Genomic DNA, 56830 nt, shown 5'->3' with positions numbered 1-56830 from the left:
GTGGCAGGCTGTCACCCGTGAGGCTTCGAGAGTTCTGGCTGCTGGTGGACGAGGTCCTCGGCAGCGCGCACGGCCGCGAGCTGACGCGTGAGCTCGTGCTCCGCGGGCTCGACCAACGCACCGCGATGCAGGCGCTCGACGACAACGTCGAGCCGCGCACCGTCTGGCACGCGCTCTGCGACGAGCTCGAGATCTCGGAGAACGACCGCTGGGGAGCGGACGCCCGCCGCCCGGCACCCCCACGCGCCTAGGAGACCGCCTCATGACGTCCCGAACCGGCACGCCCACCAGCTGGGCGCCGAGCGTGCGCGACGTCGGCGAGGCGGTGCTGACCCTCGTCGCCACCGGCATCGGCCTGGCGGTCGCCGTCGCGCTCAGCCGCGGTGTCCGCGCCGACGACGTCGCGGCCATCGCCCTCGCAGCACTCATCGTGGCGGTCGGCGACCTCCTGCTCCGGGCCCCGCTGCGGTTCCTCGCCCGCCGGGGCAGTGCCGTGCTCGCACTCGGCCTCGGGCTGCTCGCGCAGGTCGCCGTGCTGTGGTTGGCGCTCACCGTGGTGCCGGGCTTCACGGTCGACAACGTCTGGTCCGTGCTCGTGGTCCTGGTGCTCACCGCGATCGTCATGGCGGTCGGGCGGTGGCTGATCGGCGCGAGCAACAGCGACTACGTCGTCTCCGACCTCGTGCGCCGCGCGCGCCGGCAGGCCCGGCGCGAGGGGATCCGCCCGCGGGTGGCCGGCGAGGCGCGCGAGGCCGGGCTGCTCGTGGTGCAGCTGGACGGTGTCGCGGCCCCCGTGCTGCGCGAGGCCATCGAGGCGGGGCTGGCGCCGACCGTGCAGCGGTGGATGACCACGGGGAGCCACAGCCTCGAGTCCTGGTGGGCCCGGATCCCGTCGACGACGCCGGCGAGCCAGGCGGGCCTGCTGCACGGCGACTCCTCCCAGATCCCCGCGTTCCGCTGGTGGGACCGGGACCTCGGTCGGCTGGTCGTCACCAACCACCCGGAGGACGCCGCCCTCGTCGAGCAGCGGCTCACGACGGGCAAGGGGCTGCTCGCGGGCGGGGGTACGGCGATCTCGACGATGTTCTCCGGCGACGCCGCGACCAGCTTCGTGGTGATGAGCAAGTCCCGCACCAAGGGCCCGGACGGCGGGCTCGGGCCGGGTCCCGCGTACGTGCGCTTCTTCGCCAGCCCGTTCGTGCTCGCCCGCGCCGTGAGCGTGTCGGCGGGCGAGATGATCAAGGAGCTCTACCAGGCGCACCGCCAGCGGGTGCGCGACGTGGAGCCGCGGATCTCGCGCGGCGGCTGGTACGTCGTCCTGCGCGGGATCACCAACGTGCTCCTGCGCGACCTGAACACGTCGCTGGTCGCCGAGGCCCTGCTCCGCGGCGACCCCTCGATCTACGTCGACCTCGTGGACTACGACGAGATCGCGCACCACGCCGGGCCCACCCGTCCTGAGTCCCTGCGCTCGCTGGAGGGGCTCGACCGCGTGCTCGGCACCCTCGAGCGCGTGGCGGCCGTCGCGCCGCGCGACTACGAGATCGTCGTGCTCTCCGACCACGGGCAGGCGCTCGGCGCCACCTACGAGCAGCTCGGCGGCGAGACCCTGCTGGACTCCGTGCGGGCGCACATGGCGGAGCCGGCCGCCGACGGGGTGGAGAGCAGCACGGGGGAGGAGTGGGGCCAGCTGAACGCCCTGGTCAACAGCGCGCTGAACCTGTCGCGGGGCTCGACCGTCCTGGGTCCCGACCAGGGGCGTCCCAAGCACCCGGCGACCGGAGCCGACGTCCCCGACGTGGTCACCGTGGGATCGGGGAACCTCGGGCTCGTCTGGTTCCCGCAGGTGCCGCACCGGCTCTCGCTCGAGGATCTGCAGCAGCGCTGGCCGGGCATGGTGACCGGGCTGGCCGCCCGGCCCGGCGTCGGCGTCGTCGTCGTCGACACGCAGGCGCGCGGCCTCGTCGCGATCGGCCCGCGCGGCCTCGTCCTGCTGGAGCAGCCTGACGCGGAGCCGGAGGGGGAGGACCCGCTCGTCCCGTACGGACCGCGCGGGCGCGCCGACCTGCTGCGCGCGGCCCGGCTCCCGCACACCGGCGACCTGCTGCTGGTCTCCACGGTCACGGACCGCGGGCACATCCACGCCTTCGAGGGTCAGGTGGGCTCGCACGGCGGCATCGGGGGTGCCCAGAACCACGCCTTCCTGCTGCACCCGACGCGCTGGCCGGTCGCCGACGAGCTGCGGGAGAGCGTCGGGGACGACGAGATCCTGGTGGGCGCCGAGGCGGTGCACGAGCAGCTGGTCCGCTGGGCCGACGCCGCCGGGCTGCGGCCATGACCGTGCGGGTCCGCTGGTTGGGTCACGCGAGCGCCGTGCTCGACGTCGACGGCGTCCGGCTGCTCACCGACCCGCTGCTGCAGAGGCACGCCGGCCTGCTGCGTCGCCGGGGTGCCGCGCCGCGGGCCGAGGACTGGCAGGGCGCCGACGTGGTCCTGCTCTCGCACCTGCACCACGACCACGCCGAGCTGGGCTCGCTGCGCCTGGTGGGCGACGTGCCGGTGGTCAGCGCACCGGCCAACGCCCGCTGGCTGCGCGGCCACGGCGTGCCGGGCGGGCACGGTCTCACCGACCTCGAGTGGTGGACGGTGCCGGGCTCGGACGTCCGGCTGCGGCTCGTCCCGGCGGTGCACGAGCACCGGCAGATGCCGCACCGCCCGAACTCGACGCACGGCTTCGTGGTGGCCACGGACGACGTCCGGATCTGGTTCGCGGGGGACACCGCGCCGTACGCGAGCATGTCGATCCTGCCCGTGCTCGCGGGCGGCCCCGTCGACCTGGCGCTCGTCCCGGTGGGCGGGTGGGGGCCACGACTGTCGGGTGGGCACATGGACCCGGCACAGGCCGCGCGGGCGTGCCGCAGCGTGGGTGCACGCTCGGCCGTGCCGATCCACTGGGGCACGTTGCACGCGCCCGTCTCACGACGCCTGCCGCCGGGCTGGATGGACCGCGCCGGGCCGGCCTTCGCGCGCGCGGCCGCACGCCTCGCCCCGGACGTGCGCGTGCACGTGCTGGCGCCGGGGGAGCAGCTCACGGTGACCCCGACACGCTGACGGCGTGTCGCATACATCGAACACCTGTTCGGCTAGGGTGGTTTCTGCGAGCGGACGACCGAACCTCCCACAGCCCCCTCCGGCAGACGCCGGATCCCGGGGACGAGGGTGGCGCGGCCGGTATGTCGGTGGTCGGACATAGCGTCGCTCGCAACAAGACCAGCCCCCGTACCGCAGCAGCAGCTGCTCGAGACAGACGAGGTCGACATGCCCGCACCGAAGGATCGCGAGAAGGCCCTCGAAGCCGCACTCAGCCAGATCGACCGCCAGTTCGGCAAGGGGTCGATCATGCGGCTCGGCGACGACGGCCGCGCCCCGGTCGAGGTCATCCCCACCGGCTCCATCGCCCTGGACGTCGCGCTCGGCATCGGCGGCCTGCCGCGCGGCCGCGTCGTGGAGATCTACGGCCCGGAGTCCTCGGGCAAGACCACCCTCGCTCTGCACGCGGTCGCCAACGCGCAGAAGGCTGGCGGCATCGCCGCCTTCATCGACGCGGAGCACGCGCTGGACCCCGAGTACGCCAAGAAGCTCGGTGTCGACACCGACGCGCTCCTGGTCTCCCAGCCGGACACCGGTGAGCAGGCGCTGGAGATCATGGACATGCTGATCCGCTCCGGCGCCATCGACGTCGTCGTCGTCGACTCGGTCGCCGCGCTCGTGCCCAAGGCCGAGATCGAGGGCGAGATGGGTGACAGCCACGTCGGCCTGCAGGCGCGGCTCATGTCCCAGGCGCTGCGCAAGATCACCGGTGCGCTCAACTCGTCCGGCACCACGGCCATCTTCATCAACCAGCTGCGCGAGAAGATCGGTGTGATGTTCGGGTCCCCCGAGACGACCACGGGTGGCAAGGCGCTGAAGTTCTACGCGTCGGTGCGCCTGGACATCCGCCGCATCGAGACCCTCAAGGAGGGCACGGAGGCGGTCGGCAACCGGACCCGCGTGAAGGTCGTCAAGAACAAGATGGCGCCGCCCTTCAAGCAGGCGGAGTTCGACATCCTCTACGGGGTCGGCATCTCCCGCGAGGGCAGCCTGATCGACATGGGCGTGGAGCACGGCTTCGTGCGCAAGTCCGGCGCCTGGTACACGTACGAGGGCGACCAGCTGGGTCAGGGCAAGGAGAACGCCCGCGCGTTCCTCCGGGACAACCCGGACCTGGCCGTCGAGCTGGACAAGAAGATCAAGGAGAAGCTCGGCATCGGTGCACGGGTCGACGCACCTGCCGACGCCGTCCCGGTCGTCGACTTCTGAGCAGTCGCATGACCAGCAGCAACGGACGTCGGGGGCGGTTCGGCACCGAGCCGCCCCCGACGGGCTCGGCCGCGCAGGACGCCGAGCCAGACCAGGAGTCCGTGGCGCGGGCGATCGCGCTGCGGCTCCTCACCGCCTCGGCCCGGAGCCGGGCGCAGCTGGCCGAGGCCATGGCACGCAAGGACGTGCCGGACGAGGTCGCGGAGCGGGTGCTCGACCGGTTCACCGAGGTCGGGCTGATCGACGACACCGAGTACGCGCGCATGCTCGTCCGCACGCGTCACGCGGAGCGTGGGCTCTCCCGCCGAGCGATCGGGGTGGAGCTGCGCCGTCGGGGCATCGACGACGAGACGGCCCGCGACGCGCTCGAGCAGGTCGACGCGGACGACGAGGACGCGGCCGCGCGGCGGCTCGTACGGCGCAAGCTGGCCTCGACGTCCGGCCTGGACGCACAGACTCGGTCGCGGCGCACGCTCGCAGCACTGGGACGCAAGGGGTACCCGCCCGGGCTGGTGGCCCGGCTCCTGCGTGAGGAGCTCGCTCTCCAGGACCTCGACGGAGAGCTGGACGGGTTCGACCCGGGTCCGTGACGTTCGGCACAGCCGCGCACACTCCTGCGCACGTCGGGGTGGCGAACGGCCCGGACGCGGCCGGGTGTGCGCGACAATGACACCCACCCGCGCACCGGCACCGTTGCGCGTCGAGCGCTGCCGGACCAGGAGGATGACGTGGACTCAGGCGCCATCGCCACGATCGTGGGGTTGCTCGGCGCGTGTCTGGTCGCCCTCGTGCTCGTCCTCGTCGCCCGTCGGGAGGCCGGCGTCCAGCGCGCACGGGCTGCGGAGGACGTCGCCTCGATCAAGGCCGATGCACGCGCGATGCTCTCGGACGTCGAGCGTCGCGAGCGACGGCTGACCGAGCGGGAGCAGAGCCTCGCGGCCGACCGCACCGAGGTCGACGAGCTCGAGCGACGCGCCCGCGCGGACGCCGAGTCCGCGGCGGAGGCCAAACGGGCCGGGGCGCGCACGCTCGAGGACGCCGAGCGGGCGGCCGCCCAGCGTGCGGCCGACGCCGAGCGCGCCGCGCTGGTCGCGCTGGAGTCCGCGACGGGCCTGACTGCCGAGGACGCCCGTGCCGAGCTGACCCGCAGGATCGTCGATCAGGCGCAGAACGACGCCGCGGCGCAGGTCCGCCGCGCGGAGGCGCAGGCCCGCAGGACCGCGGAGGCACGCGCGCGGCGCATCGTCACGACCGCCGTCCAGCGGCTCGCCGTCCCGACCAGCACGCAGTCGCCGCTCACGGTCCTGCCGCTCCCGTCGGACGAGATGAAGGGCCGGATCATCGGCAAGGAGGGCCGCAACATCCGGTCCTTCGAGGCGCTGACGGGCGTGAACGTTCTGGTCGACGACCAGCCCGACGCCGTGGTGCTCTCGTGCTTCGACACCGAGCGCCGAGAGGTGGCCCAGGTGGCGCTGGAAGCCCTCATGGCGGACGGCCGCATCCACCCGCAGCGCATCGAGCAGGCCTACGCCGAGGCGCTCGCCGGTGCGGACGAGCGGACCGACGCCGCCGGGCACGACGCCGCCGAGCGCGCCGGGGTGGGCGCACTGCACCCGGCCCTGGTCCGGACGCTGGGCCGGCTGCGCCTGCGCACGTCCTACGGACAGAACGTGCTCGAGCACCTGGTCGAGTCCGCCCAGCTCGCAGCCGCCCTCGCGGCCGAGATCGGCGCCGACGTCGACGTGACCCGCCGCGGTGCGTTCCTGCACGACCTGGGCAAGGCGCTCACCGCCGAGGTGCCCGGCACGCACGCCGCGGTCGGGGCCGACCTGGCGCGCCGCCACGGCGAGTCGGCCGTCGTGGTCAACGCGATCGCCGCGCACCACGACGAGGTGCCGGCCGAGACGGTCGAGGCCGTGCTCGTGCAGGTCGCAGACTCCATCTCCGCCGCGCGCCCCGGTGCCCGCCGCGAGGAGCTGGACCAGTACGTCGAGCGCATCGACAAGCTGGAGCAGCTGGTGGCAGCGCACGCCGGTGTGCGCCGCGCGCTGGCCATGTCGGCCGGTCGCGAGGTGCGGGTGGTCGTCGAGCCGTCCGAGGTCGACGACTACGCGCTGCCGCAGCTGGCCGTCGCCATCGCTCGCCACATCGAGGCCGACCTGGCGTACCCCGGCGAGATCACCGTGACCGTGGTCCGCGAGATCCGGGCGAGCGCGACAGCGGGTTAGTCCTTCCCGATCGCGGTCACCAGGGTCGGCGCCTCAGCCCGCGCCTCTCCGGCGGTGCGGCGGCCGACCCGGCCGGCGAGCGCCTCCGCCAGCCGCGTGAGCCCGTAGTTGATGACGATGAAGATCAGCGCCGCCACGACGAGCGACTGGAGGATGTTGCCGTTGCCTGCGCCGTACCGACGGGCGGCGTCGAGCAGCTCCGGGTACGTGATGATCACGCCGAGGGCGGTGTCCTTGAGGATGACCACGAGCTGGCTGGCGATCGCCGGCAGCATCGCGATGACGGCCTGGGGCACCTCGATGAGCCGGAGCGACTGGACGTCGCGCAGGCCGACGGCGAGCGCGGCCTCCCGCTGGCCCTTCGGCAGGCCGTGCACGCCGGACCGGATGAGCTCGGCGAAGACGGAGCCGTTGTAGAACGTGAGGCCCAGCACGACGGCGACCAGGGGGACGTCGGAGGGCTCGATGAGCCGCATCTGCCCGAGGCCGAGGTAGAAGAAGATCATCATGAGCAGCACGGGGACGGCGCGGAAGAACTCGACGACGCCACCGCTCACGGTGCGCACGATCTTCGACGACGACAACCGCCCGAGGCCGAACACGAACCCGTAGACCGCGCTGGTCACGATCGAGATGCCGGCGGCCTTCAGGGTCTCGACGAGGCCGGGCAGCAGGTAGTTGACCCACGGGTTGGCGGTCAGGAACGGCTTCCAGAGGGCGGCGTCGAGCTGCCCCTTCGCGCCCAGGCGGGTGAGCACCCAGACGCCGATGCCGGCCACGGCGACGGTCGCGGCGATGTTCACCCAGACCATGCGCCGCCGGGCGACGGGACCTGGGACGTCGAACAGGGTGCTCATCGGGACACCGCCAGTCGTCGGGAGAGCGAGGTCGTGGCCAGGCCGATCGGCACGACGATGAGCACGAAGCCGAGCGCGAAGGTCAGGAAGATCGCGAGGATCACGTCGGGGCGGAACTCGATCATGGTCTTCATCAGGCCGGATGCCTCCGCCACGGACGCGGCGGCCGCGACGGTGGAGTTCTTGGTCAGGGCGATGAGCACGTTGCCCAGGGGAGCGACCGACCCCCGGAACGCCTGCGGGAGGATGATCAGCCGCGCGGCGGGCCAGAACGAGAGCCCGATCGCGCGGGCCGCCTCGGCCTGGCCGACGGGCACGGTGTTCACACCGGAGCGCAGCGCCTCGCACACGAAGGCGGCGTGGTAGATGCTCAGGCCGAGCACGGCGAGGCGGAAGAAGTTCGTCTGGAAGTCGGGCGAGAGCGTCAGACCCAGCTGCCCCCAGAGCCCGAGCACGCAGAAGACCATGATGATCGTCAGGGGCGTGTTGCGCAGCAGCGTCACGTACGTCGCGCCGGCCCAGCGCAGGCTCGGCACCGGCGAGATCCGCATGACCGCGAGCACCGTGCCGAGGACCAGCGCGATGATCGCGGCGTAGAAGGTCAGCTGGATATTGACCCAGAACGCCGCGAGCACGTCGAACTCGTCGAACAGCGACAGGAACTGCTGGAGAAAGCCGTCGTCCACCGACACTCCTCGTTCTCGGAGGGACCGGGGGCCCGCGCGGTCGCCGCGCGAGCCCCCGGAACGTCAGCGGATCAGGCGCAGGCGGCGGGCGTCGGAGGGTTGAGCTCCTCGTTGGCCTGGTAGCCGGAGGCGCCGACGTTCTTGTCCAGCAGCTCCTGCCACGTGCCGTCGTCGATCATCTTGGTGATGGCCTCGTTGATGGCCTCGCACTTGTCGGACTCCTTGGGGATGCCGACGCCGTAGTTCTCCTCGGAGAACGGGTTGCCGACGACCTTGACCTTGCCCTCGTTCGCGGGCACCGCCGCGAGGCCGGCCAGGATGATGTCGTCCGTCGTGACCGCGTCCACGGTCCCCGCGGTCAGGGCGGTCACGCACTCGGCGTACCCCGGCTGCTCGAGCAGGTTGGTCCCGGTCGCGTACTCGTCCTTGATGCGCTGCGCGGACGTGGAACCGGTGACCGAGCAGAGGTTCTTGCCCTCGAGGTCCTCCGGGCCGGTGATGGTGTCGTCGTCGGCGGCGACCAGCAGGTCCTGGCCGGCGACGAAGTACGGACCGGCGAAGGAGACGACCTCCTTGCGCTTGTCGGTGATCGAGTAGGTGGCGAAGATCATGTCCACCTGGCCGTTCTGGAGCAGCGTCTCGCGCTGGGCCGAGGGGGACTGGACCCACTCGATCTGGTCCTCGCCGTATCCGAGCTCCCCGGCGACGAACTTCGCCACGTCGACGTCGAAGCCCGTGTACTCGCTGCCCTCCTGGAAGCCCAGACCGGGCTGGTCGAACTTGATGCCGATCTTGATGGTGCCCTCGGCGCCGCCGGAGGCCTCGGTCTCCTCGCTCGTCGCGCCCGCGTCCGCGTCGTCGTCGCCGCCGCTCGAACAGCCGGCGAGCGTGAGCGTGGCCGCCGCGGCGAGAGCCAGAACCAGTCGTCCTCTACGCATGGTGTGTCCCCTTCGTGTGGTGTGCAGTGTCGGTTCGGTCGGTGGGGGTGTGGGTCAGTGGGTGAGGATCTTCGAGAGGAAGTCGCGGGCCCGGTCGCTCTTCGGAGCGGTGAAGAACGTCTCCGGGTCCGCCTCCTCGACGATCTGGCCGCCGTCCATGAACACCACGCGGTTGGCGGCCTTGCGGGCGAACCCCATCTCGTGGGTGACGACGATCATGGTCATCCCGTCGCGGGCGAGGCCGACCATGACGTCGAGGACCTCGTTGATCATCTCGGGGTCGAGCGCGGAGGTCGGCTCGTCGAAGAGCATCACCTTGGGCTGCATGGCGAGCGCCCGGGCGATCGCCACGCGCTGCTGCTGGCCGCCCGAGAGCTGCGCGGGGAGCTTGTCGGCCTGGTTGCGCACCCCCACGCGATCGAGGAGGTCGAGCGCGATCTCGCGGGCCTTGGCGGGCTTGACGCCCTTGGCCTTGATCTGGCCGAGCGTGACGTTCTCGAGGACCGTCTTGTGGGCGAACAGGTTGAACGACTGGAACACCATGCCGACGTCGGCCCGCAGCCGGGCCAGGGCGCGTCCCTCGGCGGGCAGCGGCTGGCCGTCGAGCGCGATGGTGCCGGAGTCGATGGTCTCCAGCCGGTTGATGGTCCGGCAGAGCGTCGACTTCCCGCTGCCGGACGGACCGATGATCACCACGACCTCGCCGCGGCGCACGGTGAGGTCGATGTGCTGGAGCACGTGCAGGGGGCCGAAGTGCTTGTCGACGCCCCGGAGCTCCACGAGGGCGTCGGACGTCTGGTCGGTCGGGGCGGGCGGTGCGGCTGAGGTGTCCACCATTGGATGAACCTACGGGGGGTTTACCCGATCTGGCGACCCACGACGGTCACGGTTCGGCAACGCACCCGTCAAGCAAGACCCCAGATGAGGGGCGCGTGAGGGGCTCAGGGCGAGCGGCCGTACCCTTGTCGGTGATGTCCACGACCCTGCCCGCCGTCCTGCCGGATCTGCCGACGGCGACCCCGGCGGCACCCCCGCGCACCTACCTCGTCAAGACCCTCGGCTGCCAGATGAACGTGCACGACTCCGAGCACATGGCGGGCATGCTGGAGCAGGCCGGCTACGTCGCTGCCGACCCGGCGCAGGCCGCCGCGGAGGACGCCGACGTCATCGTCATCAACACGTGCGCGGTCCGCGAGAACGCCGCGGACAAGCTGTACGGGAACCTGGGCCGGCTCGCGAGCACCAAGCGCGCGCGTCCCGGGATGCAGATCGCGGTCGGCGGCTGCCTCGCGCAGAAGGACCGCGCGGGGATCGTCGAGCGGGCGCCGTGGGTCGACGTGGTGTTCGGCACGCACAACCTCGACGTCCTGCCCGTCCTGCTCGAGCGCGCCCGCCACAACGCCGAGGCGCAGGTCGAGATCGAGGAGTCGCTCCAGGTCTTCCCGAGCACCCTGCCGACGCGCCGCGAGTCGGTGTTCGCCGGCTGGGTGTCCATCAGCGTCGGCTGCAACAACACGTGCACGTTCTGCATCGTCCCGCACCTGCGCGGCAAGGAGCGCGACCGCCGGCCGGGGGAGATCCTGGCGGAGGTCGCGGCCCTGGTGTCCCAGGGCGCCATCGAGGTGACCCTGCTCGGGCAGAACGTGAACTCCTACGGCGTCGAGTTCGGTGACCGCGGCGCGTTCGCCTCGCTGCTGCGCGCGGCCGGCGCGATCGAGGGCCTGGAGCGACTGCGGTTCACGTCGCCGCACCCGGCGGCGTTCACGGACGACGTCATCGCCGCGATGGCCGAGACGCCGACCGTGATGCCCCAGCTGCACATGCCGCTCCAGTCCGGCTCCGACCGCATCCTGCGCGCCATGCGCCGCTCGTACCGGTCGGACAAGTTCCTCGGCATCCTCGACCGCGTCCGGGCCGCGATGCCCGACGCGGCGATCACCACCGACATCATCGTCGGGTTCCCGGGGGAGACCGAGGCGGACTTCGCGGAGACGCTCCGGGTGGTCGAGGCGTCGCGGTTCGCGTCGGCGTTCACGTTCCAGTACTCGCCGCGACCCGGCACGGCCGCGTTCGACCTGCCCGACCAGCTGCCCAAGGCGGTCGTGCAGGAGCGCTACCTGCGGCTCACGGCCCTCCAGGACCGGATCTCCCAGGAGGAGAACCAGACGCAGGTGGGCCGCACCGTGCAGGTGCTCGTCGCCGAGGCCGAGGGCCGCAAGGACGGGGCGACCCACCGGGTCACCGGCCGGGCCGCGGACAACCGTCTCGTGCACCTCGCCCTGCCGCCCGAGACTGCCGACGCACCCCGGCCCGGGGACCTGGTCACCGTCACCGTGACGCACGCCGCGCCGTACCACCTGGTCGCGGACTCCGCGGTGGCCGGCGGGACGTTCGAGGTCCGTCGGACGGCCGCCGGGGACGCGTGGCAGCGTCGCAAGGACGGTGCCGACGAGCACAGCCACGGCGCGTCCGGCGACGCGTGCGGCACGGGTGGGCCGGCCGGACCGGTCGCGCTGGGCCTGCCGACGCTGGTCCGGCGCTGAACCCGATCCGGCGCTGAACCCTAGTTGTCGGGTACGTCCGGCGGCGGAGCGTCGTCGCGCGGCAGCACGGCCTCCATGGCCGAGAACATCTGCACCCCGGTGCCCAGCCCGCACGCCAGCAGCTGGGCCAGCTGCGGGTCGGTGACACCGGGCTCGAAGTCCGCGGACACCTCGCTGTAGAGGGCGAGCACGCCCTCCTCCTCGCGCAGGTACGCCTTGGGCCAGATCCGCTCGCGGTTCCAGTCGTTGATGGCCAGGGCCGCGGCCTCGCGCTGGTCCAGCTGGAGGCTGCGGTGCCACCGCCCGCGCACCTGGAGGATCTCCTGCTGCTCACCGAGCAGGAGGAACCAGAACCGGCTGCCGTCCCACGTGCCCGTCAGGTCGCCGTCGTCGTCGACCACGAACCGGTAGCCGCGCCCGACGAGGTAGTCCGCGATCCGCTCCCGGGTGAGCGGGACCGGCAGCTCGTCGTCGGGCGTCGGACGCTTGGTCGGCTTGGGCAGCCCACCGAGCACCCGCAGCAGCCACCCGGGCCCGCTCACGGCGCGACTCCCGCCGGGTCGGGGTACCGCTCGTCCAGGGCGTCGAAGAACATGCTCCCGGTCGACAGGCCGCAGAACAGCATCTGGCTCAGCTGGGAGTCGGTGGCGCCGTGCTCCAGGTCGGTGGCCACCTCGGACACCACGTGCACGCGGCCGTTGTCCCGGACGCGGACGTACGCCTTGGGCCAGATGCGGTCGGCGTTCCACTCGTTGCAGACGTCGAGCACCTCCTCGAGTCGCTCGATCGCGACCTCCCGGTGCCACTGGCCGCGCACCTGGAGGATCTCCGACTTCTCCCCGAACAGGAAGAAGTAGAAGAGTCGTCCGCGCCACAGGCCCCCGAGGTCACCGTCGTTGTCCACGAAGTAGCTGAACTGGTTGTTGGTCATCCAGGCGGCGATCCGGGCGGGGGTCACGTCGGTCGGCAGGTCCGCCGCCGGCTCCGCGACACCGAGCTCGCGCGCCAGCAGCTGGGCGACCCGGTCGTGCAGCTCGTCGTCGTCGGGCTCGTTGACAGGCACGGCGTTCGAGGCAGCCGTGGGCAGCGAGCGCCCCCGCCACCAGCGCCGTGCACGATCCCCGAGCGACCCCATACGCAGGACAGTACCGGCGGTCGCCCACACCGGGGTGCCGTCGTTCGGGTCTGATCTGCCTCCCGTAAGTTCGGGGGATGCTCGTCGTCGCCGCGCTCGTCCCCGACTCCGCGCTTCTCGTCCCGGGGGCCGGCGGCTCGGCGGATCCCGTCGCGGGGCTGCGCGAGGCGGCGCTGCGCGCGGTGGGCGAGGTCGTCGCCTCGGGGGTCCGCTCGGTCGTCGTCGTGGCGCCCGGCGTGGTCGACAGGGTGGTCGCGGGCATCGTGCGGACCACGCTCGGCGCCGCGGGGATCCCGGACGCGCTGCTGGGCTGGCCGGTCGTCGAGGTCCAGGTCGACGGTGTCGGCTCCGACGGGCCGAGCGTCCCCGGCGTCGTCGCGCTCCACCTCCTCGTCCGGGCGGGGTGGACGGGCGCCGTGCGGATGGTCGAGGTGACGCCTGAGCGCGGCGCCCGCGATCTCGCGGCGCTCGGGAGCGCGCTCGTCGAGCCCGAGCCGACCGGCCTGGTGGTCGTCGGCTCCGGGAGCGGCCGCCACGGCCCGGATGCCCCGCTGGCGGACGACCCCCGCGCGCCCGACCACGACGCGCGGGTGCTGGCCGACCTCGCGGACGCCGGCCCCGCTGCACGAGCACGGCTCGCCGACGACGACCCCGCGCTGGCCGACGCCCTGGCCGTCCGGGGCTGGGCGCCGTGGCAGGTCCTGGTGGGTGCCGCAGGTGACGTGCCCGTCCGCGCGCGCACCCTCGCGACCTCGGCGGACCTCGGGGCGCAGCACGCGGTCCTGCTCTGGGACGCCCGGTAGGGTCTCGCTGTCCGTCCCCCACACGCCGAGGTTCCGATGTCATCCGCGCCCGAGCACGAGCCCACCCTCCCGCCGCTGACGACCGAGCGGGTCGCGCAGCGGCTCGACGCGCGGGGCTCGGTCTACGGCCGGGACACGGACGGCGACCTGGTGGGCCGCTGGGACACGCACCCGTTCTGGTTCATCACCATGGGCCGAACGAAGGAGTACCTCCAGGTCCGTGGTCGCTGGGCGCGGCAGGTGCCGGGTACGGAGTTCGGCAACATCCTGCTGGGCGCCAACACGTGGTCCGAGACGATGGTCTGGCCCAAGGTCTACGTGCGGATCGAGGACCAGCAGGTGGCCGTGTACACGGAGCACACCGTCGACTACCAGGACGGCGTCACCGACGAGCAGCTGGACCTGCACCTGACCGGCGGCATCGCCAGTGCCCTGCGCTTCTTCGCGATGCTGGACGAGCGCTACCCCGACGCGGCGCCGACGCAGCCCGTGGCGCGTCAGCCGGAGCCCCCGGTCGCCTACCACGACCCTGCGCGCCCCACCGTGGAGTGAGGGCATGACCCTCGTGGTCGCGCTCGTCGGCCCGACCGCGACGGGCAAGTCCGACCTCGGCCTCGCGCTGGCCCACGCCCTGGGCGGGGAGATCGTCAACGCCGACGCGATGCAGCTGTACCGCGGGATGGACATCGGCACGGCCAAGCTCACCGTCGACGAGCGTCAGGGCGTGCCCCACCACCTCCTCGACGTGCTCGACGTGCGCGAGGACGCGTCGGTGGCCGACTACCAGGCGCGCGCCCGGTCCGCGCTCGACGCGATCGCCGCCCGCGGCAACCGGGCGATCGCCGTGGGAGGCTCCGGCCTCTACGTGCGAGCCCTGCTCGACCACATGGAGTTCCCCGGCACGGACGAGGACCTCCGGGCCCGGCTCGAGGCCCGCGTGGAGGCCGAGGGCGCCCGCGCCTTGCACGCCGAGCTCGCCGCCGCCGACCCGGTCGCGGCCGACGGCATCGGCCCGCGGAACGCGCGCCGGATCGTGCGCGCCCTGGAGGTCATCGAGCTCACCGGCCGGCCGTACTCCGCGAGCCTCCCGCAGCACGTCTACGAGGTGCCGGCCGTGCAGCTCGGGCTGGACTGCGACCGCGCGGTCCTCGACGAGCGGATCACCGCACGCGTCGAGCGCATGTGGTCGCGCGGCCTGGTGGCCGAGGTCGAGCACCTGCGCGAGCACGGGCTGGGCCGCACGGCGTCACGGGCCGTCGGGTACGCCGAGGTGCTAACTATGCTGCGCGGCGAGCTCACCGCGGACGAGACCAGGGCCGCGATCGCGGCCGGGACGCGCCGGCTCGCCCGCAAGCAGATGGGCTGGTTCGGCCGCGACCCGCGGGTGCACTGGCTGGACGCGCGGGACCCGGACCTCGTCGCGAAGGCGGAGTCGCTCGTCGCGGCGGCCGACGCCGGCGAGCTGGGCCTCGCCACGGACGACCCGGCCCCACGACGTAGCCTGGGCTCATGACCGTGGTGGCCGCCCCGACCCTGCACGTGACCAAGGGTCACGGCACGCAGAACGACTTCGTGCTGCTCGACGACCGGGACGCCCGGGTGGAGCTCTCCGCCGCGCTGGTGCGCGGGCTCGCGGACCGGCGTGCGGGCGTGGGCGGCGACGGGGTCATCCGGGTGGTGGCCAGCGAGCACCTGCCCGAGGGCGTGGCGGCGCTGGCGGAGGAGCCGGCGGCCCACTGGTTCATGGACTACCGCAACGGCGACGGGTCGGTCGCCGAGATGTGCGGCAACGGGGTCCGCGTGTTCGCCGCCTACCTCGAACGGCTCGGGCTCTGGGACGCGGCCGACGGCGAGCTGGCCCTCGGCACCCGGGCCGGCGTGCGGCGCGTGCGGCGCGTCGAGGTCCCTGCGGGGATCGGCGACGACGTCTGGTACGCGGTGGACATGGGTCGATGGCACCTGCCGGGCGGTGCCGACGCGGTGCGCGCCGGCGCCGACGCGGAGGTCGACGTCGCCGGGCTGGAGGTCGCGCGCGCGGGGCTGAGCGTCGACGTCGGCAACCCGCACGTCGTCCTGGCGCTCGGTGACGAGGACGAGCTGGCGGCCGCCGACCTCTCGCGGGCGCCGCAGGTCACGCCGGTGCCGCCGAACGGGACCAACGTCGAGCTCGTCGTGCCGCTCGGCGAGCACGAGGCCCCCGACGGCTCGCTCGTCGGCCGGCTCCGCATGCGCGTGCACGAGCGCGGGGTCGGGGAGACCCGGTCCTGCGGCACCGGGGCGTGCGCCGCCGCGCTGGCCGTCCGCACCTGGGCCGGCGTCGGCGCACCCGACGTCTGGCTGGTCGACGTCCCGGGCGGCACCGTCCGGGTGAGCGTCCTGCCGGACGGGCACGTCGAGCTCGCGGGACCGGCGGTGCTCGTCGCCGCGGCCGACGTGGACCTCACCGCGCTGACCGCCGGGCGCTGACGACCGTGCACCTGACCTCCGCAGACCTGCGCGCGCCGTTGGGCGAGCGCGCCACGGTGGTGCAGTTCTCGAGCACGTTCTGCGCACCGTGCCGCTCCACCCGGTACGTCGCCGAGCGCGCCGTCGCCACGACGGACGGGGTCGCGTACGTCGACCTCGACGTGGCCGACCACCTGGAGCTGGGGGAGCGCCTCGGCATCGACGTGACGCCGACGATCCTCGTGCTCGACGCCAGCGGCGGGGTGGTCCGGCGTGCGTCCGGGGTGCCGACGCTCGCTCAGCTGCGCAGCGCGCTCGACTCGGCGTCGTCGGTGGGCTCCAGCGCCTGACCGCGACCGGCCCCGACGCGGGGGCCGACCAGCGCCGCACCGACGGCGAAGGCGGTCGCGACCACCAGCGCCGCCGCGAAGGGGGCGTCCGGGCTGCGGTCGGCCGCGGCGAACGCCAGGGCCGTGAGCGACAGGGCGAGCGCCGCGCCGATCGAGTCGGCGATCGACAGCGCCGAGCTGTTCACCCCCTGGCTGCCCGGGGCCGAGTACGCGAGCACCAGCACCGTCAGCCGCGAGTAGACCAGGCCCATCCCGGCGCCGGCGAGCGTCCAGAACGAGATGGCGACCACCGCCGGCAGGTGCGCGGCCGCGGTCACGAGCACGCCGGCGACCGCCACGACCACCAGGGCGGAGCCGACGACGACGGCCGTGCGGTGCGGCAGGCGGTCACCGAGGCGCCCCTGGAGCCACGACGTCCCGGCCCAGGCGACGCCGGCGAAGGTCAGGGCGATCCCCGCGGTCGTGGGCGAGAACGCGTACCGCTCGGTGAGCAGGTACGGCAGGTACACCTCCGCCCCCAGGAACGCGCCCGAGACCAGGCCGCGGGTGGCGATGACGCTCGGCAGACCCCGAGCCGCACGCATCGTGCCCGCAGGCACCACCGCCCGGAGCGCGACGAGGGCGAGCACCGCCGTCCCGACCGCGACCAGCACGGACCACGGGACTGGGACCTGGGCGGCGAGGTTGAGCCCCAGCACGGCCGCGGCGGCGAGCGCGGCCCACGCGAGGCGACCACGCGGTGCCCTCTCGCCGGGGGTCTCCGGCGGCCCGATCCGCAGCAGCGCCGGGACGAGGGCGAGCGTGACCGGCACCACCAGGAGCGCGACACCGAGGAACACCCAGCGCCACCCGACGTGCTGGGCCACCGCGCCGGCACCGGCCGGGCCGACGAGCGACGGGATGATCCAGGCCGCCGCGAACCAGGCGAACACGCGCGGGTGCAGCATCGCGGGGTAGAGCCGCGCGACGACCACGTAGACGGCGACCGTCATCGCTCCGCCGCCGAACCCCTGGAGGAGCCGACCCGCGACGAGGAGCTCCATGGTGGGTGCCGCGCCTGCGACCAGGATGCCCGCGGTGAACAGCCCGACCGCGACGAGCAGCGGCGTCCGGGGTCCGCTGCGGTCGCTCCACGGACCGGCAACGACCATCCCGACCACCCCGGTGGCCAGCGGTCCGGCGAACGCGAAGGCGTACAGCGAGGCGCCGTCGAGTGCCTGGGAGACCGTCGGCATCACCGTGGTCACGGCCAGCGACTCGAAGGCCACCATGAAGATCAGCGCCACCATGCTCCAGGTGGTGGTGCGCAGCGACCGCCAGTCGTTCATCGGTCGCGCACGGCGAGCACGCGGAAGCCCTTGGCGCTGGCGGTCCGCTCGACGTCCACGCCGAGCTCGAGGGCGATCCACCGCTGGAGCGAGTCCGCCCCGAGGTTCTTGCTGACGACGAGGTGTGCCTCGCCGCCAGGCGCGCGGCGACCGAGCCACGCCCGGAGCATCTCGTGCAGCGCCTCCTTGCCCACCCGGATCGGCGGGTTCGACCAGACGGCGGCGAACCGCACGTCCGTCGGCACCTCGTCCGGCCGCACGGCCCGCAGGTTGGTCACCCCGAGCCGCTCGGCGTTGCGTCGCGTGAGGTCGAGGGCGCGCTCGTTCACGTCGACGGCCCAGACCGTGGCAGCGGGGGACTCCAGCGCGAGCGTCAGCGCGATCGGCCCCCAGCCGCAGCCGAGGTCGAGCAGGTCGCCGTCGGCCGGCGGCGCGGGGACGTGGTCCAGCAGCACGCGCGTGCCCAGGTCGACGTGGTCGGGCGAGAAGATGCCGCCGGCGGTCTCCACCTCGACCTGCCTGCCGGCCAGGTGGACGCGCAGCACCCGGCGCTCGTCGGGCGAGGCCGGCTGCGCGGTGAAGTAGTGGTCCGGCTCGCTCACGCGCCGACCCTACCCATCGCACCACCCTCGGCCCGCAGCGAAATACCTCGGCCGCCGTCGGTGCCTCGTGCGACCCTGGAGGGACGGCACCAGAAGAGGAGCACCTTGACCGACGCGCAGCACACCACCAGCCAGACCGAGGACACCCCGACGACGCGCTCCGCGCAGGAGGTGGCCGACGACGTCGTGGCCCGCGTGCTCGCCCGGGCAGGGACCACGCTGCACGCCGGCGGCACGGTGCACTCCTCGTACGACGGCGACCAGCTCGAGCTCGAGGAGCGCACCTCGCTGCGGCGCGTCGCCGGCCTGTCCACCGAGCTCCAGGACGTCACCGAGGTCGAGTACCGCCAGCTGCGCCTGGAGAAGGTCGTCCTGGTCGGGGTCTGGGGCTCGGGCACCGTGACCGACGCCGAGCTCTCCCTGCGCGAGCTCGCGCAGCTGGCCGAGACGGCCGGCTCGCAGGTGCTCGACGGGCTGCTCCAGCGGCGGCAGAAGCCGGACCCCGGCACGTACCTCGGGTCAGGCAAGGCCGCGGAGCTGGCCACCCTGGTGGCCGCCGTCGGCGCCGACACCGTGGTGGTCGACGGGGACCTGGCGCCGTCCCAGCGCCGCGCGCTGGAGGACATCGTCCGCGTCAAGGTCATCGACCGGACCGCGCTGATCCTGGACATCTTCGCCCAGCACGCCAAGTCGCGGGAGGGCAAGGCGCAGGTCGAGCTGGCGCAGCTGGAGTACCTGCTGCCGCGCCTGCGCGGCTGGGGCGACTCGATGTCCCGGCAGGCTGGTGGCCAGGTCGGTGGCGCCGCGGCCGGCATGGGCTCGCGTGGTCCCGGTGAGACGAAGATCGAGCTCGACCGCCGTCGTATCCGCAACCGCATGGCCAAGCTGCGCCGCGAGATCGCCGCCATGGAGCCGGGCCGGGTGACCAAGCGGGCGTCGCGCAAGAAGCACGCGATCCCGTCGGTCGCCATCGCCGGCTACACCAACGCCGGCAAGTCGTCGCTGCTCAACCGGCTGACCCACGCGGGCGTGCTGGTCGAGAACGCCCTGTTCGCGACGCTGGACCCCACGGTCCGCCGGGCCGAGACCGTGGACGGGCGGATCTACACGCTGGCGGACACCGTGGGCTTCGTCCGCGCCCTGCCGCACCAGCTGGTCGAGGCGTTCCGCTCGACGCTGGAGGAGGTGGCGGACGCGGACCTGATCCTGCACGTCGTGGACGCGTCCCACCCGGACCCGGAGGGCCAGATCGCCGCCGTGCGCCACGTCTTCGCGGACATCCCGGGTGCCATGGACGTGCCCGAGATCATCGTGCTGAACAAGGCCGACGTGGCCACGTCGGAGGCGATCGCCCGGCTCCGCTCGCGCGAGGTGCACTCGATCGTGGTCTCTGCCCACAGCGGCGAGGGCATCGACGAGCTCCAGGCACTCATCGCGGACCAGCTTCCGCGCCCCGGCGTCTCCGTCGACCTGGTGGTCCCGTACGACCGCGGCGACCTGGTCAGCCGGGTGCACGAGCACGGCGACATCCAGGCCGAGGACCACACGGCCGACGGGACGGCGATCCGCGCGCGGGTCGACGCGGGCCTCGCCGCCGAGCTCGAGGCCGCGGCCCAGCACCGTCGATGAGCCGTCTCTGAAGCCCGCCGGCCGCCACTAGGCTGACGCGGTGCCAGACGCCGACCCCTCCGTCGAGAAGCTCCTCGACATCGCGGTCGAGGCGCTCGGTGGCGTGCGCCGCGACGGCCAGCACCAGATGGCGGTCGCCGTGGCGGAGACCATCGACAAGGGCGAGCACCTGCTGGTGCAGGCCGGCACCGGCACCGGCAAGTCGCTCGGGTACCTGGTGCCCGCGCTGCGGCACGCCGTCCTGGAGAACGAGCACGTGGTCGTCTCGACCGCCACGCTGGCGCTCCAGCGCCAGATCATCACGCGGGACCTGCCGCTCGTCGCCAAGGCGCTCGAGCCGCACCTGCCGCGTCCCGCGTCGATCGCGCTGCTCAAGGGCTGGCACAACTACCTCTGCGTGCACAAGGTCGCCGGCGGGTACCCGGACGACGACACGGGCACGCTGTTCGACCTCGGGGAGCACGCCGGTGCGGCTGAGCACCCCGCGCCCGCGCGCAAGGGCGCGACCGGGCCGACCGAGAGCCTGGGCGAGCAGGTGCTGCGGCTGCGGGAGTGGGCCGACGAGACGGGCACCGGCGACCGCGACGACCTCGTCCCGGGCGTGACGGCGCAGGCCTGGCGGCAGGTCTCGGTGACCTCGCTCGAGTGCCTGGGCGGCAAGTGCCCGATGCTCGCCGAGTGCTTCCCCGAGAAGGCGAAGGCCGCGTCGAGGGAGGCGGACGTCGTCGTCACCAACCACGCGATGCTGGGGATCGCCGCGTCGGGATCGCCCGGCGTCCTTCCTGAGCACCAGGTGCTGATCGTCGACGAGGCCCACGAGCTCACCGACCGGGTGACCGCGCAGGCGACCTCCGAGCTGTCCGTCGCCACCATCGAGCATGCCGCCCGCCTGGCCCGTCGGCACGGCGGCGTCCCCACGACGGACCTCGACTCCGCCAGCCAGGCGCTGGCCATGGTGCTGGTCGGCCTGCCCGAGACCCGGTTCCGCGACGGCCTGCCGCCCGCGGCCCGTGACGCGGTGGCGAGCGTCCGCGACGCCACCCGCGCGCTGCTCAGCGTGCTCAAGCCCGAGACCGGCCCGAACGCGCCTCCGGAGGGCGGTCGCAAGATGGCCCAGGCGACCATGCTCGCGCTGCACGAGGTGGCCGACCGGATGGCCGCCGATCCCGAGGACAACCGGCACACCGTCCTGTGGTGCGCCCGTACGGAGGACCGTCGAGGCGGGGTGCTCACCCGCCTGTACGCGGCGCCGCTCGCGGTCAACGGCCTCATCCGCACCCACCTGTTCGCGGGCCGGTCCGGCGTGCTGACGTCCGCGACCCTGGAGCTGGGCGGCTCGTTCGACCCCATCGCGCGCGCCGTCGGGCTCGAGGTCCGGCCGGACGCGGAGCCGGTCGGTCCGACCTCGCTGGTGGGGGAGCCGAAGGCCGCGCCGGCCAGCGTGCCCTGGCATGGCCTCGACGTCGGCAGCCCGTTCGACTACCCGAAGCAGGGGATCCTCTATCTGGCGCGGCACCTGCCGAAGCCCGGCCGCGAGCCGGCCACGGAGGCCCAGCTCGACGAGATCGCCGACCTGGTCACGGCCGCCGGGGGCCGGACGCTCGGCCTGTTCTCGTCGCGCCGCGCGGCAGTCGCTGCGGCGGCCGCCATGCGCGAGCGCCTGGACGTCCCGATCCTGGTCCAGGGCGACGACCAGCTGCCCACGCTGGTGTCGCAGTTCATCGCCGACGAGGCCACCTGCCTGTTCGGCACCCTGTCCCTCTGGCAGGGGGTCGACGTCCCCGGCGCCACCTGCCGGCTGGTCATCATCGACCGCATCCCCTTCCCGCGCCCCGACGACCCGGTCAGCTCCGCGCGGTCCGACGCGATCGAGAAGGCCGGCGGCAACGGATTCCTGGCCGTGTCCGCCACGCACGCGGCGCTCCTCCTGGCCCAGGGTGCCGGCCGGCTGATCCGCACCAGCGAGGACCGCGGGGTGGTCGCCGTGCTCGACCCCCGCCTCGCCACCGCGGGCTACGGCAGCTTCCTCACGCGCTCGCTGCCGGACTTCTGGCGGACGACGGACCGTGCGGTGGCCATCTCGGCGCTGCAGCGGCTCGCGGCGTCCGCATAGCCTTGACCCGTCCCCGACCCAGAGGTGTGTGAGATGACCGAGAGCCTGGACATGGAAGACGTCGGCGTGGCCCCGTCGCGGAGCGGCCGCCGCACGTCGAAGCTCGCGATCGTGGGAGCCGGTGCCGTCGGGTCGACCATGGCGTACGCCGCCCTCATGCGGGGGGCCGCCCGCACCGTCGCGCTGTACGACATCAACGCCGCCAAGGCCGAGGCGGAGGCCCTCGACCTGGGTCACGGGATCCAGTTCATGCCCATGGCGCAGGTGGTCGGGTCCGACGACCTCGCGGTCTGCGCGGATGCCGACGTGGTGATGTTCACGGCCGGCGCCAAGCAGAGGCCCGGCCAGTCCCGGCTGGACCTCGCGGAGGCGACGATCGGGCTCGTCCGCAAGGTGCTGCCGGCGGTGGTCGAGGTCGCGCCGGACGCGGTCTACGTGATGGTGACCAACCCCGTCGACGTGGTCACGTACGCCGCGCTCCAGATCTCCGGCCTGCCGCCCTCGCAGCTGTTCGGGTCCGGCACCGTCCTCGACTCCTCGCGGCTGCGCTACCTCATCGCGCAGCACACCGGCGTCGCCGTGCAGAACGTGCACGCGTACATCGCGGGCGAGCACGGCGACACCGAGCTGCCGCTGTGGGGGTCCGCGAGCATCGGCTCCGTCCCGCTGCTCGAGTGGACCGGCGCGGGGGGCAGTGGGCCCCTGACCGCCGAGGTCCGCGACGGGATCGCCCGGGAGGTCGTCGAGTCCGCGTACCGGATCATCGAGGGCAAGGGGGCGACGAACTACGCGGTCGCCCTGGCGGGGTCGCGCATCATCGAGGCGATCGTGAAGGACGAGGGCCGGGTGCTGCCCGTCTCGTCGCTGCTCGACGACTACTACGGGATCAGCGACGTGTGCCTGTCGGTGCCTGCGATCGTCGGTGCGGGCGGCGTCGGGGAGCGGCTCCCGGTGCCGCTGTCGGACGAGGAGCTCGCCGGACTGCGCAGCTCGGCGGACGCGGTGCGTTCTGTGGCGCGGCAGTTCGGCTTCTGACTCTCCGCTGACGACCGTCGGGCAGCACCCACCTCAGGGTGCTGCCCGACGTCGCTCTCCGTCAGAGGCTGCGCAGCACGCTCACCACGCGGCCGAGGATGGTCGACTCGTCGCCCGGGATGGGGGAGTAGGCGGGGTTGTGCGGCATGAGCCACACGTGACCGTCGATGCGCTTGAGCGTCTTGACCGTGGCCTCGCCGTCGATCATGGCGGCGACGATCTCGCCGTTCTCGGCCACGGGCTGACGGCGGACGACGACCCAGTCGCCGTCGCAGATGGCGGCGTCGATCATGGAGTCGCCGGCAACCTTGAGCAGGAACAGGTCGCCGTCGCCGACCAGCTGGCGGGGCAGCGGGAACACGTCCTCGACCACCTGCTCGGCGAGGATCGGTCCGCCGGCCGCGATCCGACCGACCACCGGCACGTAGGACGGCGCGGGCAGGCGCTCGCCGTCGCCCTGGTCGGGGAAGCTCGAGCGGCTGCCGTCGGGGGCAGTCCAGGTGCCGACGCCGCGCGAGTCGTCCGCGTGCACGACCTCGATGGCCCGGGGGCGGTGGGGATCGCGGCGGAGGTAGCCCTTGCGCTCGAGGGCCATGAGCTGGTGCTTGACGCTCGACGGGCTGGTGAGGCCGACGGCCTCCCCGATCTCGCGCATGCTCGGCGGGTAGCCCCGGGACTCGACCGACGACCGGATGGTGTCCAGCACGAGCCGCTGGCGCGCCGTCAGGCCGTCGGGTCCGGGCGCCCCGTCCGGGAGCGTGTGGATCGTCGCCAGGTCCTGCTCGGGCTGGGACGTGTCCCGTGAGTCCGTCACTGCGCTCCTCCTCCGTCCGGCGGCCGCCTCGCAGCACGCTCAGCCTTCTCCGCCTCGTCCAGCTCACGGCCCGGGGTCCTGACCTGCGGCGACGGGGTGCTCCCGGCGTGCGTGTCAGTGCCTCGTGGTCCGCTTGTGCTGCACCGCCAGCCTAGGGATGTCGCGACCGAAGATCAAACATCTGTTCGATCGTGTCGCTCGACAGTGTGGGCGGATGCTGGTAGACATCGTACAGACGTTCGACGAACAGGCGTTCGACGATCGGATGGGATTGTTCAGGCGGTACCCCGGCAGGCCGGGCCGAGCAGGAACGAGAGACGTGATGAGCGCGATGGTGATGGGACCGGCGATGCCGAACCTGGTGCTGGCACGGGCGAACGTCCGCGCGGCGGGCACGCGTCTCGCGACCGTCCGGGCGCCGCAGCAGCCCGCTCGGTCGGCGGCCCACCTCCGGCTGACCGCACGCGGCCGTGCCGTGCTGTGGGTCCTGGCCGCAGCCGTCGCCGCGGTCGTCACCCTGTTCGCGAGCCAGGCCTCCGCGGACGGTCCGGTCGGCGCGCAGGAGGTGGAGCGGCACGTCGTGCAGTCCGGGGAGACGCTCTGGCAGATCGCGGAGTCCGTCGCCGCCCCGTCCCAGGACGTCCGGGACGTGGTCCTCGACCTGGTGCGCCTCAACGAGCTGCCGGACGCCGGGCTGATGGCGGGACAGGTCATCGTCGTCCCGGTCGACTGAGCGACGTCGGCGCACTGCGCGCCTGGTGGTGGAGGGGAAGGCCGCCGCCGGCGCAGACGCTCGCCGGGCGGACGCGGCGGTGCCGCGATCGGGCCCCGGGCGTCCCCGCGAGGGCGGTCATCGGCAGATGACCGCCCTCGCGCATCCCCGCCTTCGGCCGCGTCGGCACTACGCTCGCGGCGTGCCCGGCAGCGACCTTGCGACGCCGGGACGCGTGGCCTAGCGTCACGCAGGCGTTCACGACGCGCGTCACGGCAGTCGCCCGACGGCCGCGCGTCAGCTCGAAGGGGATCACGGTGCACTGTCCGTTCTGCCGCCACCCGGACTCGCGGGTCGTCGACTCGCGGACGTCGGACGACGGGTCGACCATCCGGCGCCGTCGGCAGTGCCCCCACTGCAACCGCAGGTTCACCACGGTGGAGACCGCCAGCCTCTCGGTCGTCAAGCGCTCGGGAGCCACCGAGCCGTTCAGCCGCGAGAAGATCGCCGGCGGCGTCCGCAAGGCGTGCCAGGGCCGTCCGGTGAGCGAGGACGACCTCGCGCTGCTGGCGCAGAAGGTCGAGGAGACCCTGCGCGGCGCCGGTTCGGCGGAGATCGACGCGTACGAGATCGGGCTCGCGATCCTCGGTCCGCTGCGCGAGCTCGACGAGGTCGCCTACCTGCGGTTCGCGAGCGTCTACCAGGCGTTCGACTCCCTGGAGGACTTCGAGGCGGCGATCACCGTGCTGCGTGCGGAGCACGAGCCCGACGAGCAGGCGGGCCTCGATGAGCCTGCCGCACCGTCGGGCGACGACGTCCGCACCAGCTGAGCGGCACGCCGCCGGCTGCCGCCGCGTCTGTCGGTGACACCACGTAGGTTCGTCGGGTGCAGCCCTGCGATCTCGAGCTCCTCCATGTCCCCGGCGCCCCGGCGGTCCTCCCGGACGGCTCGCGTGCCGTCGTCGCGGTCGTGCGACCCGACCTGACCGTCGACGAGTACGTCGGACACCTGTGGTCCGTCGACCTGGACGGCGACGCCCCGCCGCGTCCGCTCACCCGCGGGCACCGGGACACGTCGCCGGACGTGAGCCCGGACGGCCGGTGGGTCGCGTTCCTGCGGGCCGAGCCCGAGGGCAAGCCGCAGGTGCACGTGGTCGAGGCGACGGGTGGTGAGCCGATCCGGTTGACCGACGCGCCCCTGGGCGCCTCGGAGCCGCGGTTCTCCCCGGACGGCACCCGGATCGCGTACCTCGCCCGGGTGCCGGAGGAGGGTCGCTACGCGGCCGACGGCAAGCCGGGCTCCGAGGACCCGCGGCACATCACCGAGCTGAAGTACCGCTCCGACGGGATCGGCTTCTTCCGTGACCGGCCGCAGCACGCCTTCGTCGTCGACGTGCCGACCGACGGAGAGCGGCCGGCGACCGTGAGCGACCCGGTGGCCCTGACCTCGGGGGACGTCGGCGTGGCCGGCCTGCGGTGGCTGCCGTCGGGCGAGGCGCTCGTCGCCGTGTCGTCCCGGCACGCGTCGCGGGAGACGGACCTGCGCAGCGACGTGGTGCGCATCGACGCCTCGCCGGACGGGGACCCGACTGCACCCGTGCCGCTCACGGACGCCGACACGGGGAGCGCCCTGGGTGTCGACGCCGTCCTGCCCTCCGCGGACGGCACCGCCCTGTGGCTGCTGGCCAGCGACCTCGGTCCGACGGGCCGGGACTTCGTCGCCGCGCAGGTGGGCCTCTTCCGCCTGCCTCTGGACGGTGACCGTGCCGGCGGAGCGCCCGTACGGCTCACGGACCCCGAGAGCGACCAGCTCGGCGGTGTCCTCGCGGAGCTCGACGGCGATGCGCTCGTGGTGGTCGAGCGCCGCGGTGCCGCGCACCTGGTCCGGGTCGGATCGGACGGCACGCACACCACGCTGGTCGGGGGCACGCACGTGGTGGCGGGTGCCGCGGTCGCGGCAGGAACCGGACGCGTCGTGGTCACCGCCGGCGCGCCGGAGTCGTCGGGCGAGGTCCTCCTGGTCGACGCGACCTCCGGTGCGATCGAGGCGCGCACGGACCTCGGAGCGCCGCTGCGCGCGACCGGTCGCACCCGGGTGCCGGCCGAGCTGGTGGCCACCGCGCCCGACGGCTACGTGGTGCACGGCTGGGTGGTGACGCCCGACGAGGGCCGGTACGGCGCCGGGCCGCACCCGACGATCCTGATGATCCACGGCGGCCCGTTCGCCCAGTACACGCACGCCCTGTTCGACGAGGTGCAGGTGCTGGCGGAGGCCGGCTACGCCGTCGTGCTCGGCAACCCCCGGGGGTCGTCGGGATACGGGCGGGAGCACGGGCTCGCCATCCGGAACCGATTCGGGACGGTGGACACCGAGGACGTGCTCGCCCTGCTGGGCGCCGCTCTGGAGGACCCCACGCTGGACGCCGAGCGCGTGGGCGTCATGGGCGGGTCCTACGGCGGCTACCTCACGGCCTGGCTGACCACGCGCACGGACCGGTTCGTGGCGGCCGTCGTCGAGCGCGGGTTCCTGGACCCGGTCAGCTTCGTCGGGTCCAGCGACATCGGCTGGTTCTTCGGCCTGGAGTACCTGGGGGACGGGGCCGACGAGCACGGTGCCGCGGCGCTGGCCGCGCAGGCGCCGATGGCGCACGTCGACAGGGTCCGCACGCCGACCCTGGTCATCCACTCGGAGCAGGACTGGCGGTGCCCGGTCGAGCAGGGCCAGCGCTGGTTCGTCGAACTGAAGCGGCGGGGCGTCGAGGCGGAGCTGCTGCTCTTCCCCGGCGAGGGGCACGAGCTCACGCGGTCGGGCAACCCGCGCCACCGGCAGGTGCGGTTCGAGCACGTGCTGCGCTGGTGGGCGATGCACCTGCCCGTCACGGGCTGAGCGTCAGCGGTCGCTCGACCGCACGCCCCACAGGTTGATGCCCGCGTCGACCGCGTGCGGCTCGATGGCGGCGAGCTCGTCCGCGGTGAGCGCGGGCAGGGCAACCGCCGCGAGGTTCTCGTCCAGCTGCTCGGTGGTGCGGGCACCCACGAGCACCGACGAGACGCGCGGGTCGCGCAGCACCCACGCGAGCGCCAGCTGGGGCAGCGTCCGGCCGCCCGCACGGGCGATCGCGTCGAGCGCCCGCACGTGGCCGAGCGTCTCCTCGGTGAGCCACTCGGTGCGCAGCGGCCCCCCGCGTGCTGCCCGCGAGTCGTCCGGGACGCCGTGCAGGTAGCGGGTGCTGAGCATCCCCTGCGCGAGCGGGGAGAACGCCACGACCGCCATGCCTGCGTCCTGGGTGACGTCCAGCAGCGAGCGGCCGTCGTCGCCGGGCTGCTCCACCCACCTGTTGAGCAGCGAGTAGGCGGGCTGGTGCACGGCGAGGCACAGCCCGAGCGACCGGGCCACGGCGAGGGCCTCGACGGTCCGGTCCGCCGAGTACGACGAGATCCCGGCGTGCCGCGCCTTGCCCGCCCGGACGGCCCGGTCGAGGGCACCGAGCGTCTCCTCGAGCGGGGTCGTCGGGTCGAACCGGTGGCTGTAGAACACGTCGACGCAGTCCACGCCCAGGCGGCGCAGCGACTCGTCCAGGGACGCCCGCAGGTACTTCGCCGAGCCGTGCTCGCCGTACGGCCCGGGCCAGGCGCGGTACCCCGCCTTCGTCGTCACCAGCAGCTCGTCGCGGCGTCCTCGCAGGTCACGGGCCAGCAGCCGGCCGACGGACTCCTCGGCGGCGAACGGCGGCGGGCCGTAGTTGTTCGCGAGGTCCAGGTGCACGACGCCCCGGTCCACGGCGTGCAGGACGAGGCGGCGCTGGTCGTCGTACGGCGTCGTCGCGCCGAAGTTCTGCCACAGGCCGAGGGAGACGACGGGCCAGGACAGGCCACCCGCACGTCGATGGGGGAGCGGCGGGGCATCGGGCACCCCTGTGACGCTACCCGCCGCAAGAAAGTGGCGCCGCGCGCCTGAGTCGGCAAGGCTGTGCACGTCGCGGGCGCAGACGTCCGTCGGCACACAGCATCGAAGGAGACGGCCATGGCCAAGGACGACGACACGGCGACCACGGAGGCGTCGGTGAGCGACGACACCAAGGCGAAGTTCCGCGAGGCGCTCGAGCGCAAGAAGTCGAACCAGCACCGGACGTCCGACGGCTCGACCAACACGGGGCAGGTGCACGGCTCGGAGACCGCGGGTCCGTCGCAGCGCCGCTTCCAGCGCAAGTCCGGATCGGCGTAGCACCGCGCGAAGAAGGGGCCCGACCACCAGGTGGTCGGGCCCCTTCTCTGCGAGATCAGGACAGCAGGCGCAGCCGGACCGACTCGGGCCGCGACTCCAGCGCCTCGAGCACGGCGGGGTCCACCCGGGCGCCGGCGTCGGTCACCACGTAACCGAGCTCCCCACGGGTGGCCAGCAGCTGGCCCTCGATGTTCACGCCGTGCTCGGCCAGCGTCGCGTTGACCGCCGCCAGCACGCCCGGGACGTTGCGGTGCAGGTACGCGAGGCGGTGCACGCCCGGCTGCTGCTCGAGCGCGAGGTTGGGCAGGTTGACGCTCAGCGTGGTGGATCCCGTGGCCAGGTAGTCGCGCACCTTGTTGGACACGAACTGGCCGATGGCCTCCTGCGCCTCCTCGGTGGAACCGCCCGTGTGCGGCGTGAGGATGACGTTGGGCAGGCCGCGCAGCTCCGACTCGAACGGGTCGCCGTTCCGCTTGGGCTCCACGGGGAACACGTCCACCGCGGCACCCGCGACGTGACCGGACACGATGGCGTCGCGCAGCGAGGCGTAGTCGACGACGAACCCGCGGGAGAGGTTGAGGAACACCGCGCCGGGACGCATCTGGGCGAACTGCTTGGCGCCGAACAGGCCGGCGTTGCCGCTGCGACCGTCCACGTGCAGAGTCACGATGTCCGCGGCCTCGAGCAGCTCGTCCAGCGTGTGCATCCGGCGGGCGTTGCCCAGCGCGAGCTTCTCGGCGGTGTCGTAGAACACGACCGACATGCCGAGGTTCTCCGCCAGCACGGACAGCTGCGTGCCGATGTTGCCGTAGCCGATGATGCCGAGGGTGCGGCCGCGGATCTCGTGCGCGCCCGTGGCCGACTTGTTCCAGATGCCGTCGTGCATGGCACGGTCGAGCTCGGTCTGCCGGCGGGTCAGCGAGATGATGTCCGCGATCGCGATCTCCACCACCGAGCGCGTGTTGGAGAACGGCGCGTTGAAGGTCGCGACGCCGCGCGAGGCGGCCTCGGCGACGTCGATCTGGTTGGTCCCGATGCAGTAGGCGCCGATCGCGACCAGGGACGGCGACTGCGCGAGCACCTCCGCCGTCACGTGCGTCTTGGAGCGGATACCCAGCAGGTGGACGCCGTCGAGCGCCTCGACCAGCTCGGCCTCGTCGAGCGCACCCGTGCGGGTGGTCACGTCGAAGCCGGCCGTCTCGAGGATCGAGCGAGCCTGGGGGTGGAGGTTCTCGAGCAGCAGGGCCTTCAGCACGCCCCTATGGTGCGCCTCGCAGCCGCCGGGGCCCACAGCGGTCCGGCCCTCGGACACGCGTGAGACGGCCGGTCAGCCGTCGGCGAGCCAGCCGCGGGGCAGCGGGCGGTCGTGCAGCACGTGCAGGGCGCGGGTGGGCCGGGTCATCGCGACGTACAGGTCGCCCGCGCTGGCCTCGATGACCTCCGCGGGCTCGACCAGCACGACGACGTCGAACTCCAGCCCCTTCGCCTCCCGCGGACTGAGCACGACGAGCGGAGCGTCGAGGTCCGCGGCGCTGGTGCCGGTCCCGAGGGCCGGCCGCAAGCCCGCCGCGCGCAGGGCGTCGCCGATCGCGGTGAGCCGTCCGTCGACGGCGATCACGGCGATCCGCCCGGCACCCGAGGAGTCCGTCACCTCGGCGACGAGCTTCTCGGTCCGCTCGGCCACGGCGGCCACGACGTCGGACGTCCGCTCGACGACGAGGGAGTCGTCCACGTCGCGGGCAGAGGTCAGCGGGCTCACCGGCAGGCGCGCGGCGACGGCCACGCGCCTGGCGGTGTCGGCCACCTCGGCCGGGGTCCGGTAGTTCACCGTCAGCTCGTTCAGGCGCCACGACGAGCGGAGCACGGGGTCGAGCTGCGCGGCCCAGCTGTGCGCGCCGGCTGTCGCGGTGGTCTGCGCGACGTCGCCGACGATCGTGAGCGACCTGGTCGGGACCCGGCGCAGCAGGGACCGCCACGCCATCGCCGAGAGCTCCTGCGCCTCGTCGACGACCACGTGACCGTACGTCCACGACCGGTCGGCGGCGGCGCGCTCGGCGGTGGTGAGCGTCGGACCGGTCGTCGCGAACCTGTCCGCCAGCATCTCCGCGGAGACCATGCCGCTGCTCCCCGTGGACTCCAGCACCTGACGGGCGTAGGCGAGCTCGGAGGTGCGGCGGTCCGCGGCGGCACGCGCTTCGGCGCGGGCGGCCTGGTCGTCCTCGCCGAGCAGCTCCGCGGCCTCGTCCAGGATCGGGATGTCGGCCGCTGTCCAGGGGGCGTCGGCGTCGCGCAGGAGCATCGCGCGCTCCCGTGCGGACAGCTGCGGGGCGGCGGAGGCGAGGCGGTGCGGTTTCGACCAGAGGTCCGCGACCAGCTTCTGCGGCGTGATCGGCATCCAGGCCAGGTTCAGCGCGATCCGGATCTCGCGGGTGGTCCGCAGCTCCTCGACGATCTCGCCGCGCTCGTCGGACGGCACCTCCTGCCCCAGCTGGAGCACGTACTGCTCGGCGAGCCGGCCGAGCATGTCCCGCACGAACGAGACCCGGGCCTGGTTGTGCGGCTTGTGGTTGCGCCGTGCCCGGGACATCGCCGAGGCGATGTCGCCCGGCCGGACGACCAGGTCGTGGCCGTCGACGCGGACGTGCACCGGCTGCGCGGGGACCCGCTCGCGGTCGCGCACCGCCCGGGCGACCACCTGGGCCCACAGCGCGCGGCCCTTCAGCTCGGCGACCGCCTCGGGCTCGGTCGCCGTGGCCTGGATGCCGGGGTACAGCTCCGCGACCGTCGTGGTGACCACCCCGGTCTCGCCGAGGGACGGGAGCACCTGGTCGATGTAGCGCAGGAACGTGCGGCTGGGGCCGACGAGCAGGACGCCGGAACGCTCGAGCATGCGCCGGTGGGCGTACAGCAGGTAGGCGGCGCGGTGCAGCGCGACGGCGGTCTTGCCGGTGCCGGGACCGCCCTGCACCACGAGCGCGCCACCGAGCTCGGAGCGGATGATCGCGTCCTGCTCGCCCTGGATGGTGGCGACGATGTCCCCCATCCGGCCGGTGCGACCCGCGGCCAGGCCGGCGAGCAGCGCGCCCTCGCCGGACAGCCCGCTCAGCCGGGGGTCGGAGTCGCCGGTCAGGCGGTCGAGGTCGAGGACCTCGTCCTCCACGCTGGTCACGGCGCGCCCGCGCGTGACCACGTGCCGTCGGCGCACGACTCCGTCGGGGTGCGCGGCCGTGGCCCGGTAGAACGCCTGCGCGGCCGGTGCGCGCCAGTCGGTGAGCAGCTGGGTCTGCTCGGTGTCCGTGAGGCCGAGCCGGCCGATGTAGCGGAGGGTGTCGTCGTCCAGGTCGAGCCGCCCGAACACGAGGCGCTCCTCGACGGCCTCCAGCTGCGCGATGCGGTCCTCGTAGAGCGTCGCGAACGCGTCGCGCTCGCTGCGGTTCTGCGGCGAGCCCGAGGGGCCCTCTCGGCGGACGTCGGCCAGTCGTGCCCGCATCTGCGCGCGCAGGTCGTCGAGCCGGCCGTACAGCTGGTCGACGACACGCTGCTCGTCCGCCAGCTCGTTGTCCATGCCTGCCACCTGGGCGATCTCCGTTCCGCCGGGGTGCTCCCGGCCGTGCGTACGTGCCGCCCCAGCGAGCGTCGAGGTACGACGCGGGGCACGGAGCGGCCGTCCATTATCCGACGTCCGCAGCCCGGTCGCACACGGCCGACCGGGTGGGAGCCGTCTGGGGCGGGTGAGATGGCGAGCAGCACGGGGACAGGCACCCTACGCTTCGGGTGACCTGTCGAGAACTGGCGGGTGCACAGCTGGGAGGAGATGCCGTTGAGCGACGCACGTACTGCCGCCGCCGACGACACGCGTCGCGCCGCTGCCGTGCGCCCTGCACCGATCCGCCTGCTGCTGGTCGAGGACGACGAGGGCGACGCGATCCTGGTGCGCGAGCACCTGGCGGACGCCGGCCTGGACGTCGCCCTGGCGTGGGTCCGCACCCTGGACGAGGCCATCGACAACCTGCACGTCGACGTCGTGCTCCTGGATCTCGGCCTGCCGGACGCGATGGGCATCGGGGCGCTCGAGCGGCTGCTCGCCGCCGGCGCACCGGCCGTCGTGGTGCTCACCGGCCTGGCCGGCTCCGACATCGGTCTCCAGGCGGTGGCCGCCGGCGCGCAGGACTACCTGGTCAAGGGTGAGGTCGACGGCGAGCTGCTCGGTCGGTCGCTGCGCTACGCGGTCCAGCGGCGCCGGCTCGAGGACACCGACCGCGCGCTGTACCGGAGCCTGGTGCGCGCCGAGGAGGTCAACCGCCTCGAGCGCGCGCTGCTGCCCACACCGTCGGTGGTCGACCAGCGGCTCGAGGTGCGCGTGGGCTACCGCGCCGGGCGTGACGGCGTGCTGGGCGGCGACTTCTACGACGTGGTCGAGCGCCCGGACGGCTCGGTCCTCGCGCTCGTCGGCGACGTCTGCGGGCACGGTCCCGACGAGGCGGCCCTGGGCGCGACGCTGCGGACCGCCTGGCGGACCCTCGTGCTCGCGGAGATCCCGACCGTCGACATCCTCGGCCTGCTCGAGCGCGTGCTGATCTCCGAGCGTGCGCGCCCCGAGATCTTCACGACGGTGTCGATGCTGGACGTCGCCACGGACCGGTCCGCGGTGGACCTGTACCTGGCAGGGCACCCCGTGCCGCTGCTGCTGGGCGCCCCGTCGACCCTCCTTCCGACGCACGGGCGCGGTCGTGCGCTCGGCATCCCGGTCTCCGGAGGCTGGGCTCCGGTCCGCCTCGATCTGGGCCCGTCCTGGCGCATCCTCCTGTACACGGACGGCGTGCTGGAGGCCACGATCGGCGACGGCTCCGACCGCCTCGGCAAGACCGGCCTGCTGCGGGTGGTCGACGGTGCGGTCGCGGCGCAGGGGGACCTGGTCGAGCAGGTGCTGCACGACGTCCGTCAGCTGCACGGCGGCGACCTCGTCGACGATGCCGCGGTCGTCGTGCTCGGGTGGCGTGCGTGAGCGCTGTCTCGACGCCCGTGCGGCGTCCCTCGACGCTGCGCCGACGCCTGCGCACGGCGATCGTCGCGGCCGCCGTCGTGCTCGCCGTCGTCATGCTCGGCACCGTCTTCGTGCTGCTGCGGCTGATCGACCGCCAGGACGCCGTGACCCAGCGCTACTTCACGGCGATCACCCAGGCGGACGGTGCGTTCATCCAGCTGGTCGACGCGGAGACGGCCGTACGCGGGTTCGCGCTCACGGGCGACCCGGTCACGCTCGAGCCGTACGAGCGGGCCTCCGCCGACGACCTCTCGTTCCGCACGCTCGCCGAGCAAGAGACGCAGAGCGGGGACGCGCGGCTGGTCGCCGCCGCGCAGGCTGCCGCGGACGCGGGCCGGCGCTGGAACGAGGAGTTCGCCCTCCCGGTGATGGAGGAGGTCCGCACCAACGGGGTCGGGTCCGTCACCACGGACGAGATCGAGCAGGGCCGGGTGCTCTTCGACGACGCGCGGGCCGCCGCTGAGACCTACATCGACCTGCTGCGCGACCGGCGTGCCGACGCCGTCGACGAGCTGGCCTTCTGGACGCTGGTGGGTGCCGGGACCGTGACGGTGCTCGTCCTGGCGGCGGTGGCCCTGGGCATCGCGCTGTGGGTGACGCTCCGGCGCTGGATCCTCGAGCCGCTGGACTCGCTGGCCGCCGACGCCCGCGCAGTCTCGTCGGGCGACCTGACGCACCCCGTCGCCGGCGTGGGCCCGGGGGAGATCGCCGCGCTGGCGGGGGACGTCGAGCGCATGCGCGTCGCGCTGGTGGACCAGGTCCAGGTGCTCGAGTCGTCCCGGTCCGAGATCGCGCTGGCGCACGAGCTGCTCACCGAGCAGGCCGAGGAGCTCCGGCGCTCCAACCGCGACCTGGAGCAGTTCGCCTACGTGGCCTCGCACGACCTCCAGGAGCCGCTGCGCAAGATCGCGAGCTTCACCCAGCTCCTGCAGAAGCGCTACGGCGGGCAGATGGACGAGCGCGCCGACCAGTACATCGCGTTCGCGGTCGACGGCGCCAAGCGCATGCAGCAGCTCATCCAGGACCTGCTGGGCTTCTCCCGCGTCGGGCGCGTCGGGGGAGAGGTCACCGACGTGGACCTGGCTTCCGCGCTCGCGGCCGGGGTCGACAACCTCAGCGAGGCGATCGCGGAGTCGGGCGCGCAGGTGACGCACGACGAGCTGCCCGTCGTCCGCGGTGAGGAGCCGCTGCTGGTCCAGCTGTTCCAGAACCTGGTCGGCAACGCGATCAAGTTCCGCGACCCGTCCCGGTCTCCCACCGTCCACGTCAGCGCGCGCCGCGTGGGAGAATCCTGGGAGCTCGAATGTCGGGACAACGGCATCGGCATCGACCCGCAGTACGCGGAACGGGTGTTCGTCATCTTCCAGCGACTGCACGCCAAGGACGTCTACGAGGGCACCGGGATCGGTCTCTCGTTGTGCAAGAAGATCGTCGAGTTCCACGGCGGTCGCATCTGGATCGAGCAGCCGGACGGCGAGGGGACCAGCATCCGCTGGACGCTGCCCGCTGCCGACGACCTGAGCAGCTGAAGGAGACAACCGCGTGCCGAACAGCACCAAGATCATCGACGTCCTCCTGGTCGAGGACGACCCGGGCGACGTGCTCATGACCCGCGAGGCGTTCGAGGACAACAAGCTCCGCAACCGCCTCTCGGTGGTCTCCGACGGCGTCAGCGCGCTCCAGTTCCTGCGCAAGGAGGGCGAGCACGCCGACGCCCCGACGCCCGATCTCGTCCTGCTCGACCTCAACCTGCCGAAGATGGACGGCCGTGAGGTCCTCCAGGCCCTCAAGGCCGACGCCAACCTGCGGTCCATCCCGGTCGTCGTGCTCACCACCTCGGAGGCGGAGGAGGACGTGGTCCGCAGCTACTCGCTGCACGCCAACGCCTACGTCACCAAGCCGGTGGACTTCGACCGGTTCATCGAGGTGGTGCGTCAGATCGACGAGTTCTTCGTCGAGGTCGTGCGGCTGCCCGGTCGCTGAGCCGGACGGGGCCGCCCGGGAAGAACTCGCGGCGGGTGGGCGTTGTCCCCGGTAACCCGGACGGAAGTGAGCGCACCCCCATGCTGAACCCGAGCGAGATCTACGACGTCGACCCCGAGGTCGCCGCCCAGGTCGAGGCGCGGTCGGTGAACGGAGCCGGCCCCGTGCTCGTGCACGCCGTGCGCGGGTTCGTCGACGCGGGCAACGCCGGCCAGCTGGCCGCGGAGCACCTGGTCGACGAGCTGACCACCACGCGACTGGCCACCTTCGACGTCGACCAGCTGCTGGACTACCGGTCGCGCAGGCCGGTCATGACCTTCGACCAGACCACGTGGGCGTCCTACGCGGACCCCGAGCTGGTGGTCGACCTGGTGCAGGACGCAGCGGGCGTCCCGTTCCTGCTCCTGCACGGCGTCGAGCCGGACGTCCAGTGGGAGCGGTACGTCGCCGCGGTCCGGCAGATCGTCGAGCGCTTCGACGTGCCGCTGACGGTCGGCCTGCACGGGATCCCGATGGGCATCCCGCACACGCGGCCGCTGTCGGTCACCGCCCACGCGACCCGCCCCGAGCTGGTCGCCGACCACACGTCGTGGTTCGGCACCGTGCAGGTGCCGGCCAGCGCGAGCGCACTGCTGGAGCTCCGCCTCGGCCAGTCCGGCCACGACGCCGTCGGCTTCGCGGTGCACGTCCCGCACTACCTCGCGCAGTCGGCGTTCCCGCAGGCCAGCCAGGCAGGGCTGACCAACGTGGAGCGAGCGACCGGCCTGGACCTTCGGGTGGCGTCGCTGACCGGCGCCGCGGACGAGGCCATGCAGGAGATCGACCGGCAGGTGACCGGGTCCGAGGACGTCGCCGCGGTGGTGCACGCCCTCGAGGAGCAGTACGACTCGTTCACCCGGAACATCGGGCGCACGAGCCTGCTCGCGGGGTCCACAGACCTGCCCACGGCGGACGAGCTGGGGGCGGAGTTCGAGCGGTTCCTGGCCCAGCAGGGCGACGAGAGCGGTCCGGCCTGAGGCGTCGCCTTTACCAGATCGTTGTCAAAGTGGGTGAGCCGACGGAGCGAAAGCATGGCGCCGCCACCAGGCCCGATGTAAAGATGCACACGTTGCAGTGACGTACTCGCTTGACCGGCACGCTCGACCGGTGTCGTCATCCGGGCCTCGGCCCGGGGTCGGTTCCGACCAGCCCCCGTGGCTGGGTCACCCGGTGCAGGACGTGAGGCATTGCGGCACGGCGCAGGCAGAAGGCCAGCGCCGTCACCGGTGGGACAGAAGGAAACGAACATGGCACAGGGTGCTGTCAAGTGGTTCAACGCTGAGAAGGGCTTCGGGTTCATCGCCCAGGACGGCGGCGGTGCCGACGTCTTCGTCCACTACTCCGCGATCGACTCCTCGGGCTACCGCAGCCTCGACGAGGGCCAGCGCGTCGAGTTCGAGATCACGCAGGGCGCCAAGGGCCCCCAGGCCGAGAGCGTCCGCCCGATCTGATCGGACGTGCGAAGGGCCGCATCCCCCGGGGTGCGGCCCTTCGTCATGCCACCGGGTCCGTCAGGGGCGGGGCGCTGCCCACGAACGCGGTGACCTCGGGGCCGTGCAGCAGCCGCGCGGGCGCCGGGAGGCTGCGGACGGCTCGGGCCAGCGGTGCGGACCCCAGCAGCTCCGGGTCGTCGGTCGCGGCGAGGACGACGTTCCCGTAGCCCCGGCCGCGCAGGAGGCCCGGTTCGGCGATCACGGCGACGTCGTCGAACGCGGCGCGCAGGGTCGCCACCTCGGCGCGCGCTCCGGCCAGGGGTGGGCGGTCCGCGCAGTTGACCAGATAGAGGCCCCCGGGGCGGAGCACGCGGGTCACCTGCGCGACCATCTCCTGCGTCCGGACGTGGTCGGGGGTCGTGTCGCCGGCGAAGACGTCGCGGACGATGACGTCCGCCGACGCGTCGGCGAGCCGCCCGAGCTCCGTGCGCGCGTCCCCCGCGCGGATCCGCAGCGCGGGTGCGCGGGGCAGGTCGAACCAGCCGCGGACGAGCTCCGGGAGCACGGTGTCGAGCTCGATCGCGAGCTGCCGTGAACCCGGGCGGGTGACGTCGACCGACCGCGCGAGCGCGCAGCCAGCGGCCCCCAGGTGCACGACGTCGAGCGGGCCGCCGACATCGCCGAAGCGCTCGATCACCGCGGCCATCTGCTGCATGTACTCGAAGACCAGGCGCGTCGGGTCCACCAGGTCCAGGTGCGAGCTGGGCACGCCGTTGACCAGGACGGTCACCCCGTCCGGGTCGTCGAGGTCGCGGACCAGCTCGACCGTCCCCGTGGGGACGGTGACGGGGCCGGTGGGCCAGGGTGCGCGGGCGGCGGAGCGTGTGGGTGGTCGGTGCGAGGCTGGACTGCGTCGGGCGGAGCGGTCGCGGGCGGCCATGGTGCCCAACCTACGGGCCGGGACCGGGCTTGACGGCATCGAACAGGTGTTCGATACTGAGAGGGTCGACGGATCGACGCACGCGGAGGGAGACGGCGATGGACCAGCAGCTCGAGCAGCACGTGACCGGCGAGCCGGGCGCGGGAGCACCGGTGCCCGCCCGCGCGCTCGAGCTCCTTCGCCGGGCCGACGCCGAGCTGCTCGCCGCTCAGTTCTCGTCCGAGCCGTGGGAGCAGCTCTCGCACGCGCACCTCGCCGCCCTGCGCGCCGGAGCCGCCGTGGTCGCCGCCCGGGGCACCCCGTCGGGGCGTCGGGCGCCGCGCACGGTGTGGAGCATGCTCGGCGTGGTCGCTCCCGAGCTGGGGTCGTGGTCCACGTACTTCGCGGAGGCGGCATCGCTGCGCTCGGCCGTGGATGCGGGCCGGTTCGAGCTGGTGGGTCCCGAGCGGGCGGAGGAGGCGGTGTGCGCGGCGGAGGACTTCGTCGACGCCGTGCGGGACCTGGTCCACGGGGGCGTGGACGCGGTCGCCGGTCGCACCCTGCGCATGCGCGTCCCGCAGGCGTCATGAGCGCCGTGGAGGTGCCGCCCGCGGCGGGTGCTCGGCGTGGCCGTAGCTCGTCGGACGACGGGGCCGACGGCCCGGCAGAGCCATGAGCCGCGGACCCCGGTCGGCCGACGCCAGGCGCGACTGGGGGCGCGAGGAGGTCGGCTGCTCGATCCTGCACGTCGACATGGACGCGTTCTTCGCGTCGGTGGAGCTCGCCCGACGGCCGCAGCTGCGCGGCCTGCCGGTGATCGTCGGCGGAGCGACGCGAGGGGTGGTCCTGGCGGCGACCTACGAGGCCAGGGCGTTCGGCGTGCACTCGGCCATGCCCATGGCCACGGCGTTGCGCCAGTGCCCGCAGGCGGTCGTCGTGCCCCCCGACCACCACGCGTACCACGAGGTCTCCACCGGCGTGATGCAGCTGCTCGGGGACATCACCGCTCTGGTCGAGCAGGTCAGCGTCGACGAGGCGTTCCTCGACGTCGCGGGGGCCCGCAGACGGCTGGGACCGCCCACGATCATCGCCCGGCTGATCCGCCGGCAGGTGCAGGAGCAGTTCGGGATCACCTGCTCGGTCGGCATCGGATCCACCAAGTTCGTCGCCAAGCTCGCGTCCGGTCAGGCCAAGCCCGACGGCGTGCTCCTCGTCCCCCGGGCGGCGACGGTCGACTTCCTGCGCGTGCTGCCCGTCGGGGCGCTGTGGGGAGTGGGTGAAAAGACGGAGGCCGCCCTGGCGCGCTTCGGGATCAGGACGGTCGCCGAGCTGGCGGACAGCGACGTGTCCACCGTGCAGCACGCGGTCGGCAAGGTGGCGGGTGCGCACCTGTTCGACCTGTCGTGGGGCCGGGATCCCCGACCGGTCAGTCCCGGCCGCGAGGAACGGTCCTTGGGCGCGGAGGAGACGTTCCTGACCGACGTCGCCGACCTCACGGTGGTGCAGGAGAAGGCCCGCGACCTGGCCGACCGGTGCGCGGTACGGCTGCGCAGGAACGGCCTGGTCACGCGCACGATCACCGTGAAGATCCGCACCTCCGACTTCCGGACGCTGACCCGGTCGCGCACCCTGGTGACCCCGACGGACGTCGGGCGCGAGATGTTCCTGGCCGTGCGGGAGCTGCTCGCGGGCGTCGACCTGGGTGGACTGCCGGTGCGGCTCGTCGGGGTGCGCGTGGAGGGACTGTCCCGCGCCGCCTCCACCATCCGGCAGCCGACCCTCGAGGAGGCCTCCGACGAGCCGGTGCAGGCGCGGCGGGACGCAGAGCTCACCATGGACCGGGTGCGCGAGAGGTTCGGTGGGGCCGCGATCAGGTCCGGCGCTGCCCAGGCTGGGGGAGTATCCTCCCGCTCGACTACCACCTTCGTTCCGGCGGATCTATCCTGAACCGGACGACAGGTCCACATAGCTGACAACGGGGGTCAGGATGCCTCTCTCGGAGTACGAGCAGCGCGTGCTCGAGCAGATGGAACGCCAGTTGACCTCTGACGATCCGCGGCTTGCGAACACGCTGACTCAGCGCGGGCATCGCCCGTTCGGCCGATACGTCATCGCGGGAGTTGGTGCGTCCGTCGGTCTGCTGCTCCTCGTGCTCGGCGCCGCCAACGGACTGCCGTGGCTCGGCGTCATCGGCTTCGTCGTGATGTTCGCCGCCGTCGCGTTCGCCTTCGCCGCACCTCAGCGCTCCGGGCACCGCTCCGGTCCGCGAGGAGTGGTGCAGAGCGACGGCAAGGTGAAGCCGGCAACGCCGCCGGCTCGTCAGAAGAGCAGCCTCATGTCCCGTCTCGAGGAGCGCTGGGAACGGCGCCGCGGCGAGGGCGGTCGCTGAGCAGGCTCTCGACCCCGATCATCAGCTCGTCCACCCACCCGGCCAGGATCTCCGGGTCGACCGACGGCTGCTCGGGCGCGTAGAGATCCTGCTCGACCGTCCGCGCCAGCGACTCGAGCGCGTCGACCGAGGACCCGGACAGCGCCGAGCCTGACGCCGCCTGCAGCTGCTCCTGTACCGACGCGACGACTGTGCGCGGGGTGTCCGCGTCGGTCCACGTGACCCCTCGCGCGCCGAGCCGGCGTCGGGCCCGCAGCCAGGCGCGCTCGGGCGTCAGGTCGGCCCGGAACCGCGTCCGCCGCCGGATGAGGGCGAGGCCGAACGACGCCACGGCGAGCACGATCGCGACGGTGATCGCCACGGGGAGCCACGCCTGCTCGTCGTCCTCGGCGCCGGTCGGCGTCGACGAACCGCCGGGGGCGGACGACGAGGTCGCGCCGGGCAGGGGAACGGGCACCTGGTCGTCGGGGATCGTGTCTGGCGCGGAGATGCCGATGAACGGGTCGCTCCAGCGCGGCGGAGCGCCGGTCTGCTCACCGGGCGTCGGCTCGAACCGCACCCAGCCGGATCCCTCGAAGTACAGCTCCGGCCAGGCGTGCGACTTCTGCCCGGACACGACGTAGCCGCCGTTGCGGTCCGACTCGCCGGGCAGGAAGCCCACCGCGACGCGCGCGGGGATGTCGAGCGAGCGCGCCATCATCGCCATCGAGGTGGCGAACTGCACGCAGTACCCGCGGGTGGACTGGAGGAAGTCCCAGACGGCGTCGTCGGACCGGGAGGGCGCGACGCGCGTGTCGTAGGTGAAGTTGGTCGTCGCCCGGAAGTACGTCTGGAGCGCCATGGCCTGCTCGTACGGCGTGGCCGCGTCCGCGGTGATCTCACGGGCGAGGGCCTCGACGTCCGCCGCGTGGGCGGTCGGCGGGACCTCCAGCGAGGCGCCGTCGTCGTCCGGGTCGCCGACCTCCGCACCGACCAGGTCCTCCTTGGTCAGCGACGGGATCTCGACCTGCATGGCGTACGTCATGCCGTCGAACGTGCCGCGCCTGCCGACGACCTCGTCGCGTTCCGGGTCGTACTCCCAGCCGCCGCGCACGTCGACGGTGCGCGGGAAGGTGCTCACGGGGAGCCGCCGCTCGCGCAGGGCGGCCACCTCGATCCGGACGTCGGCGAGCGTTCCCCGGTCGGCGTCGGGGGATGTGCCGCGGATTGCCGGGTCCGACGACAAGAGCGTCGAGGCGTCCCAGCCGGTGAGCTCGAGCGAGTCGGACCGGTCCCACTCCTGGCCGTCGAACGTGGTGAGGGTGAAGGCGCGCAGGGGCCCGACGCTGTTGGCCGAGACGCTGGTCGCGTCCGACGCGCTCGGCGAGGGTGCGGGGTCCGCCCCGGCGTCCGTCACGACGGGTGCGACGGTGTAGCGCAGGACGACCTGGCCGGACCGGGAGCCCAGGCTCTCGCGCAGGTCGAGGTTGTCGCTGAGCGACATCGGTCCGACGGGACCGGAGCCGAAGCTGGGCATGCTCATGGTCGCCCAGCCCGGGAAGGCCGCGACAGCGGGGCCGGCAACGAGCGTGGCGACGATGAGCCCGACCGAGCAGAGCACCGCCACGGACGTCCGGCGGGCGCGGTCGCTGTGGGCGGTCGGGGGAGCGGCGCTGAGCGCGAGCAGCAGGAGGTAGAAGAACGCCGTCCACGCGATCGCCCAGCCGCTGGCCGGGAAGCCCAGGATGATCGCGGGCACCCAGAGGCCGGCGAACGCGATGCCGGACAGGGCGGGCGCGCCGAGCCCGATGGCCACGAGGTCGGCCAGCAGAAAGACCGAGACCGCGCCGACGACCACGAGAAGCTCGGCGGGACGGACGCCGACCATGGGCACCAGGGAGGCGTTGATGACCGCGACACCCTCGCGCGCGGTGGCCAGCGTCCGGTCCAGCGACCCGGAGTCGGGGAGGACCTGGAGCCGGCCCGGGGGCGCCCCGTACCGGACGAGCACGATGGCGACGGCGACGAGCGTCCCGGCCAGCGTGGGTGCCCACCAGGACCGCGTGACGGCACGGACGCCGATGACGGTCGCGGCGACCACGAGCACGATGAGCCAGGTGGCCACGAGCCAGCCGCCGCGCAGGATCAGGCCGGTCAGTGCGAAGAGGCTCGCGCAGGTGGCGGCCGCGCAGAGTGCCGACCCCAGGGCCGACCGCGGTCCGCGGGGGATGCGGAGCGAGCGCCCGGTCACTGGGCCGACCCCAGCAGACGCAGCCAGCAGTCGACGATCGGCTCCCCGACGGTCACCCGGCACGCTCGCCAGCCGGCCCGGCGCAGGGCCTTGATGGTGTGCTCGGCCTCCGCCTGGTGCGCCGGGGTGTCGGCGCGGACGACGGCCCAGGCCTGGGCGGTGTCGGCGACGTGCGCCAGGGCGGCGCGCGCCGAGGCGCCGAGCGGACCCAGGACGGCCAGCACGATCTCCCCGCCGGCGTCGCTGGTGTGCAGCAGGTGAGCCGCCGACACCAGCTCCGCCTCGCCCTGGGCGGCCGTGCGGGGCGCCTCGAGGTCGATGGTCCGGTCCAGCACCGCGCTCCGCGCGCCCGGGCCGGAGCGGTCGTGCACGAAGGCGAGCGGGTAGGGGCTGGCGTCGTCGCGCAGGCCGCTGACGAGCCTGACCGGGTGGCCCCCGTCGAGCATGGCCAGGGACATCGACGCGGCCAGGGAGATCGACCACTCCAGGCTGGACGCACGCGCGGGCAGGTCGAGCAGCACCGACACGGGTCGCATGCCGGCTCGCTCGTCCGAACGCACCATCAGAGCACCCTTGCGGGCGCTGCTGCTCCAGTGCACGCGCCGCAGGTCGTCGCCCTCGCGGTAGTCGCGCAGCGAGGCGTCGTCGGTCGACGGGCTCCGCGCGCCGAGAGCCACCCGGTCGGGTTCGCCGACCAGCACGTCGCTGGGCGTGGGGAGCGGCACCACTGCCGGCCACACCGACACCTCGGCCTGCTCGCCGAGGGTGGCCGAGGTGCGCACCACCCCGAACGGGTCGCTCCGGGTGACGACGAGCGGGCCCAGCGGCCAGCGTCCGCGCCGGGCGGCCTGCACTGCGTACGTCACGGTCACGCGGCGCGGGGCGCGCGCCACGCGGGCACGCAGGGGGCGCCCGCCGGACAGCTCGGTGGCCGCCTGCTCGGCGAACTTCAGCCCGGCGAGCCGCACGCGCGCCGCGGGGTCGGTGGCAGCGATGACGACCTCGATCTGGGCCTCGTCGCCGGCGTGCACGGGGTTGGGCCTGGCGCGACGCTGCACGGTGAGGCGGTGCTTGCCGCGGCCGGGGTCGAGCGCGCCGACCCCCACGGCTGCCGCGACGACGAGCAGGAGCGCGAGCGTGCCGAACCGCACCAGGTCGACCGCCCCGAGCACGACACCCAGCTGGAGCGCGACGATGCCGGCGCCCGCAAGCGCCCAGCCTCGGGGTGTGGGCCGAAGACGCATCAGCCGATCGCGCGTCGGGAGCGCGCGGTGCCCGCCGTCGAGGGGAGCGGGATGCGGTCGAGGATGTCGGCGACGATGTCGGACGTGCTGCGGCCGGACAGCCGCGACTCGGTGCTCGGCAGCAGCCGGTGCGCGAGGACGGGCACGCCGAGCTGCTGGACGTCGTCGGGCAGCACGTGGTCCCGGCCGTCCATGGCGGCCAGGGACTTGGCGGCCCGCAGCAGCTGGATGGCCGCACGGGGTGAGGCGCCGAGCCGCAGGCCCGGGTCCTCGCGGGTGGCGGTCACGAGGTCCACGACGTACCGCTTGATGCCGGGCGCGGCGTACAGCCGTCGGGTGGTCTCGATGAGCGCCTTCACCTGCGCCGCGTCGGTGACCGGACGCAGGGTGTCCAGCGGGTCCGACGTCTCCTGGAGGTCCAGCATGTCGAGCTCGGACTCGATGCTCGGGTAGCCGACCGTGAGCCGGGCCATGAACCGGTCGCGCTGCGCCTCGGGCAGCGGGTAGGTGCCCTCCATCTCGACGGGGTTCTGGGTGGCGACGACGAGGAACGGTCGGGGCAGGGGGTAGGTGCGGCCGTCGACCGTCGCCTGGGCCTCCTGCATGCACTCCAGCAGCGCGGACTGCGTCTTGGGCGAGGCGCGGTTGATCTCGTCGCCGATGACGACGTGCGCGAAGACGGGACCGGGCCGGAACTCGAACTCGTGGGTCTGCGACCGGTAGATGTTGACGCCGGTGAGGTCCGACGGCAGCAGGTCCGGCGTGAACTGGATCCGGCCGACGGTGCAGTCGATGGTCTTGGCCAGCGCCTTGGCGAGCGTCGTCTTGCCGACCCCCGGGACGTCCTCGAGCAGCAGGTGCCCCTCGGCGAGAAGCACGGCGACCGTGACGCGCACCAGCTCCGGGCGGCCGGTGACGACCCCCTCCACGGCGGTGCGCATCCTCGTGGTGATGTCGACGACGTCCTCGAGCTCACTCGTGGACGGGACGGCCTGCAGCATGACGCCTCCTTTGGCGGATCTGGGTCCGAGCCTAAAGGTCGGCCGCCCTCAGTTCATCGCCCATCGGACCCCCACTTCTCTCCACCACCCACCTGGTGCAGCGCCGGAGGTCCTCGGTCGGCGGGTGATTCGTCCGATCCCTCCGGAATCGCGGCAGTGGGTGACCGTCCGACACGCCCCGTGCGTGTTCCGTCGGGCAGATGCGCTCCACTTCGCTCCACCGCGCTGACCTGCACTTATGCCTTCCCGATCGGGTGAATCATGCACTTCTCCAGTGGCAGGTGGAGTGAAGTGGAGTACCGTGGAGGCACGTGGTGAGGCGGGGATGTCGCACCAGGAGTCGCAGTGTGGAGCCGGGAGGAGGCGGGGTGACGCATGAGTCGTCCGCCGGCGTCTTCGGCTCCTTCGCGCCCTTTCTCGGGACGTACACACCGCGGCTCGACGAGAAGGGCCGGCTCATCCTTCCGGCGAAGTTCCGTGGTCAGCTCGCCCCTGGGCTGGTCATGACCCGCGGCCAGGAGCGGTGCCTCTTCCTGCTCCCCATGCAGGAGTTCCAGCGCATGCACGACCAGCTGCGGCAGGCGCCGGTGACCAGCCGGCAGGCCCGCGACTACCTGCGCGTCTTCCTGTCGGGAGCCAGCGACGAGCTGCCCGACAAGCAGGGCCGCATCTCCATCCCGCCGATGCTCCGCAAGTACGCGGGGCTCGAGCGCGACGTCGCCGTCATCGGCACCGGCACCCGGGTCGAGATCTGGGACCTCACCGCGTGGGAGACGTACCTGGCCGAGCAGGAGGCCGGGTACGCCGACACCGCGGAGGAGGTCTTCCCGAACGGTCCCTTCTAGACGTCCTGGCCCACGGGCCGCCCGGTGAGACCTCCTCCCGAATCTCTGCCGCACTTCCCCGGTGGCAGAGGGTCGGTGGGGGATCTGGTCGGACGGCGGAGGGGCCGCCCGACCACACCATTCGTGCCACCTGGGGAGGGGAGCAGCGATGACTGAGCACACGTCCGACGCGGCCGCCCGGCACACCCCGGTGCTGCTCCAGCGCTGCCTCGACCTGCTGGCCCCGGCCTTCGAGGTCGCGGGCCCCGTGATGGTCGACTCGACCCTCGGGATGGGCGGTCACACCGAGGGCGTCCTGCGGGCGTTCCCGCACGTCCGGGTGGTCGGCATCGACCGCGACACCCAGGCGCTCGAGCTGGCGGGTCGGCGGCTCGCGCCGTTCGGCGACCGGTTCACCGGCGTGCACGCGGTCTACGACGAGATCAACGACGTCCTGGACGACCTCGGCATCCCCGCGGTGCAGGGCGTGCTGATGGACCTCGGCGTCTCGTCCCTCCAGCTCGACGAGCGTGAGCGTGGCTTCTCCTACTCGGCCGACGCCCCGCTGGACATGCGGATGGACGCGACGACCGGGCAGACGGCGGCCGACGTGCTCAACACCTACGACGAGCGTGAGCTCGCGCGGATCCTGCGGGTGTACGGCGAGGAGCGGTTCGCGCCGCGCATCGCCCGGGCCATCGTCGCCCAGCGCGCCAGGCGCCCGCTCGAGCGGACCGGCGAGCTGGTGAGCATCGTCCGGGCGAACATCCCCGCAGCCACGCGCAAGACCGGGGGCAACCCGGCCAAGCGCACGTTCCAGGCCCTGCGCATCGAGGTGAACGGCGAGATCGAGGTGCTGGAGCGCGCGCTCCCGCAGTCGATCGAGGCGCTCGCGGTCGGCGGCCGGATCGTCGTGGAGTCCTACCACTCGCTCGAGGACCGAGCCGTCAAGCGTGCCCTCGCGGTCGGCGCCACATCGAGCGCCCCGCCGGACCTGCCCGTCGAGCCGGAGACGCACGCACCGTTCCTGCGGCTCGTGACGCGTGGCGCCGAGGAGGCCGACGAGGCCGAGCTGGCGCACAACCCCCGGTCGCAGTCCGTCCGTCTCCGCGCCGCCGAGCGCACCCGTCCCACCCCTGACCACCTGACGCCACGTCCGACCGGAAGGAGGGCAGCATGAGCGCCCAGTCCGCTGCCCGAGTGAGCACCGCTCGCGCCTACCCGACCCCGTCCCGCCCCAAGGCGGCCCCGGCCCCCCGACTTCGCGTCGTCCGCGCGCCGGAGCACGCCAGGACGCGAGTGCCGTTCATCCTTGCCTGCATGGCCGTCCTCGCCGGTGCGCTCCTGTCCGCGCTGCTGCTCAACACCTCCATGGCGGCGAGCGCGTACGCCAAGTACGACCTGTCCAACGAGCTGGGCCGGCTGAACCAGGACGCGATGGGCCTGACCGCGGAGCTGGACGCCAAGGCCTCGCCCACGCAGCTGGCCGCCGCCGCCACCGCGCTCGGCATGGTGCCCACCAACGGCACCGGCTGGCTGCGGCTCGCGGACGGCAGCGTGCAGGGCGCCCCCGAGCCGGCCGGAGCCGGCGGATGACGGGTCGCGCCCCTGTCGGCTCGGTGCGCTCGCGTGCCCGCACCGAGCAGACCCGGCGTCCCGTGCCGGCCAACCGCGCCACGGGCACGACGGTGCCCCGCCAGCGGCCGCCGGCCGGTCCGCGGACCGTGGTCGTCCCGCCCGGCACCCGCGGCGGCAGACCACCGTCCGGACCGGTGCAGCCGGGCTCCCGTCGTCGCATGGCCTTCCTCACCGTCCTCGTGGTCCTGGCGCTCGCCGTCTTCGGCGGGCGCCTGGTCTACGTCCAGGGGCTCCGCGGGTCGGTGATCGCCGAGCAGGCCCGCAACTCGCGGCTCATCTCGGTCGCCCTGCTCGGCGGCCGCGGCGAGATCACGGACGCCGACGGCAAGCCGCTGGCCACGTCGGTGGAGCGCTACGACATCTCCGTGAACCAGAGGCTCGTCGCGACCTTCGCGGGGTCGGTGAACCCGGCGGTCCCCGAGGGGCCGGCCGGCGTCGCCGCCATCCTGGCGCCCCTGCTCGACATGAACGCCGCCGAGCTCGGCGGCACCCTCGTCGGCAACCGGCAGTTCGTGTACATCCGCAAGGGCGTGCTGCCGGAGGTGGCCCGCGAGGTCCGCAAGCTCGGGCTCAGCGGGGTCAACGTGGACCGCGTGGCCGAGCGCGTCTACCCGAACGGCACGCTCGCGGGGAACGTCATCGGGTTCGTGAACTCCAACGGCGTCGGCCTGGCCGGCCTGGAGGCGTCGCTGAACCCGCGGCTGACCGGCACGGCCGGCAGCGAGACGTACGAGAGCGGGCGCAAGGGCCAGGCGATCCCCGGCGGGTACTCGCAGGACACGCCCGCCACGCAGGGCGACTCGCTGCAGCTCACCCTCCTGTCCGACGTGCAGTGGAAGGCGCAGTCGGCGCTGGACGCCCAGGTCGCCGCCACGGGGTCGGACTCGGGCTCGCTCATCGTCATGGACGTGAAGACGGGCGAGATCTATGCGCTCGCCGACTCGGGCTCGGTCGACCCCAACCACCCGGGCGAGGCCTCCGGGTCGCTGTCCAGCGCGGTGTCGGACGTGTTCGAGCCCGGCTCGACGGGCAAGGTCATCACGATGTCGGCCATCCTCGACAACAAGATCGCCGACCCCCTCTCGCAGTGGGAGGTGCCGTACACGTACTCGCCGGACGGTCACGAGACGTTCAAGGACTCCCACGAGCACGGGCTCCTGCGCCTGACCACGACCGGCGTGCTGGCCGAGTCGTCGAACACGGGCACCGTGATGATCGGCCAGAACCTCCCGGTGCAGACCCGGTACGACTACCTGTCCAAGTTCGGCTTCGGCGCCAAGACGGGCATCGAGATGCCGGGGGAGTCGAACGGCATCCTGCACCCGGTCGACTCCTGGCAGCGCCGCGACAAGTTCGCCGTGCTGTTCGGGCAGGCGGTCTCCGTGACGGCGATCCAGGCGACGCAGGTCTTCGCCACGATCGCGAACGGCGGGGTGCGCGTGCAGCCCCACATCATCAAGGGGTGGACGTCGCCGGACGGCACCTACACGCCGGCGGAGGCGCCCGCGTCGACCCAGGTGGTCTCGCCCGAGACCGCGAAGACCGTGCTCACGATGATGCAGAGCGTCGTCGACGACGGCACGGGCTCGAACGCCCAGATCCCCGGGTACCAGGTGGCCGGCAAGACGGGGACCGCCCAGAACTGGGTGGGCGGGGTCCAGGGCATCACGTCGTCGTTCATCGGCGTCGCGCCGGCCGACGACCCGCGCATCGCCGTCGCGGTCATCCTGCACAACCCCCGCACCTCGGTCTACGGCGGCACCGTCGCGGCGCCGGTGTTCAGCGACGTGGCGGGCTACACGCTCAGCGAGCTCGGCGTGGCGCCCTCGGGCACCCCGTCCACGCTCTTCCCGACGACGTGGTGACGGTCCGCAACCGGGCGGCCGGGAGCGGCTTCCGGGGTAGATTCTCCCCATGACGACCCCCGCTCGGATGCGCCCCCTGCATCCCGCGGCCCACCGGGTCGCCGACCTCGCCCGCACGTTCGGCCTGGTGGCGCGCGGTCTCGCCCTGGCTGACGACGCGGTCCTGACCGGTGCGAGCCTGGCCAGCGGCGACGTCGTGGCGGGCGACGTGTTCGTCGCGGTCCCCGGGTTCAAGGTGCACGGCGCCGCGTACGGCGCGCAGGCGGTCGACGCCGGCGCGGTCGCGGTGCTCACCGACCAGGCCGGCCTGGAGCTCCTGGAGGCGGCCGGTCTCGCCGACCGGGTCGCCGTGCTCGTCGCCCCCGACCCGCGGGCCCTCGCCGGTCCCGTCGCGGCGTGGGCGCACGACGCCCCCGCCGAGCGCCTGGTCACGGTCGGCGTCACGGGCACCAACGGCAAGACCACGACCTCCTACTTCCTCGACGCCGCCCTGCGTGCGGCGCACGCCACCACGGCCGTGCTGGGCACCGTCGAGCTCCGGATCGGCGAGGACGCGGTGGAGAGCCCCCGCACCACCGTCGAGGCGCCGGCGCTGCAGGCGATCCTCGCGCTGGCCGTCGAGCGCGGGGCGACCGCGCTCGCCATGGAGGTGTCGTCGCACGCGCTCGCGCTCGGGCGGGTCGGCGGTCTGACGTTCGACGTCGTCGGCTTCACCAACCTGCAGCGCGACCACCTGGACTTCCACGGCGACATGGAGGGCTACTTCCGCGACAAGTCGCGGCTGTTCGCCACCGGTCAGGCGCGCCGGGGTGTCGTCGTGGTCGACGACGAGTGGGGCCGCCGGCTCGCCGCCGAGGCGCCGATCCCGGTCGAGACCGTGGCCACGCACGTCGGTGAGCCCGAGGGGGCCGACGCCGACTGGGCCGTCGTCGCCGCGGACATCGGGCTCGACGGCGTGGGCTCGTCGTTCACGCTCCGGGGGCCCGACGGCACCGAGCACGACGCCACGAGCCCCCTGCCCGGGAGGGTCAACGTCTCCAACGCCGCGCTGGCGATCGTGCTCGCGCACGCGGCCGGCGTGGAGCTCGACGCTGCGATCGCCGCCGTGGCCGTGGCGCACGAGATCCCCGGCCGGATGGAGCGGGTCATCGAGCGCGGCGACGGGTTCCCGCTCGCGATCGTCGACTACGCGCACACGCCCGACGCGCTGGTCCTGGCGCTCGAGGCCGTGCGCCCGATCACGCCCGGGCGGCTGGTGATCGTGTTCGGCTCGGACGGCGACCGCGACCAGGGCAAGCGCCCGCTCATGGGCGAGATCGCGGCGCGGCTGGCCGACGTGATCGTCGTCACCGACGAGAACCCCCGTTCCGAGGAGCCGGCGGCCATCCGATCCGCCATCCTCGACGGGGTCCGGTCGCAGCGGCCGGACCTGGTCGACGTGCACGAGGCCACCAGCCGCGCGCAGGCCATCCGCGACGCCCTCGCCCTCGCCTCCGAGCAGGACACCGTGATCATCACGGGCAAGGGCCACGAGCCGACCCAGGAGATCGCCGGCGTGTTCCACCGGTACAACGACCGCGACGTGCTGCTCGCAGCGCGCACCCGCCGGCAGGAGCAGCACGCGTGATCGCCCTGACGGCGGCCGAGATCGCGGCCGCGACCGGTGGCCTGCTGCGCGGTTCGGCCGCCACCGACCCTGCGCTCGTCGTCAGCGGCCCCGTGGTCGTCGACTCGCGCGACGACGTCACCGGGGGTCTGTTCGTCGCCCTGCCCGGGGAGAACGTCGACGGCCACGACTACGCCGCCGTGGCGGTCGCCGGCGGCGCGGCGCTCGTCCTGGCTGCGCGCGACATCGTCGGGGCGGGCGGTGCGGTCCTGCCGAGCGTCGTCGTCGCCGACGTGGAGCGCGCCCTCGGCGACCTGGCGCGCGTGGTCCTGGAGCGGCTGCGCGAGGCCGCGCTGGAGCCCGGCGGCAGCGACCTGCGCGTCGTCGGCATCACCGGGTCGGTCGGCAAGACCACCACCAAGGACCTGCTCGCGCAGCTGTGCGGCAGCGTCGGCCCGACGATCGCGCCGGTCCGGTCGTTCAACAACGAGATCGGGCTGCCGCTGACGGTGCTGCGCGCCGACGAGTCCACCCGGTTCCTCGTGCTCGAGATGGGCGCCAGCGGACCGGGCCACCTCACGTACCTGACGGACATCGCTCCGCCCGACGTGGCGGTCGTCCTGATCGTCGGCCACGCGCACCTGGGCGGCTTCGGCGGCATCGACGCGGTCGCCGTCGCCAAGTCCGAGATCGTCCAGGGCCTGGTGTCCGACGGCGTCGCGGTGCTCAACGCCGACGACCCGCGCGTGTCCGCCATGGCCGCGCTCGCGCCCGGCGAGGTCGTGACGTTCGGTGCGGCCCCGCTGGCCACGGTGGGTGTCCGCGACGTGCGCCTCGACCGCTCCGGCCGCGCGACGTTCACCCTCGTGCGACGCGGCGAGGTCGAGAGCACCGCGCAGGTCACGCTGCGGCTCGTCGGCGAGCACCACGTGCACAACGCCCTCGGCGCCGCGGCCGCCGCGCTGGCCGTCGGGCTGGAGCTGGACGAGGTCGCCGCGGGCCTGAGCGCCGCGGACGCCCTCAGCCCGCACCGGATGCACGTGGTCGAGCGCCACGACGGCGTGACCATCGTCGACGACTCCTACAACGCCAACCCCGACTCGATGCGTGCGGCGCTCAAGGCGCTGGCCGTGCTGGCCGGCCGGGATCGCCGCTCGATCGCGGTGCTGGGCGAGATGCTGGAGCTCGGACCGGGCGCGCGCGAGGCGCACGACGCCATCGGGCGACTGTGCGTCCGGCTCAACATCGGCCTGACCATCGTGGTCGGGGACGGCGCGCGCGCCATCCGCGACGGCGCCAACCACGAGGGCTCGTGGGGCGACGAGGTGGTGCTCGCGGACGACCTGGAGGTCGCCACCGCGTTCCTCGAGAGCGAGCTGCGTCCCGGTGACGTCGTGCTCGTGAAGTCGTCGTACGGCGCGGGTCTGTGGAGGCTGGGCGACGTGCTGGTCGAGGGGGCTGCCCGATGAGGGCGGTCCTGATCTCCGGTGGTCTCGCGATGGTCATCGCGTTGCTGGGCACGCCCCTGTTCATCCGGTACCTGGTGCACAAGCAGTACGGCCAGTTCATCCGGCAGGACGGACCGACCGCGCACTTCACCAAGCGCGGCACCCCGACCATGGGTGGCGTCGTCATCATCGGGGCGACGCTGCTCGGCTGGGTCGGTGGTCTGATCGCCACCGGGACGCCACCGCGCGCGTCGGCCGTGCTGGTGCTCTTCCTCATGACCGGCCTCGGCGTCGTCGGGTTCCTCGACGACTTCATCAAGATCTCGCGGCAGCGCAGCCTCGGCCTGAGCGCCCGGTGGAAGATCGCCGGGCAGGGGGTCGTCGGCATCGCGTTCGCCGTGGCGGCGCTCCAGTTCCCCAACGACAAGTTCCGGACGCCGGCGTCCACGCACATCTCGTTCATCCGCGACACCAACCTGGACCTCGCGTTCTGGGGCGTGACCGTCGGAACGATCCTGTTCGTCGTCTGGGCGAACTTCCTCATCACCGCCTGGTCCAACGCCGTGAACCTCACCGACGGCCTCGACGGGCTCGCCACGGGTGTCTCCCTCATCGTGTTCGGCGCGTACGTCATCGTCGGGGTCTGGCAGTTCAACCAGAGCTGCCAGCTCCTCCCGAGCGCCGGGCCGAGCTGCTACGAGACGCGTGACCCGCTGGACCTCGCCGTCGTCGCCGCGGCCATCACGGGCGCGTGCTTCGGGTTCCTGTGGTGGAACGCCAGCCCCGCCAAGATCTTCATGGGCGACACCGGCTCGCTCGCGCTCGGCGGCGCGCTGGCCGGCCTGTCGATCCTGTCCCGCACCGAGATCCTCGCCGCGATCATCGGCGGCCTGTTCGTGGTCATCGTCCTGTCGGACGTGATCCAGATCGGCTTCTTCAAGCTGACCGGGAAACGGGTCTTCAAGATGGCACCCCTGCACCATCACTTCGAGCTCTCGGGCTGGGGCGAGGTGACGATCGTCATCCGGTTCTGGATCATCGCCGGGTTGTTCGTCGCGCTGGGCGTGGGCATCTTCTACGCGGAGTGGGTGGCCGGCTAGGTGTCCGAGCTCGTGCTGGAGGACGCCCTGGTGGTCGTCGCCGGGCTCGGGGTCTCGGGACGCGCGGCGGTCGAGGTGCTGGCCTCCCGCGGCGCCCGGGTGGTGCCGGTCGACGACCACGCCGACGACGTCATCGGCTCGGCGGAGCTGCTCGCCGGCTCGGTGCTGGACCGCGCGGACCTCGTCGTCGCGTCGCCGGGGCTGGCGCCGCACCACCCGCTGCTCGCGGCCGCGCTCGAGCGTGGCGTCCCCGTGTGGAGCGAGGTCGAGCTGGCGTGGCACGTGCGCGTCGACCGCGCGGCCGGCGGCGGACCGGCACCGTGGCTCGCCGTGACCGGCACCAACGGCAAGACCACCACCGTGGGCATGCTCGAGTCGATCCTGCGGGCCGCGGGGGAGAACGCCCTGGCGGTCGGCAACGTGGGCACCCCCGTGGTGCTCGCCGCCACCGACCCGTCTCTCGACGTCCTCGCCGTGGAGCTGTCCAGCTTCCAGCTGCACTTCACGCACTCGATGTCCGCGCAGGCTGCCGCCGTGCTCAACCTCGCGCCGGACCACCTGGACTGGCACGGGTCGATGGACGCGTACACCGCCGACAAGGGCCGCGTCTTCGAGCGGGCGCAGGTCGCGTGCATCTACAACCTCACGGACCCGGCGACCGAGGACCTGGTCCGTGAGGCCGACGTCGTCGACGGCTGCGTCGCCGTCGGGTTCACGCTGGGCACCCCGGGCGTCGGGCAGGTCGGCATGGTCGAGGACGTGCTGGTCGACCGCGGGTTCGCGCGGCTCCGGCACACGCACGCGGCCGAGCTGGGCACGCTGGCGGACCTCGTGCAGCTGGCCGGACCCGACGGGACCGTCCCGCCGCACGTCGTCGCGAACGCCCTCGCGGCCGCGGCGCTCGCGCTGGCGCACGACGTCGACCCGGCGGCGATCCGGGACGGTCTGCGGGCCTACGGACCCGGGGCGCACCGGCTGGCGACCGTCGGCGTCGTGGACGGGGTGGCCTACGTCGACGACTCGAAGGCCACCAACGCCCACGCGGCCTCGGCGGCCCTCGGCGCGTTCCCCGTCGGCAGCGTCGTGTGGATCGCGGGCGGCCTGGCCAAGGGTGCGCAGTTCGACGAGCTCGTCGTCGCGCGCCGGGACCGGCTGCGCTCGGTGGTGCTCATCGGCGTCGACCGCACCCCGCTGCGCGAGGCGCTCGCCCGACACGCACCCGAGGTCCCCGTGGTCGAGGTCGACGCCGGTGAGACTGGCACGGTGATGACCCATGCCGTGCACCAGGCCGGGCGCCTCGCGTCCGCGGGCGCCGGTCCGGTCACGGTGCTGCTCGCCCCGGCCTGCGCGTCGATGGACCAGTTCACGTCGTACGCCGCACGGGGTGATCAGTTCTCCGCAGCCGTGCGTGCGCTCGGCGGGGACGCATGACCGCCACGACCCCGCGCCCGAGCGTGCGCCGCACGGGCGACCCGGGCGCCTCCAGCAGCTCGCTGCTCGGCCAGTGGAACAGCGCGGTGACCAGCTACTACGTGCTCATCGGTGCGACCGCCCTGCTGCTCGTCATCGGGCTGGTCATGGTGCTCTCGAGCTCGAGCGTGGAGTCCCTGGACGACGGCGACTCGCCGTACGCGGTGTTCCTCGACCAGGCCAAGTACGCGCTCATCGGCCTCCCGATCCTGTTCGGGCTGTCCCGCGCGCCCGTGCGGTTCTTCCAGGTGATCGCGTGGCCCGCGCTGGCCTTCGCGGTGCTCTTCCAGCTCACCGTCTTCACACCGCTCGGCTGCGGCGCGGGCGGCAACCAGAACTGGGTGTGCGTCGGCGGGATCTCCGCGCAGCCGTCGGAGACCATCAAGCTCGCGCTGGCCATCTGGCTCGGTGCCGTGCTGACCCGCAAGCTGCCGCTGCTGCGGCAGTGGCGGCACGCGCTGATCCCCGCCGTGCCGGTCGCCGGGATCGCGATCCTGGTCGTGCTGGCCGGGCACGACCTGGGCACCGCGCTGGTCCTGATCATGCTGGTCGCCGGGGCGCTGTTCGTGGCCGGTGTGTCCATGCGGATGTTCGGCTTCGCGGCGCTGCTGGCCGGCGCGCTGACCGCGCTGCTCACCGTCACCAGCGACAACCGCACGGCCCGCATCACGAGCTGGCTGTCCGACGAGTGCGACGCGGCGTCGTCGTGCTACCAGACGCTGCACGGCGGCTGGGGGCTGGCGAGCGGCGGCTGGGGCGGGCTCGGTCTGGGGGAGAGCCGCGAGAAGTGGTCCTACCTGCCTGCCGCCCATAACGACTTCATCTTCGCGATCCTCGGCGAGGAGCTCGGGCTCATCGGCACGCTGCTGGTCCTCGGGCTGTTCGGCCTGCTGGCCTTCGCCATGATCCGGGTCATCCGCCGGCACACCGATCCGTTCGTGCAGATCACCACGGGTGCGATCCTCTGCTGGATCATCGGGCAGGCGCTGGTCAACGTGGCGGTCGTCATCGGGCTCGCGCCGGTGATCGGCATCCCGCTGCCGCTGGTGTCCGCCGGTGGGTCGGCGCTGATCATGACCATGGCCGCCCTCGGCGTGCTCATCGCCTTCGCGCGCTCGGAACCGGGCGCCGCAGAAGCGCTGGCCGCGCGGCCCGGCGTCGTCCGCCGGTCGCTGGCCGTGATCGGGCGGTCCCGTGGCTGAGCACCGTCCGCCCCCCACCGTTCCCGCGGTGCTCCTCGCCGGTGGAGGCACCGCGGGGCACGTCAACCCGCTGCTCGCCGTCGCGGACGAGCTGCTGCGGCGCCACCCGAACGCCCGGCTCACGGTGCTCGGCACCGCCGAGGGTCTCGAGTCCCGACTCGTCCCGGAGCACGGTCTGCCGCTCGCGGTCGTGCCGCGCGTGCCGCTGCCGCGCCGCCCGACGCTCGACTGGTTCCGGCTGCCCGCGCGACTGCGCGACGCGGTGCGGGCAGCCGGCGCGGCGATCGACGGGTCGGGCGCGCAGGTGGTCGTCGGCTTCGGCGGCTACGTGGCGACGCCCGCCTACCTGGCCGCGCGTCGGCGGGGGATCCCGGTCGTCATCCACGAGCAGAACGCCCGCGCGGGCCTGGCCAACCGGCTGGGTGCGCGCTGGGCCCGGTCGGTCGCCGTGACGTTCCCCGGCACCTCGCTGCGCGGGGCCCAGGTGACCGGGCTGCCGCTGCGCGCCCCGATCGCCCGACTGATCGAGCAGCGGACGGCGGACCGGGCGGGGACCCGCGCCGCGGCCGCCGCCGAGCTCGGTCTGGATCCGG

General features: G+C 73.3%; 53 protein-coding genes (1 of these 53 only partly in view). 37 read left to right on the top strand and 16 right to left on the bottom strand.

Annotated features, from left to right (window positions below; genetic code table 11):
* Positions 1-17: 17 nt before the first annotated feature.
* The 6 genes from HP550_RS09430 (at position 18) to rny (ending at position 6587) form a co-directional block, all read left to right on the top strand.
* Positions 18-251, top strand: coding sequence for a DUF3046 domain-containing protein (locus HP550_RS09430; RefSeq protein WP_056093278.1), 234 nt, complete (start codon positions 18-20; stop codon positions 249-251).
* Between the two features lie 11 nt (positions 252-262).
* The gene (locus tag HP550_RS09425) at positions 263-2338 is read left to right on the top strand and encodes an alkaline phosphatase family protein (RefSeq protein WP_175347431.1); all 2076 of its coding nucleotides are present in this window, start codon (positions 263-265) and stop codon (positions 2336-2338) included.
* Positions 2335-3111, top strand: a complete 777-nt coding sequence (locus HP550_RS09420; protein WP_175347430.1) for an MBL fold metallo-hydrolase — start codon at positions 2335-2337, stop codon at positions 3109-3111. The genes HP550_RS09425 and HP550_RS09420 overlap by 4 nt, the downstream gene beginning before the upstream one ends.
* A gap of 207 nt (positions 3112-3318) precedes the next feature.
* Positions 3319-4359, top strand: coding sequence for a recombinase RecA (recA, locus tag HP550_RS09415; RefSeq protein ID WP_056093287.1), 1041 nt, complete (start codon positions 3319-3321; stop codon positions 4357-4359).
* 8 nt (positions 4360-4367) lie between these two features.
* Entirely contained in the window at positions 4368-4949 is a 582-nt protein-coding gene (locus HP550_RS09410; protein WP_175347429.1) for a regulatory protein RecX, read from the top strand.
* Between the two features lie 138 nt (positions 4950-5087).
* Positions 5088-6587: a ribonuclease Y gene (gene rny, locus HP550_RS09405; protein ID WP_175347428.1), complete on the top strand. Its 1500-nt coding sequence runs from the start codon at positions 5088-5090 to the stop codon at positions 6585-6587.
* On the opposite strand, the gene HP550_RS09400 is transcribed toward rny, so the two are convergent.
* From HP550_RS09400 to HP550_RS09385, 4 genes are all read right to left on the bottom strand, one after another.
* Complete coding sequence (locus HP550_RS09400) at positions 6584-7444, bottom strand: amino acid ABC transporter permease (RefSeq protein WP_175347427.1); 861 nt, start codon at positions 7442-7444, stop codon at positions 6584-6586. The two genes, rny and HP550_RS09400, sit on opposite strands and share 4 nt — an antisense overlap.
* The gene (locus HP550_RS09395; RefSeq protein WP_175347426.1) at positions 7441-8130 is read right to left on the bottom strand and encodes an ABC transporter permease subunit; all 690 of its coding nucleotides are present in this window, start codon (positions 8128-8130) and stop codon (positions 7441-7443) included. Before HP550_RS09395 ends, HP550_RS09400 begins: the two co-directional genes overlap by 4 nt.
* 71 nt (positions 8131-8201) lie before the next feature.
* Complete coding sequence (locus HP550_RS09390) at positions 8202-9068, bottom strand: glutamate ABC transporter substrate-binding protein (RefSeq protein WP_175347425.1); 867 nt, start codon at positions 9066-9068, stop codon at positions 8202-8204.
* Between the two features lie 54 nt (positions 9069-9122).
* On the bottom strand, positions 9123-9905 hold the full coding sequence (locus HP550_RS09385; RefSeq protein WP_175347424.1) for an amino acid ABC transporter ATP-binding protein: 783 nt from the start codon (positions 9903-9905) through the stop codon (positions 9123-9125).
* Positions 9906-10039: 134 nt separating this feature from the next.
* Here HP550_RS09385 and miaB point away from each other — a divergent pair, with 134 nt between their 5' ends.
* Positions 10040-11611 carry a tRNA (N6-isopentenyl adenosine(37)-C2)-methylthiotransferase MiaB gene (gene miaB, locus HP550_RS09380; RefSeq protein ID WP_175347423.1) on the top strand — a complete coding sequence of 524 codons (1572 nt, stop codon included), beginning with the start codon at positions 10040-10042 and terminating at the stop codon, positions 11609-11611.
* Between the two features lie 20 nt (positions 11612-11631).
* Here miaB and HP550_RS09375 read toward each other — a convergent pair whose 3' ends face one another.
* On the bottom strand, positions 11632-12153 hold the full coding sequence (locus HP550_RS09375) for a YbjN domain-containing protein (protein ID WP_175347422.1): 522 nt from the start codon (positions 12151-12153) through the stop codon (positions 11632-11634).
* Positions 12150-12746: a type III secretion system chaperone family protein gene (locus HP550_RS09370; RefSeq protein ID WP_425484434.1), complete on the bottom strand. Its 597-nt coding sequence runs from the start codon at positions 12744-12746 to the stop codon at positions 12150-12152. Before HP550_RS09370 ends, HP550_RS09375 begins: the two co-directional genes overlap by 4 nt.
* 77 nt (positions 12747-12823) lie before the next feature.
* Here HP550_RS09370 and HP550_RS09365 point away from each other — a divergent pair, with 77 nt between their 5' ends.
* From HP550_RS09365 to HP550_RS09345, 5 genes are read left to right on the top strand one after another with little or no spacing between them, the layout of a single operon-like run.
* Positions 12824-13549 carry a class III extradiol ring-cleavage dioxygenase family protein gene (locus tag HP550_RS09365; RefSeq protein ID WP_175347420.1) on the top strand — a complete coding sequence of 242 codons (726 nt, stop codon included), beginning with the start codon at positions 12824-12826 and terminating at the stop codon, positions 13547-13549.
* Positions 13550-13585: 36 nt separating this feature from the next.
* Entirely contained in the window at positions 13586-14101 is a 516-nt protein-coding gene (locus HP550_RS09360; protein ID WP_175347419.1) for a type III secretion system chaperone family protein, read from the top strand.
* A gap of 4 nt (positions 14102-14105) precedes the next feature.
* Positions 14106-15062 (top strand): tRNA (adenosine(37)-N6)-dimethylallyltransferase MiaA, encoded by a 957-nt coding sequence (miaA, locus tag HP550_RS09355; RefSeq protein WP_175347418.1) that lies wholly within the window; start codon positions 14106-14108, stop codon positions 15060-15062.
* Positions 15059-16015 carry a diaminopimelate epimerase gene (gene dapF / locus HP550_RS09350; protein WP_175347417.1) on the top strand — a complete coding sequence of 319 codons (957 nt, stop codon included), beginning with the start codon at positions 15059-15061 and terminating at the stop codon, positions 16013-16015. Before miaA ends, dapF begins: the two co-directional genes overlap by 4 nt.
* Before the next feature lie 5 nt (positions 16016-16020).
* Complete coding sequence (locus HP550_RS09345; protein ID WP_343048084.1) at positions 16021-16344, top strand: thioredoxin family protein; 324 nt, start codon at positions 16021-16023, stop codon at positions 16342-16344.
* Here HP550_RS09345 and HP550_RS09340 read toward each other — a convergent pair.
* Both HP550_RS09340 and HP550_RS09335 read right to left on the bottom strand, forming a co-directional pair.
* Complete coding sequence (locus HP550_RS09340; protein ID WP_175347416.1) at positions 16293-17672, bottom strand: MFS transporter; 1380 nt, start codon at positions 17670-17672, stop codon at positions 16293-16295. The two genes, HP550_RS09345 and HP550_RS09340, sit on opposite strands and share 52 nt — an antisense overlap.
* Positions 17669-18274 (bottom strand): methyltransferase, encoded by a 606-nt coding sequence (locus tag HP550_RS09335; RefSeq protein WP_175347415.1) that lies wholly within the window; start codon positions 18272-18274, stop codon positions 17669-17671. Before HP550_RS09335 ends, HP550_RS09340 begins: the two co-directional genes overlap by 4 nt.
* Before the next feature lie 105 nt (positions 18275-18379).
* Here HP550_RS09335 and hflX point away from each other — a divergent pair, with 105 nt between their 5' ends.
* From hflX to HP550_RS09320, 3 genes are read left to right on the top strand one after another with little or no spacing between them, the layout of a single operon-like run.
* Positions 18380-19903, top strand: a complete 1524-nt coding sequence (gene hflX, locus HP550_RS09330) for a GTPase HflX (protein WP_175347414.1) — start codon at positions 18380-18382, stop codon at positions 19901-19903.
* A gap of 40 nt (positions 19904-19943) precedes the next feature.
* Complete coding sequence (locus HP550_RS09325; protein ID WP_343048083.1) at positions 19944-22016, top strand: ATP-dependent DNA helicase; 2073 nt, start codon at positions 19944-19946, stop codon at positions 22014-22016.
* Between the two features lie 33 nt (positions 22017-22049).
* Entirely contained in the window at positions 22050-23051 is a 1002-nt protein-coding gene (locus HP550_RS09320) for an L-lactate dehydrogenase (RefSeq protein ID WP_175347413.1), read from the top strand.
* Between the two features lie 61 nt (positions 23052-23112).
* Here HP550_RS09320 and lexA read toward each other — a convergent pair whose 3' ends face one another.
* Positions 23113-23865 (bottom strand): transcriptional repressor LexA, encoded by a 753-nt coding sequence (gene lexA / locus HP550_RS09315; protein WP_175347412.1) that lies wholly within the window; start codon positions 23863-23865, stop codon positions 23113-23115.
* Positions 23866-24187: 322 nt separating this feature from the next.
* On the opposite strand from lexA, the gene HP550_RS09310 reads away from it, so the two are divergent.
* From HP550_RS09310 to HP550_RS09300, 3 genes are all read left to right on the top strand, one after another.
* Positions 24188-24598, top strand: a complete 411-nt coding sequence (locus tag HP550_RS09310) for a LysM peptidoglycan-binding domain-containing protein (RefSeq protein ID WP_175347411.1) — start codon at positions 24188-24190, stop codon at positions 24596-24598.
* Between the two features lie 296 nt (positions 24599-24894).
* Positions 24895-25407, top strand: a complete 513-nt coding sequence (nrdR, locus tag HP550_RS09305; protein WP_175347410.1) for a transcriptional regulator NrdR — start codon at positions 24895-24897, stop codon at positions 25405-25407.
* Positions 25408-25463: 56 nt separating this feature from the next.
* Positions 25464-27464, top strand: coding sequence for an alpha/beta fold hydrolase (locus HP550_RS09300; RefSeq protein WP_175347409.1), 2001 nt, complete (start codon positions 25464-25466; stop codon positions 27462-27464).
* Between the two features lie 3 nt (positions 27465-27467).
* Here the strand turns inward: HP550_RS09300 and HP550_RS09295 are convergent, their stop codons facing one another.
* Positions 27468-28490: an aldo/keto reductase gene (locus HP550_RS09295; RefSeq protein ID WP_175347408.1), complete on the bottom strand. Its 1023-nt coding sequence runs from the start codon at positions 28488-28490 to the stop codon at positions 27468-27470.
* Between the two features lie 111 nt (positions 28491-28601).
* On the opposite strand from HP550_RS09295, the gene HP550_RS09290 reads away from it, so the two are divergent.
* On the top strand, positions 28602-28802 hold the full coding sequence (locus HP550_RS09290; RefSeq protein ID WP_175347407.1) for a DUF5302 domain-containing protein: 201 nt from the start codon (positions 28602-28604) through the stop codon (positions 28800-28802).
* A 55-nt stretch (positions 28803-28857) separates the two neighbouring features.
* Here the strand turns inward: HP550_RS09290 and serA are convergent, their stop codons facing one another.
* Together serA and HP550_RS09280 are read right to left on the bottom strand one after the other, a co-directional pair.
* Entirely contained in the window at positions 28858-30057 is a 1200-nt protein-coding gene (serA, locus tag HP550_RS09285; protein WP_175347406.1) for a phosphoglycerate dehydrogenase, read from the bottom strand.
* Between the two features lie 72 nt (positions 30058-30129).
* A complete protein-coding gene (locus HP550_RS09280) occupies positions 30130-32367 on the bottom strand; it encodes a HelD family protein (RefSeq protein WP_210767865.1) in 2238 nt (745 codons plus the stop codon).
* A 249-nt stretch (positions 32368-32616) separates the two neighbouring features.
* Here HP550_RS09280 and HP550_RS09275 point away from each other — a divergent pair, with 249 nt between their 5' ends.
* The 5 genes from HP550_RS09275 to HP550_RS09255 all read left to right on the top strand — a co-directional run bounded on the left by HP550_RS09275 (position 32617) and on the right by HP550_RS09255 (position 37319).
* A complete protein-coding gene (locus tag HP550_RS09275; protein WP_175347524.1) occupies positions 32617-33807 on the top strand; it encodes a PP2C family protein-serine/threonine phosphatase in 1191 nt (396 codons plus the stop codon).
* The gene (locus tag HP550_RS09270; RefSeq protein WP_343048082.1) at positions 33804-35375 is read left to right on the top strand and encodes a sensor histidine kinase; all 1572 of its coding nucleotides are present in this window, start codon (positions 33804-33806) and stop codon (positions 35373-35375) included. Before HP550_RS09275 ends, HP550_RS09270 begins: the two co-directional genes overlap by 4 nt.
* A gap of 76 nt (positions 35376-35451) precedes the next feature.
* Positions 35452-35829, top strand: coding sequence for a response regulator (locus HP550_RS09265; RefSeq protein ID WP_246280735.1), 378 nt, complete (start codon positions 35452-35454; stop codon positions 35827-35829).
* 80 nt (positions 35830-35909) lie between these two features.
* The gene (locus HP550_RS09260) at positions 35910-36845 is read left to right on the top strand and encodes a PAC2 family protein (protein WP_175347403.1); all 936 of its coding nucleotides are present in this window, start codon (positions 35910-35912) and stop codon (positions 36843-36845) included.
* A 270-nt stretch (positions 36846-37115) separates the two neighbouring features.
* Positions 37116-37319 (top strand): cold-shock protein, encoded by a 204-nt coding sequence (locus HP550_RS09255; protein ID WP_055921997.1) that lies wholly within the window; start codon positions 37116-37118, stop codon positions 37317-37319.
* 43 nt (positions 37320-37362) lie between these two features.
* Here the strand turns inward: HP550_RS09255 and HP550_RS09250 are convergent, their stop codons facing one another.
* The gene (locus HP550_RS09250) at positions 37363-38241 is read right to left on the bottom strand and encodes a spermidine synthase (protein WP_175347402.1); all 879 of its coding nucleotides are present in this window, start codon (positions 38239-38241) and stop codon (positions 37363-37365) included.
* A gap of 98 nt (positions 38242-38339) precedes the next feature.
* Here HP550_RS09250 and HP550_RS09245 point away from each other — a divergent pair, with 98 nt between their 5' ends.
* The 3 genes from HP550_RS09245 (at position 38340) to HP550_RS09235 (ending at position 40609) form a co-directional block, all read left to right on the top strand.
* Complete coding sequence (locus HP550_RS09245) at positions 38340-38810, top strand: SAV_6107 family HEPN domain-containing protein (protein ID WP_175347401.1); 471 nt, start codon at positions 38340-38342, stop codon at positions 38808-38810.
* Positions 38811-38892: 82 nt separating this feature from the next.
* Complete coding sequence (gene dinB, locus HP550_RS09240) at positions 38893-40167, top strand: DNA polymerase IV (RefSeq protein ID WP_175347400.1); 1275 nt, start codon at positions 38893-38895, stop codon at positions 40165-40167.
* 40 nt (positions 40168-40207) lie between these two features.
* Entirely contained in the window at positions 40208-40609 is a 402-nt protein-coding gene (locus tag HP550_RS09235) for a DUF3040 domain-containing protein (RefSeq protein WP_175347399.1), read from the top strand.
* Here HP550_RS09235 and HP550_RS09230 read toward each other — a convergent pair.
* Genes HP550_RS09230 through HP550_RS09220 form a run of 3 tightly spaced genes read right to left on the bottom strand, consistent with a single transcriptional unit; the run spans position 40554 to position 45084 of the window.
* Complete coding sequence (locus HP550_RS09230; RefSeq protein WP_175347398.1) at positions 40554-42839, bottom strand: transglutaminaseTgpA domain-containing protein; 2286 nt, start codon at positions 42837-42839, stop codon at positions 40554-40556. The genes HP550_RS09235 and HP550_RS09230 overlap by 56 nt on opposite strands.
* Positions 42836-44083, bottom strand: coding sequence for a DUF58 domain-containing protein (locus HP550_RS09225; RefSeq protein WP_175347397.1), 1248 nt, complete (start codon positions 44081-44083; stop codon positions 42836-42838). Before HP550_RS09225 ends, HP550_RS09230 begins: the two co-directional genes overlap by 4 nt.
* Complete coding sequence (locus tag HP550_RS09220) at positions 44083-45084, bottom strand: AAA family ATPase (protein ID WP_175347396.1); 1002 nt, start codon at positions 45082-45084, stop codon at positions 44083-44085. The genes HP550_RS09225 and HP550_RS09220 overlap by 1 nt, the downstream gene beginning before the upstream one ends.
* Before the next feature lie 368 nt (positions 45085-45452).
* On the opposite strand from HP550_RS09220, the gene mraZ reads away from it, so the two are divergent.
* From mraZ to HP550_RS09170, 10 genes are all read left to right on the top strand, one after another.
* Entirely contained in the window at positions 45453-45929 is a 477-nt protein-coding gene (mraZ, locus tag HP550_RS09215; RefSeq protein ID WP_055921977.1) for a division/cell wall cluster transcriptional repressor MraZ, read from the top strand.
* A gap of 148 nt (positions 45930-46077) precedes the next feature.
* Positions 46078-47088, top strand: coding sequence for a 16S rRNA (cytosine(1402)-N(4))-methyltransferase RsmH (gene rsmH, locus HP550_RS09210; protein WP_175347395.1), 1011 nt, complete (start codon positions 46078-46080; stop codon positions 47086-47088).
* The gene (gene ftsL, locus HP550_RS09205; protein ID WP_175347394.1) at positions 47085-47504 is read left to right on the top strand and encodes a cell division protein FtsL; all 420 of its coding nucleotides are present in this window, start codon (positions 47085-47087) and stop codon (positions 47502-47504) included. Before rsmH ends, ftsL begins: the two co-directional genes overlap by 4 nt.
* Complete coding sequence (locus HP550_RS09200) at positions 47501-49411, top strand: peptidoglycan D,D-transpeptidase FtsI family protein (RefSeq protein WP_175347393.1); 1911 nt, start codon at positions 47501-47503, stop codon at positions 49409-49411. The genes ftsL and HP550_RS09200 overlap by 4 nt, the downstream gene beginning before the upstream one ends.
* Before the next feature lie 49 nt (positions 49412-49460).
* Entirely contained in the window at positions 49461-51038 is a 1578-nt protein-coding gene (locus tag HP550_RS09195; protein ID WP_175347392.1) for a UDP-N-acetylmuramoyl-L-alanyl-D-glutamate--2,6-diaminopimelate ligase, read from the top strand.
* Positions 51035-52486, top strand: a complete 1452-nt coding sequence (locus HP550_RS09190; RefSeq protein WP_175347391.1) for a UDP-N-acetylmuramoyl-tripeptide--D-alanyl-D-alanine ligase — start codon at positions 51035-51037, stop codon at positions 52484-52486. Before HP550_RS09195 ends, HP550_RS09190 begins: the two co-directional genes overlap by 4 nt.
* A complete protein-coding gene (mraY, locus tag HP550_RS09185; RefSeq protein WP_175347390.1) occupies positions 52483-53565 on the top strand; it encodes a phospho-N-acetylmuramoyl-pentapeptide-transferase in 1083 nt (360 codons plus the stop codon). The genes HP550_RS09190 and mraY overlap by 4 nt, the downstream gene beginning before the upstream one ends.
* Complete coding sequence (gene murD / locus HP550_RS09180) at positions 53566-54996, top strand: UDP-N-acetylmuramoyl-L-alanine--D-glutamate ligase (RefSeq protein ID WP_175347389.1); 1431 nt, start codon at positions 53566-53568, stop codon at positions 54994-54996.
* Positions 54993-56237 carry a putative lipid II flippase FtsW gene (gene ftsW, locus HP550_RS09175; protein ID WP_175347388.1) on the top strand — a complete coding sequence of 415 codons (1245 nt, stop codon included), beginning with the start codon at positions 54993-54995 and terminating at the stop codon, positions 56235-56237. The genes murD and ftsW overlap by 4 nt, the downstream gene beginning before the upstream one ends.
* 28 nt (positions 56238-56265) lie before the next feature.
* Positions 56266-56830: the 5' portion of a UDP-N-acetylglucosamine--N-acetylmuramyl-(pentapeptide) pyrophosphoryl-undecaprenol N-acetylglucosamine transferase gene (locus HP550_RS09170; protein WP_343048081.1), read on the top strand. 545 nt of this gene lie beyond the right edge of the window; only the first 565 of its 1110 coding nucleotides appear in the window; its start codon is at positions 56266-56268; its stop codon lies beyond the right edge, outside the window.

Origin of the sequence: Cellulomonas humilata (assembly GCF_013359775.1) — a bacterium.
GTDB classification, from domain to species: Bacteria; Actinomycetota; Actinomycetes; order Actinomycetales; family Cellulomonadaceae; genus Cellulomonas; species Cellulomonas humilata.
The sequence above is the reverse complement of the archived record's forward strand: the minus strand, read 5'-3'. Positions and strand labels throughout refer to the sequence as shown.

Bases quoted from the DNA above. Each gene is read 5' to 3' on its own strand.
- miaB (WP_175347423.1), top strand. From the start codon at position 10,040: ATGTCCACGACCCTGCCCGCCGTCCTGCCGGATCTGCCGACGGCGACC.
- dinB (WP_175347400.1), top strand. From the start codon at position 38,893: ATGAGCCGCGGACCCCGGTCGGCCGACGCCAGGCGCGACTGGGGGCGC.
- HP550_RS09420 (WP_175347430.1), top strand. From the start codon at position 2,335: ATGACCGTGCGGGTCCGCTGGTTGGGTCACGCGAGCGCCGTGCTCGAC.
- HP550_RS09425 (WP_175347431.1), top strand. From the start codon at position 263: ATGACGTCCCGAACCGGCACGCCCACCAGCTGGGCGCCGAGCGTGCGC.
- HP550_RS09225 (WP_175347397.1), bottom strand. From the start codon at position 44,083: ATGCGTCTTCGGCCCACACCCCGAGGCTGGGCGCTTGCGGGCGCCGGC.
- rsmH (WP_175347395.1), top strand. From the start codon at position 46,078: ATGACTGAGCACACGTCCGACGCGGCCGCCCGGCACACCCCGGTGCTG.
- ftsL (WP_175347394.1), top strand. From the start codon at position 47,085: ATGAGCGCCCAGTCCGCTGCCCGAGTGAGCACCGCTCGCGCCTACCCG.
- HP550_RS09275 (WP_175347524.1), top strand. From the start codon at position 32,617: ATGCCGTTGAGCGACGCACGTACTGCCGCCGCCGACGACACGCGTCGC.
- mraY (WP_175347390.1), top strand. From the start codon at position 52,483: ATGAGGGCGGTCCTGATCTCCGGTGGTCTCGCGATGGTCATCGCGTTG.
- miaA (WP_175347418.1), top strand. From the start codon at position 14,106: ATGACCCTCGTGGTCGCGCTCGTCGGCCCGACCGCGACGGGCAAGTCC.
- HP550_RS09250 (WP_175347402.1), bottom strand. From the start codon at position 38,241: ATGGCCGCCCGCGACCGCTCCGCCCGACGCAGTCCAGCCTCGCACCGA.
- HP550_RS09365 (WP_175347420.1), top strand. From the start codon at position 12,824: ATGCTCGTCGTCGCCGCGCTCGTCCCCGACTCCGCGCTTCTCGTCCCG.
- HP550_RS09310 (WP_175347411.1), top strand. From the start codon at position 24,188: ATGAGCGCGATGGTGATGGGACCGGCGATGCCGAACCTGGTGCTGGCA.
- HP550_RS09220 (WP_175347396.1), bottom strand. From the start codon at position 45,084: ATGCTGCAGGCCGTCCCGTCCACGAGTGAGCTCGAGGACGTCGTCGAC.
- HP550_RS09245 (WP_175347401.1), top strand. From the start codon at position 38,340: ATGGACCAGCAGCTCGAGCAGCACGTGACCGGCGAGCCGGGCGCGGGA.
- HP550_RS09280 (WP_210767865.1), bottom strand. From the start codon at position 32,367: ATGGACAACGAGCTGGCGGACGAGCAGCGTGTCGTCGACCAGCTGTAC.
- HP550_RS09370 (WP_425484434.1), bottom strand. From the start codon at position 12,746: ATGGGGTCGCTCGGGGATCGTGCACGGCGCTGGTGGCGGGGGCGCTCG.
- HP550_RS09195 (WP_175347392.1), top strand. From the start codon at position 49,461: ATGACGACCCCCGCTCGGATGCGCCCCCTGCATCCCGCGGCCCACCGG.
- HP550_RS09385 (WP_175347424.1), bottom strand. From the start codon at position 9,905: ATGGTGGACACCTCAGCCGCACCGCCCGCCCCGACCGACCAGACGTCC.
- ftsW (WP_175347388.1), top strand. From the start codon at position 54,993: ATGACCGCCACGACCCCGCGCCCGAGCGTGCGCCGCACGGGCGACCCG.
- HP550_RS09260 (WP_175347403.1), top strand. From the start codon at position 35,910: ATGCTGAACCCGAGCGAGATCTACGACGTCGACCCCGAGGTCGCCGCC.
- HP550_RS09360 (WP_175347419.1), top strand. From the start codon at position 13,586: ATGTCATCCGCGCCCGAGCACGAGCCCACCCTCCCGCCGCTGACGACC.
- HP550_RS09200 (WP_175347393.1), top strand. From the start codon at position 47,501: ATGACGGGTCGCGCCCCTGTCGGCTCGGTGCGCTCGCGTGCCCGCACC.
- HP550_RS09235 (WP_175347399.1), top strand. From the start codon at position 40,208: ATGCCTCTCTCGGAGTACGAGCAGCGCGTGCTCGAGCAGATGGAACGC.
- HP550_RS09390 (WP_175347425.1), bottom strand. From the start codon at position 9,068: ATGCGTAGAGGACGACTGGTTCTGGCTCTCGCCGCGGCGGCCACGCTC.
- HP550_RS09320 (WP_175347413.1), top strand. From the start codon at position 22,050: ATGACCGAGAGCCTGGACATGGAAGACGTCGGCGTGGCCCCGTCGCGG.
- HP550_RS09255 (WP_055921997.1), top strand. From the start codon at position 37,116: ATGGCACAGGGTGCTGTCAAGTGGTTCAACGCTGAGAAGGGCTTCGGG.
- HP550_RS09410 (WP_175347429.1), top strand. From the start codon at position 4,368: ATGACCAGCAGCAACGGACGTCGGGGGCGGTTCGGCACCGAGCCGCCC.
- HP550_RS09340 (WP_175347416.1), bottom strand. From the start codon at position 17,672: ATGAACGACTGGCGGTCGCTGCGCACCACCACCTGGAGCATGGTGGCG.
- HP550_RS09290 (WP_175347407.1), top strand. From the start codon at position 28,602: ATGGCCAAGGACGACGACACGGCGACCACGGAGGCGTCGGTGAGCGAC.
- recA (WP_056093287.1), top strand. From the start codon at position 3,319: ATGCCCGCACCGAAGGATCGCGAGAAGGCCCTCGAAGCCGCACTCAGC.
- dapF (WP_175347417.1), top strand. From the start codon at position 15,059: ATGACCGTGGTGGCCGCCCCGACCCTGCACGTGACCAAGGGTCACGGC.
- HP550_RS09265 (WP_246280735.1), top strand. From the start codon at position 35,452: ATGACCCGCGAGGCGTTCGAGGACAACAAGCTCCGCAACCGCCTCTCG.
- HP550_RS09400 (WP_175347427.1), bottom strand. From the start codon at position 7,444: ATGAGCACCCTGTTCGACGTCCCAGGTCCCGTCGCCCGGCGGCGCATG.